A 57,036-nucleotide genomic window follows, 5' to 3' on the forward strand; every position below is an offset into this window, starting at 1 on the left:
TGCGCGTGCTCGACATGATCTGCCGCGGCCTGCAGAACAAGCATATCGCCTACGAGCTCGATATCTCGGTGACGACCGTGAAGGTGCACGTGTCCGAGATCCTGCGGAAGCTCGACGTGCGCAGCCGCACCGAAGCCATCATCGCGCTGTCGCAGCTGGATTTCGGCAAGCACGACCATGCGCCGACCACGCCAGCACGCGGCGATGATTCATAGCCGCGCGGCCGGCTGCTCAGCGGCCAGCAGGAACGACAGCAGCGAGCGCATTTCGGCGGGCTTGATCGGCTTCTTCAGCAGTTCGTGGCCGAACGCAGATACGTCGGACGCGGCCTTGGGCGAATGGTCGGCGGTGACGATGATCGCCGGAACGTCGATCTTGATCTCATGGCAGATCACGTCGACGGCCTCGATCCCGGTCTCGCCATTGTCGAGGTGAAGGTCGGCGATGATGGCGTCCGGAATGCCGTCGAGCGCGCGGATGCGCTCGAGCGCCTCGGTCTTCGAGATGGTCACGGCGACGTCGCAGCCCCACTTCTCGAGCAGGCTGGCAAGTCCCTCGGCGCTCGAGAGGTCGTTCTCGATCAGGAGGATCTTGGCGCCCTCCATGCCGCCGTAGCGATAGTCGACGCTGGCCTGCTCGCGAACCGGCATCGCGACGGGATCGCTGGTGCGCGGCACCGTGACCGAGAACACCGAGCCCTTGCCCGGCTGCGACGTCAGGCGGATGTCATGGCCCAGCACGCTGGCGAAGCGGCGCACGATCGACAGGCCAAGTCCGATGCCGGCCTTGTCACCGGCGCTGGTCTCGCCGCGCTGGAACTCGACGAAGATGGCCTCGCGCTGGGCCTCCGGGATGCCGGGGCCGGTGTCATGCACCTCGATCGAGATGTTGTCGCCGCGGTTGCGGCACCCCATCAGCACGCCGCCGCGCTGCGTGTAGCGCAACGCGTTGGCGAGCAGGTTCTGCAGGATCCGGCGCAGCATCAGCGGATCGGAGCGGACCACGCCTGATGACGGCATGATGCGGAGCGCGAGGCCGCGCTTGGCGGCGATCGGCATGAACTCATGCTGCAGCGCTTCGAGCAGCGAGGCGATGGCGACCGGGCCGGACTCGGGTTTCAGCACGCCGGCATCGAGCTTGGAGATGTCGAGCAGGGTCCGCAGCATGTCCTCCAGCGTCGCCAGCGAGCGGTCGATCTGGTCGGTCAGCGCGACGCCCTTGGGCTCGGCGACCATTTCCGTCAATGCCGAGAGCGTCAACCGGGCTGCGTTCAGCGGCTGCAGCAGGTCGTGGGTCACCGAGACCAGCACCGATGATTTCAGCGAGCTCGCCGCCTCGGCCTGCTGCTTGGCCTGCAGCAGGCGTCCGTTGGTCTTTTCCAGCGATTGCAGCACCTGCTTGAGCTGCTGGGTGCGGTCGCGGACCTGCTGATCGAGCGCGATCGCGGTTTCGAACAGCGAGAATGCGTTGAGCTGCTGGTCGGTCGAGCGCTCCACGCGGGACATCAGCGCTGCATTGATCTTGCGCAGCTTCTCGGCTTCGCGCTCGAGCGACGCTATGCGGCTGGTTCGCGTATCCGTCATTGCGAAACGTTGACTCGCTTGCCGATGGCGACGCCGGTCAGCGTCTGATTGATGTGCATGGAGCGATATTGCTCGCCATAGGTCTGGAACCCAATCACTTTGTTGCGGCGATAGAGCTCCGACATCTCGCGGGACAATTGATGCTGCTCGACGTCGAGCCGCCGCAGCAGGCATTCGAATCCGATGAAGATCGATATCTCGCCGAGGTCATCGGTCATTTCCTTGAGCAGGCGGCTGGTGGCGTGGATCGGGTCATTCTTCCGCGCCACCGTCAGCACCATCCCCTCATCGATGGCACAGAAGAACTGCAGCGATCCGTCCGGGTTGGTGCGCTGGATGGAGCGTGCGTAATACGCGCCGCCGACGCGGACCAGGACGGGATGCGCAGCGAAGGAAAACAGTTCGAGCTTGGCATCGCTGATGCCGACCGCACGCGAATATTCCAGCGCCGCGGGCTCCGCGTTGAGCTCCTTGACGATGCGGTGCTCGATGTCGGCCTCGGTCACCACCATCTTGGTCGATGTCGGCTCGAAATGATCGCATTTGAACAGGCGGAACGGCAGCCTCGTCCTGATCAGGATCAGGACCGCCGCGTCGGTGAGCGCCTTGCCGCCATGGAACACCCACGACTTCTCGAAGCGCAGCCCGTCACCGGCGGAGCCGCCGACGATCGGGATGTCCTCCAGCGAGGTGTAGATCGCCGACATGATGGTCTCTTCGCGCTGGCACATGCCGTCGATGAACAGCAGACCGAAGGATTCATCGCTCGCGGCGCATTGTTCGGTCCGCTCGGCGAATTCCTGCTGCAGCTCGGTGCAGATCGCGCGCCCGCGATCGACCCGGAAGGTCGACAGCTCGAGCAGCGGACGGGCCGCGATCACGAAGTCGGCCGCGTCGAAGCCCATGGCGACCACGCTATCCTCGTCCCAGCCGCCCGGAGACAGCTCGCCGGCGGTCGTGCAGCCGAAGATCGGCGTGTCGGGCATCCGCCGCGACAGCTCGGCGATGAAGATCTCGGGGTCGTAGAACGGCGAAACGAACACGGTGACCATCGCGAGCTTCGCCCGCGCCAACTGGCGTGCGATCTCGGCCGCGGCGGCCCGCGGCTCCTCCGTCTTTGCCTGCGCCACGACAATGCTGTCGGCGGCGCTGCCGTTCTTCTCCAAAGGCTCTCTCCCAAGACCAGGTCTTGTTTTTTCTTGGCGCGAGCAGGCCCGCGCAAACCGGGACTTTAACTCAGGCCGGGCGCAACCGGGACGCGTTTCGGCGTCGGCGGCATCCGGATTGCCGTGGCGGGAGACCTCATCGACCGGCTCTGCCGGTCCACATGTTCGGCGCAAGCGCCGATAGCGCCGTCCGACGCAATGACATGGGACGCCTCCCGATGTGTCGTCCCGGCCGCGGGCAGCGGCCGGGAACCGCTTATCGCGGCCTAAATTATCGGGACCGGTATTCACGTCAATTGCGAACAATTGCGGGAGCGAGGGACCAAGGTAGTAGGGGCATGGCCATGGTCGAAGCTGAATTATCAAGGTGTTAGCGGGTGGACAGGTGCCGGGGGCTATCACTGGGTGCTCTCCGCCGCCTCCAGTTCCGCGACCTCCTCGTCGCTGAACACCCGGCTGCGGGTCAGGAAGCGGACGCCTTCGGGGGCTTCGAGCGAGAATCCCGCGCCGCGGCCGGGGACCACGTCGATGATGAGCTGGGTGTGGCGCCAATATTCGAACTGGGCGGCACCGATATAGAAGTCGCAGCCGGCGATGCGGCCGAGACGGACGTCCTCGCCGCCGATCCGGAACTCGTTGGCCGGATAGCACATCGGCGCGCTGCCGTCGCAGCAGCCGCCGGATTGATGGAACATCAGTGGGCCGTGCTGCGCCTTCAGCTGCGCGATCATCTGTTCGGCCTTCGCGGTGACTTCGACCCGGGCAACCATGTCCTGCTCCCGTTCCTTGTGGCTTGCAAATGGGCGGGCGCGCCCAGGGAGGAAGGGCGCGCCCGCGTGGTCGCCGACGCTCAGAAGAACCCGAGCGCATTCGGCGAGTAGCTGACCAGCATGTTCTTGGTCTGCTGGTAGTGTGACAGCATCTTCAGATGGTTCTCGCGACCGATTCCGGACTGCTTGTAACCGCCGAATGCCGCATGGGCGGGATAAAGGTGGTAGCAGTTGGTCCAGACCCGGCCGGCCTGGATGGCACGGCCGAAGCGATAGGCGCGATTGCCGTTGCGGGTCCACACGCCGGCGCCGAGGCCGTAGAGCGAGTCATTGGCGATCGCCAGCGCTTCCTCTTCACCGTTGAATTTGGTCACCGACACGACCGGGCCGAAGATCTCCTCCTGGAAGATACGCATCTTGTTGTGGCCTTCGAATACCGTCGGCTCGATGTAGTAGCCCTCGGCGAGCTCGCCATCGAGGCTGGCGCGCTTGCCGCCCGCGAGCACCTTGGCGCCTTCCTTCCGGCCGATGTCGAAATAGGACAGGATCTTCTCGACCTGGTCGTTGGAGGCCTGGGCGCCGAGCATCGTCGTGGGATCGAGCGGATGGCCCTGCTTGATCTTCTCGACCCGCTTCAGCGCTCGCTCCATGAAACGGTCGTAGACTTTGGCATCGACCAGTGCGCGGCTCGGGCAGGTGCAGACCTCGCCCTGGTTGAGCGCGAACATTGCAAAGCCTTCCATGCACTTGTCGAAATAGGCGTCGTCCTCGTCCATCACGTCGGCGAAGAAGATGTTCGGGGACTTGCCGCCGAGCTCGAGCGTCACCGGGATGATGTTCTCGGAAGCGTATTGCATGATGAGGCGGCCGGTAGTGGTCTCGCCCGTGAACGCGATCTTGGCGATACGCTTGCTTGTCGCGAGCGGCTTGCCGGCCTCGACGCCGAAGCCATTGACGACGTTGACGACGCCGGGCGGGATCACGTCGGCAAGCAATTCCATCAGCACGAGGATGCTGACCGGGGTCTGCTCGGCCGGCTTGATGACGACGCAATTGCCGGCGGCGAGCGCGGGCGCGAGCTTCCAGGTCGCCATCAGCAGCGGGAAGTTCCAGGGAATGATCTGGCCGACCACGCCGAGCGGCTCGTGGAAGTGGTAGGCGACAGTGTCGTGATCGATCTCCGACATCGTGCCTTCCTGCGCGCGGATCACGCTCGCGAAGTAGCGGAAATGATCCACCGCGAGCGGCATGTCGGCATGTGTCGTCTCGCGGATCGGCTTGCCGTTGTCGAGCGTCTCGACCATCGCCAGCAAATCGAGATTGGTCTCGATGATATCAGCGATCTTGTTGAGGACCTTCGCCCGTTCGGTGACCGAGGTCTTGCCCCAGGCGTCCCTGGCCTTGTGCGCAGCATCGAGCGCGAGCTCGATGTCCTCTGCCGTCGACCGCGCCACCTGGCAGAGCCGCTTGCCCGTCACCGGGCTCGGATTGTCGAAATACTGGCCCTTGACCGGAGCAACCCACTTTCCGCCGATGAAGTTCTCGAACCTGTCGCGGATCAGCCTGGTCCCTGTCACCTTCGCTAGCGCTTCCTGATACATCGCATCCTCCGTTTTCTCCGGAGCTTGAATCTGAGCGTTCAAGCCTTGCTCCGGGTGGCGCCGGACAATGCGATATATAGCTCCGAATACAACGGGGACCAAGGTAGTAGCGGCCGCACCTACCTGAGGAGGATGCGGCAGCGACACCCGAGGGGGAGACACGGAACGGGCGGTCGACAGGGCGCCACAGGCGGATGGCTGGTGCCGATTTCCCAGCCATTGCCCGCATTTACGTAGCCTTATCAATTCTGCCCTAATTTCGCGTCCCGGATACCGGGGCGGGGGCTGCCGCCGGATTCCGCGTGGTTCGGAATGATGACGGGGGGCAGAATGCCGGGGCTGAAGCGATCGCTGTCGATCAAATTCCCAACCCTGCGGTTCCGCGCCAAGATCATGCTCGGCTTTGCCGTGACGCTGGCGATTTCGGCGGCCAGCATGGGCTTTGCCTATTGGGGCTTCGAGCGGGTCTCCGCGGGGGTCGCCTCCTATCGCCAGAGCGTCTCCGAAGCCGACCTCGCTCGCAACATCGACCGCCAATTGATCTCCTACCGGTCGCTTGCGCGCTACTATGTCGTGACCGGCAAGGAGGACGATTCCAAGGCCGCGCTCGCCGCCGAGGCCGACCTGAAGGACGCCATCCTCGCCGCGACGAAGGGCACCACCAATCCGGAGCGGCTCGATCAGGTCACCAAGCTTGAACACGAGTTCCGCGCCTTCAGCAGGATCTTCGCCGAGATCGTCAAGCTCAAGGACGAGAGCGCGTTGATCGCGCAGAACCAGCTTACCCGCAGCGCGACCTCGATGCGCTACAAGCTCGACGATCTCCCGAGCAATGCCGACGACTCCGAGCTTCAGGCGATCCAGTTCAGTTCCAAGAAAGTCGCAGACCAGCTCCAGTCGATCACGGGAGCCGTGAACACCTTCCTGGTCAACGGCGACAAGTCGGTTGCCGCCAGCGCGCTTGCCAGGCTGAAATTCGCCGACAATCTGGTGAAGACGATCACCTCGAAGGACGAGCGGATCATCCAGGGGGTGAAGGATGTGGGTGCCCTGCTGGCAGAGTACCGCGAGGCGCTCGCCAGGCTGATCGAGAATTCCAAGGCGATCGACGGACTGACCTCCGAGATGTCGGCGTCCGCGGCGGGCATCAGCGACGGCTCGGCTGCGATGACGTCCGACCTGCTTGCGGACCAGAAACGGCTGGAGACGGAATCGCATGCCACGATCGGTGAAACCGAGCGCTTGATCCTGACGCTTGCCGTCGGCGGCCTCGTGCTGGGAATCGTCTGGGCGTTCCTGCTTGGCAAGGGCATCTCGAAGCCGATCGGGGCGATGTGTGCCGCGATGCGCGAGCTTGCGGCCGGCAATTTCGATGTCGTGCTGCCCGGCCTCGGTCGCCGCGACGAACTCGGCGAGATGGCCGGCGCGGTCGAGGAATTCAAGGTCCAGGCGGTCGCCAAGGCCGAACGGGATGCGGCGACCCAGGAAGCGCAGAACAAGGCGAGCGCTGCGGCGCGGCGCGGCGAGCTGATCCGTTTCGCCGACGAGTTCGAATCCGCTGTCGGCTCGATCGTCACCAATGTGTCGGCCTCCGCGGTGCAGCTCGAATCGGCGGCAGGCACGCTGACCCGCACCGCCGAGACCACGCAGAACCTCTCCGGCCAGGTCGCCGGCGCCTCCGAGGAAGCCTCCAGCAACATGCAGTCGGTTGCCTCCGCCACCGAGGAGCTGTCCGCCTCGGTCGACGAGATCGGCCGCCGCGCCAAGGAATCCAGCCAGATCGCTGATGCCGCCGTGCGCCAGGCCGAGCAGACCGACGCGCGCATCGGCAAGCTGTCGCGCGCCGCGCAGGAGATCGGCGACGTGGTCAAGCTGATCACGGCGATCGCCGAGCAGACCAATCTGCTGGCGCTCAACGCCACCATCGAGGCCGCACGTGCCGGCGATGCCGGCCGCGGCTTTGCCGTGGTCGCGTCCGAAGTGAAGTCGCTGGCGAGCCAGACCGCCAGGGCCACCGACGAGATCTCCAATCACATCGCGGGCATGCAGGCTGCGACCCAGGAATCGGTTTTCGCGATCAAGGAGATCGGTGGCACCATCGGCCAGATCTCCGGCATTGCGACGACGATCGCGAGCTCGGTCGAGCAGCAGAGCTCGGCGACGCAGGAGATCGCGCGCAGCGTGCAGAACGTCGCCAAGGGCACGCAGGAGACCGCCGCCAGCGTCACCCAGGTGAACCGCGGCGCGAGCGAGACCGGAGCGGCCTCCGAAGAGGTGCTGAACTCGGCGCGTTCGCTGTCGGTCGAGAGCTCGCGACTGCGCGAAGAACTCGACCGCTTCATGGCGAACATCCGCGCGGCCTAGGCTACGCACCGGCGCATCAAATATCGTCGTCCCGGCGCCGGTCGGGACGCATGACCACCGCTGTTTGTCGGTGAGCAGACAACTGGCCGCGTGCCTCTTGCCGTGGCCGCGACGTATGGGTCCCGGCCTTCGCCGGGACGACGTAGTCAATCCCGGCCGAACTGATGCTTCAATTCGACCTTGGCGCGTTCCAGCCGGGTGCGCTGGGTCTTCGGCAGCGTCTTGCCGGCCCGATTGATGTAGAAGGTCAGCATCGACAATGCGGAGCGGTAGGCACCGCTCTTGCGGCGCGTGCTGTGCTCGGCGGATCGTTTCAGCGATGCCGCGATCTTTTTTGCGCTGGTCAGCTTGAATACGCCGCGCTTGAGGTCGAGCGCATCGCTCTCCCTGGTCACGCGCTGCGACCATCGCGTCGATGCCGCCGTCCTCGTCCGCCGCGCGGTGCCAGTCGTCTCGGCGGCTGATTTGCGCACGCGCTTGCGTGCTGCTTTCTTCCCCGTGGCCATCGCCAACTCCATTCTTATTGGCCGGAAAACCAATCGCATCATGCGTGGTTCCTGTTTCGCTTCGCGGGAACCGCGGCGTCGCGCTGGCGTTGTCTGGCCGTGGCGGGCATCCGGTTTGCCGCAATCCTGGGGTCGGGAGCCTTGGAACACCTCGTTCCGGGGGCGTTGCCGTTGGTATGGCTTGATGAATGTGCAGCAGACACAGCGGAGCCCTGGAACGACGCGCGAGGTGACGACGGGCGAAGCCCCGGCGCCGGATGTTGGCCGTATCGTCGAGACCTCTATTCCGCTTCGCCTCGACGGTCTCAGCTGGAGTGGATTCCACACCCGCGTGGTGCTGGCGCTCGGCATCACCTGGATCCTCGACGGGCTTGAGGTGACGCTCGCCGGCGCGCTGTCGGGCGCGCTCAAGAACAGCCCGGTGATGAAGTTCTCCAATTTCGACGTCGGGCTGACCAACAGCGCCTATCTTGCAGGTGCCGTGCTCGGTGCACTCGGCTTCGGCTGGCTCACCGACCGGATCGGACGCAAGAAGCTGTTCTTCATCACCCTTGGCGTCTATCTCTCGGCGACCGCGGCAACGGCGGTCTCGTGGAGTGTTGCAAGCTACGCGCTGTTCCGCTTTATCACCGGTGCCGGCATCGGTGGCGAATACACAGCGATCAATTCGACGATCCAGGAACTGGTGCCGGCGCGTTATCGTGGCTGGACCGACCTCGTGATCAACGGCAGTTTCTGGATCGGAGCTGCGATCGGCGCATCGAGCGCGATCATCCTGCTCGACCCGGCGGTGCTGGCGCCGGACCACGGCTGGCGCATCGCCTATTTCACCGGCGCGGCGCTCGGACTCGTCGTGCTGTTCATGCGAATGTGGATTCCGGAAAGCCCGCGCTGGCTGATGATCCACGGCTACCCGGACCGGGCGCACGAGATCGTGGCCGATATCGAGAGATCCGTGCTCGGTCACGAGCAGCCGAGCGAAGGCTTCGCCAGGATCAGGCTTCGGATGCGCGATCACACGCCGCTGCGCGAAGTCGCGGCGACGCTGTTCTCTACCTACCGGCAGCGCGCGCTGGTCGGGCTTGCGCTGATGGTGGCGCAGGCGTTCTTCTACAACGCGATCTTCTTCACCTTCGCGCTGGTGCTGACCGATTTCTTCGCCATCCCCGCCAATGACGTCGGCTGGTACATCCTGCCCTTTGCCGCCGGCAACTTCCTCGGGCCGCTGCTGCTCGGCCGCCTGTTCGACACGCTCGGCCGCCGCGCCATGATCGCGTTGACCTACGGCGTGTCGGGCGTGCTGCTCGCGCTGTCCGGCTATCTGTTCTCGATCGGCGCGCTCAGCGCTCAGGGGCAGACCATTGCCTGGATGGTGATCTTCTTCTTCGCCTCGCCGGCCGCGAGCGCCGCCTATCTCACCGTCAGCGAGACCTTTCCGCTCGAGATCCGCGCGCTTGCGATTGCGTTGTTCTATGCGGTCGGCACCGGCATCGGCGGCGTGGTGGGGCCGGCTCTGTTCGGCGTGCTGATCGACACCGGATCGCGCAACAGCGTGTTCGCCGGCTACCTGCTGGGGTCGGCGCTCATGATCGCTGCGGCAGGAATCGCGTGGCGCTATGCGGTTGCGGCCGAGCGGAAATCGCTGGAATCCGTCGCGCCTCCGCTGGCATTCTTGGAGTAGAGTGAGATGAAGCAGGATCTGGCCGAAATGCCCGACGACGAGATGACCCCTGATGGCGCGACGCCGGACAGTGCAGCGGTGCCGGCATCGCTGATCCCGCATTTGAGTCGCGCCGCGGTGCTGCTCGACATCGACGGCACCCTGCTCGATTTCGCGCCGACGCCGCGCGAGGTCTGGGTGCCGCCGGGATTGTCCGAAACGTTGAAGCAGCTTTACGAGCGAACCAGCGGCGCGCTGGCGCTGGTCAGCGGCCGTTCCCTGAACGACATTGACCTGATCTTCGCCCCCGATCTGTTTCCGGCCATCGGCGGCCATGGCGCAGAGATGCGGCTGCATACCGACAGCGAGGCAGTGGCGGCGCACGCACCGCCGCTCGACCCGGAGTTGAAGCGCCGCCTTGCCGCGATCGCCAAGCTCAGTCCCGGAATCCTGCTCGAGGACAAGGGCTACTCGCTGGCGCTGCATTATCGGCTCGCGCCGCACGCGGAGAAGGCGATCTATGAAGCGGTGTCGCTGATCCGCGCCGACCTGCCGAACGCACCGATCGAGGTGTTGCCCGGCAAGAGCGTCTGCGAGATCAAGCATTCCGGCCACACCAAGGCGAGTGGCGTGCGCGAATTGATGACGCATGCGCCGTTCAAGGGGCGGCGTCCGTTCTTCATCGGCGACGACGTCACCGACGAGACGGTGTTTGCGATCATGCCGGATTTCGACGGCCTGGCCTTTTCCGTCGGCCGTCGCGCAACCGGCGTTGCCGGACATTTCGATGCGCCGCGCGATGTACGCGAATTCCTTGCACATCTGATCGATGGCGAAACGCCAGCGACTCTGTCCTGAAGCGCCGGCTCGAATGAACCGGCGTTCCTGGCTCTCACTTTGACGCGTTTTCATCGCGCGAACCGCTATCCGCTTCGCTCGAAAACGCTCCGCGCAAATCATCGCGATATTTTCGAATGCGGTTGTTTTGCGTCAACACGCAGGCCTCGCGCGGATTTTTCTTTTTGCGAGTTCCCGCGAGTTCCCTCCGCCTTGCCAGAATTTGGTTTCATTTGGGAGATTCCTTGATCAGGAACCATCTTGATGAATGGTTGTTAATACGCGAGCCAAACAACAGGGAGGGGACCTGGTGAGCCTCGTCGTCGTTTCGAACCGCGTGGCGCGCGGAAAACCCAACGAACCCATGACGGGGGGACTGGCAGCAGCGTTGCTGCCGGTTGTCGAAAAGACAGGGGCGATCTGGGTTGGTTCCAGCGGACGCGTCCGCGACGGGAGCCAGAAGGAACCTTTCGCAGAGGTCGAAGCGCTCGGCGCCGGTGCGCTGGCGATGCTCGATCTGCCGGCCGCGCATTACGGCGGCTATTACGAAGGCTTCGCCAATTCGGCACTGTGGCCCGCTCTGCATTCGCGCGCCGATCTCATCCGCGCCTCGCAGGACGACTATGCGAGCTATCGCGAGGTGAACGCCTTCATGGCGCGCGCGCTGCTGCGATTCCGCAAGCCCGATTCGGTGTTCTGGATCCAGGACTATCACTTCCTCGCGCTTGGCGCCGAGCTGCGCGATCTCGGCGCGACGCAGCCGATCGGCTTCTTCCTGCACACGCCATGGCCGACGCGCGCGGTGATATCGGGCGTGCCGCATCACCGCGAACTGATCGAGGCGATGCTGGCCTATGACCTGATCGGTTTCCAGACCGACGAGGATTGCGAGAACTTCCTCTCCTACGTGCGGGACGATCTCGAGCTCGCCGTGCAGGACGGCATCATCACCTCGCTGTCCGGCCGCACGCGTGCCGCCGTCTTCCCGATCGGCATCGATCCCGACAGGTTCGCGCAGCAGGCCACCAAGGCGATGACGCATCCCGACGTGACGCGGCTGCGCCGCAGCCTCAACGGCGAGAAGCTCGCGATCGGCGTCGACCGGCTCGACTATTCCAAGGGCCTCGGCAACCGCATCAAGGCGTTCGACCGGATGTGGACGCTGCATCCGAATCTCAAGCGCACCGTGTCGCTGCTGCAGATCGCGACGCCCTCGCGCGGCGCGATCGAGGCCTATGGCAACCTGCAGAGCGAGATCGCCAAGCTCGTCACCGACGTGAACGGCGTGCATGGAGAGGTCGACTGGACGCCGATCCGCTACCTCAACAAGGGCTTTGGCCAGGGGGTGCTCGCCGGCCTCTATCGCACCGCGCAGGTCGGCGTGGTGACGCCATTGCAGGACGGCATGAACCTCGTCGCCAAGGAATATGTCGCAGCCCAGCATCCGGCCGATCCCGGCGTGCTGGTGCTGTCGAAGTTTGCCGGTGCCGCCAACGAGCTCGATGCAGCGCTTTTGGTCAATCCGCATGACATCGACGGCATGGCGCGCGCCGTCGCGGCTGCGCTGGCGATGCCGCTGGCCGAGCGGCGGATGCGCTGGGAGGCGATGATGGCGCGGCTCAACAACGGCACCATCCAGCAATGGTTCGCCGACTTCATCGAGGCGTTGCGGGACACGCGGAATCCCGACAAGGCGATCATGCCGGCCCCGCCGCCCCTGTGGCCGCGTCGCGCGGACCTTGCCGCGCGGTATCGTTGAGCAGATCAGGCTGCCGCTTTCGCCAAGGCTTTGGCGGACAAGTCGCTTTGCTCGCAATGATGGGACTGGCAACTGCGCAAAGATCCGCATTCTCGCGACATGATCTGTCCGAGCTTTGCCTCTGGTTTCGCCCTCTTTTCTCGGAGAGGGCGCAGGGAAAGCCGGGTGCCGATCGCACCCATGGGTCCCGTGCAACAAGAAGCACGGGGTAGGACCACAGGTGTAACCGGAGCATTCCGGCTTTCCCTGCGCGGTGGTTTACGGCTTATACGTGCTCTCCCCGGCGAGACTGGGCTTGCTTGTCACCGTCGTCAGCGAGAGACATTGCTCCTCGCTGATGAGACACCTGCCACTAGGGCGTCAGGCCTGCACGATTTCGCCGTCCGCCCCGGTGCATTCGTCTCGCGCACCTCGGCGTCCACCGCATCTCACCGCGCGTTCGTGACGTGCGCTCGCCCCTCGATCGGGTGAGACGGACCGATCCATACACCGGATCATAATTACGATAAACCGAAATATTTTTGCCACGAGGGCTTGACGGGATTTGGTGATTTGCCCGACGGGCAGATCTCGCACGGCTCGCGCGAGCCCGGAATGACGAAGCGACGTCCGTTCGCGTCCCGGCCTCAGTAGCAATACGCCACGCCGTCGAGCACAGGGCAGCGCGCGCGGCGCGGGTCACTCGGGTTTTCCATCGGCACCATGCCGCTGCCCTTGCCGACGAAGACGCCGGGCCCGACCGTGACCGACGACCTGTTGCCGACGATCACGCCCGGATGCGGAGAGGTCAGGCTCGAGCGCGAGCCGTCGCTCCAGACGATCGCATCGCCCGCCAGCATGCCGTGACGGCCATCGTCGCAGGTCACGTCGACACCGGCCTTGGTGCAGGACTGCGCCGACGCCGGAGCCGCGCCGCAGGCGATCGCAGCGCCGAACATGACTGAAAAAAATGCTGTCCTGGGGGCGGTCATGCCCGGTCCCTCGACTGATTTGCGAACGCCTGCCGTCAATCGTCGTCCGAAGCCCGCCGCCGGTTCAATCCGGGCCACCGCGTCATCTCGCGGCAAGTCGAAATTATCAAACAATTTCAATCTATTGGGGAAATTTCGAGCCCAAAGCAAGCGCTCCCTTGCAAAATCCGCCCCGGCCCTTCAAGAGAGGGGCCCTTACGGAGAGATGGCCGAGTGGCTTAAGGCGCACGCTTGGAAAGCGTGTGTGCGGGAAACCGTACCGTGGGTTCGAATCCCACTCTCTCCGCCACCTCTCAGGTGTCCAGCCGGCAACCGAACAACCGATGTTCGAGGGCGAGCCACTTGCGGGGCAGCACGACACTGCAAGGGGACGGGTATCGCCCTCGCATTCCATCACGCAAGATTTCATCGCCGGTGTGGGCCGTAAATCCGGACCCATTGCGAGACCTTATCGCGCCACCACGGAGTGAATGAGACATTGAATGTCATCAATGCGGCGACATGCTGCATCGTCTCACAATCGATTCGTTCGGGAGATCGCCATGGACTGGCTCAGCAGATTGTTCGAGATGATGCCCGTGCGTGGGCGGCTTGATCTGCGCTGCTCCTACGGCGCGCCATGGCGGATCGATCAGGGGCCGGGCGAGCCGAACGAGATCCCCTACCACGCTGTCGTGGGTGGCTCTGCCGTGTTGGAAGGGCCGCCTGGCGGCAAGCCGCTGCGGCTGCTGAGCGGGGACATCCTGCTGCTGCCCGGCAACCCGCGTCATGTCATGCATGATGGCAGCGGCGCGCGGCCGAAGCCGGTGCGAAATCGGCAGGAGCTCAATCTCGTGATCAAGGAGAACGCCGGGCAGGGGGAAAGACTGGACCTGCTTTGCGGACATTTCGCGATTGCACCGCCGCACGATCGTCTGCTGCGCAGCTATCTGCCGTCTCGCCTGGTCGTGCATGCCCGCGGCGATGGCGGAGGAGAGAACGCCACGCAACTCGCCGGCCTCGTCGCCCTGATGCGCAGCGAGTCGGCAAGCGATCTCCTTGGCGGGCGCGCGATGCTGAATGCGCTGTCGACCGCGATGTTTGCGCTGGTGCTGCGGCTCGCGAGCGAAGCCGAAGACGCGCCGCGCGGCCTCCTCGCGATGGCCGGCCATCCGCGCCTGGCTCCGGCGGTGGCCGCCCTGTTCAACGAGCCCGCGCGCGCCTGGTCGTTGCCCGAGCTTGCGCAACTCAGCAACATGTCGCGCGCCACGCTGGCACGGCAATTCCAGCAGAAACTCGGCAGATCGGCCAGTGATCTCCTGACCGACATCCGGATGACATATGCAGCGAACGAGCTGAAGAGATCCTCGCTGTCGACCGGCGCGGTGGCGGAAGCCGTCGGCTATCAGTCGGAAGCGGCGTTCCAGCGCGCCTTCAAGAACCACATGGGCGTCACCCCGGCGCAGTGGCGCAAGCTGCAGGAGCCTTCCGGCCGGGATGTCTTCGCCGGGCCCGCGGCCTCCGCCGGTTCGAGCGCGGCGAAGACCACGGAGGCGGATCCGATGCGGAGCAGCAGGCCGGCCAAGGCGGACGAGCCGCCGTCGTCGCCGGCCAGGGATGATTGAACCGGACGGTCGATCATGCCGTCGCGACATCTTCGACGGCCGGATCGTTGCTGCGACCATCACCGCCATGGAGGGCCGAGCGGTCGGCGGCCGCCCGCTGAAGAACCGGGATCATGTCTTCAGCCTCGGGTCGGCGGGTGTAGTCGGGGTTCACTTCCGAGTAGAGGATCAGGCCGTCCTGTCCGATGACGTAACGGGCGGGCATCGGCAACGTCCAGCCGGGATCATCGTTGAACGTCGGCAGATCGTTCTTGAGCTGCTTGTAGAGCTCGACCAGGTAGTCGGGCAGATTGAACCTCAGTCCGAACGCGGCGCCGACCTTGCCCTTCACATCCGAAAGGATCGGCAAGAAGAGCTTGTTCTGACGCACCGACTTGCGGCTGTTCGGCGCGGTCTGCGGCGAGATCGCAACGAGCGAGGCACCATATTTTTCGAATTCAGGCCTGGCGGCTTCAAGCGCCTGCAGCTCCATGTTGCAGTACGGGCACCAGACGCCGCGGTAGAAGCTGAGCACCAGCGGTCCGCGATTGAGAAGGTCCGCGGAGCTGATGACGTTGCCCTCGGGATCCGCGAGCGAGAAGGACGGGGCGGCATCGCCGGCCTTCCTGGCGCGCTGGGCGGCGCCTGACTCGATCAGTTCTGCGGTGGCACGGTGCATCGTCTCGATGAAGGAACGAGGCACGCTGTAGGGCGGCTTTCCCGCCTCGAAATCGGCTTTGAAAGCGTCGAGCCTGGCTTGAAGTGACATGACGGTTCTCCTTTGGGCCTTTGCGCGGAGGCGGCGCCGCCGCCCGTTCGTTGAAATCACACGCGAGAAGCTAGAGAAGATCGTGATGCCGGGTAGCCGGGACGCCGGACTAGGGCTTATTCCAGTGGGGAATGATGGCCACGCTGCCGGGCACCTGCCGCTCAGGCGTTGAAGCTGCGTTCAAAGAAATCCACGAACGCCCTTGTCTTGGCCGTCGCCGCCCGCCCGGAGGGAAACACGGCCCAGAGATCGTGCGGCGCGAGGTCCCATTCCTGCAACACCGCGCGGACAGTGCCTGATCTCAATTCGGGCGAGAACATCCATTCGGACGCGATGGCGAGCCCGACATGGGCGAGCACGGCCGCCCTGACCCCTTCCGCGGCAGTCACCCGCAACCTGCTTTGTACCGTGACCGCCAGCTCGGAGCTTTCGCGCCGGAACGACCACACGCCGCCCTCCTGGAGATAGACAACGGCCTGATGCTTGCTCAATTCGCTCGGCGTTGCAGGCGTGCCCTCGCGATCGAAGTAGGCCGGAGTGCCGAGCACAACGCGCTTGCACCTGGCAATGCGGCGAGCCGTCAGCGCGGAGTCCATCAACCTTCCCATCCGCAGCGCGACATCGATGCCCTCCTGGACAAGGTCGATCTGACGGTCATCCAGGATAATCTCGAGGTCGAGGTCCGGATGCTGGGCCAGGAATTTCGGCAGCAGCGGAATGAGATGGATCCGGGCGAAGGTGACGGCCGCGCAGATCCGCAATCGTCCCTTGAGTCCGGCGCCGGCGCCGCGCGCCGCGAGCTCGGCTTCAGCCGCTTCCTCCAGCGCGCGCTTGGCGCGTTCGAGATAGCCAAGCCCGGCTTCCGTCGGCGTCAGGCCGCGGGTCGAGCGCGCGAGAAGCTTGACCCCCAGATATTCCTCGAGCTGCGCGACCGACTTCGAGACTGCCGGTTGCCCCACGCGAAGCTGTCGGGCCGCGCCCGAGAACGATCCGGTTTCGACCACCCGCACGAACGTCTCCATTGCGGCCAGACGATCCATTTCCTGTTCTCCGCGGGAATGCGATATCGCTTCGACCTGTCTGCCATGCCGCGCGGCAATTGGCCATCTCTCCACCCGCGCGGGCCGTTGCCTCGCAAGGACAGGGCAGTGAGCGCCCTCCGCTGTTCGATCGCGGTAACCGGCATTCCCGAGTGGAATAAATCATATCGCTTCATCGCGTCTGCCATGGCGCCGGGGAATGGGTGATCGTGCAGCCACATGTTCACCGCTCAAAAGCGAGAAGACAAATGATCAACGGTTTCAAGCTTCACGAGACTGCCGCCGCACCGACCGCCTCCGCCGAGATCCTGAACGGCGTCCAGCAGGCCTGGGGCTTCGTGCCCAACCTGCATCGCGTCCTCGCCGAGAGCCCGGCTGCGCTCGAGGCCTACAGCACGCTCTGGGGCATCGCCGAGAAGACGGGATTCACGCCGCAAGAGCGCAACATCGCCTATCTCGCCATCATCTACGAGAACGAGTGCACCTATTGCATGGCGGGTCATACCAATCTGTCGCGCATGGCAAAGGTCGACAATGCGGCGATCGCCGCCGTTCGCGACGGCCGGCCGATCGCCGACGCGAAGCTCGAGGCGCTGCGCCAGTTCGCGGCCAGAATCACGCGCCGGCGCGGCGTGGTGAGCGAGGCCGACGTCGACGCCTTCAAGGCAGCGGGCTATGACAACCGCGCCGTGCTTGATGTGCTGGTGCTGGCTGCGACCAAGTTGATCTCCAACTACACCAACCACCTGGCCGATACGCCGAACGATTCGTTCATGAAGGGCGCCGAGTGGACTGCTCCCGGCAAGCTCAAGCCGGCGGCCTGAACGTGACCCGACGCCGCCCCTTGCTTCCCCGAGGGGCGGCCTTCGCGACGATACATCCGGCGCAACAGGCGACGTCCCGGCGCTTGCTGGGCTGGTTCAAAATGGCGTGGGCGCCGAAGCAGTGAACACGGCCCGGCCGTCGGCGCGTCCCGGCTGCGGCGGTTTCTTCCGATCGTAACCTGAGCATGGACGCCGCCACCGCGCACAGGCGTGGCGCGCCGCGGTGTCAGCCTCGCTCGGACCTGATCGCGTTGCAGTCATAGCAACGGAAGATCCTGATGGCCTCGTGCCTCGCCGTCCTCGGCAGGGCGGCCAGCAAAGTCATTTGATGTCCGCAGGTCTCGCACGAACAGGTCGTGGCCTCCGGAGATGGTTTGGCATCCACCGGCATAGCGCGCTCCACCCTTTGTCCCGAGGCGGAATGTGTAGCCTGCAATCAGGCGTAACCATGATCTCCGGTCCCCGTAGGAGTACGGGGGGCGCCGCGGGCAGCGGGAGCCGGCCGGGCGAGCCGCGGCTCTTCGGGAACCAGCGGTTGCATTCGAATCAAACCCGGAGCGGTTGTTTAGCCGTTGGTCAGCAAACGGGCGTCTAATTCGACGCGTGCGAGCCATCGATGGAAGGGAACACTGCATGTCCGGGCAGGATTCAGCATCGCGCGGTCGAACATTCCTGGCGGGAAAGATCATCTTCAATTTCGGCCGGTCGACCTTCGATTGCACGATCCGCCAGCTCACCGACGGCGGCGCGACGGTGGAGCTCGACGGCATCCTCGCCATCCCCGAGCGCGTCCAGCTGCTGGTGCGCGGCGCCGAGCACCCGCGGCCGTGCAAGCGGCTATGGCAGTCGGAACGCCAGGTCGGTCTCGCCTTCGAGCAGGAGCAGCAGGCGGAACAGACCGCTGTGCGGACCACTCCGCCCGCGCGCAGCGGGGACTTGATTCTTCGCGGCCCAATGCTGGCCCTGCGCGCCGCGCTCGACCACATCCCGCTCGGCGTCCTGCTGCTGGACGGCGAGCTGAAGGCGCAGTTCATCAACCGGGCGTTCCGGCAGATGTGGGCGCTGCCCGACGCGGTCGCCGGGCGGGGGCCGACTTTCACCGAGCTGATGCATCACGGCTGCAAGATCATGGCCTATGAGATGCCGCAAGCGCAGCTCGACGCCTATGTCGCCGAGCGCGTGCGCCTCGTCAGCGTCGGCGACACGGCGCCGATCGACCTCAGGCGCAGCAATGGCGAGGTGATCAGATGCCAGTGCACGCCGTTGCCCGACGGCGGCCGCATGGTGAGCTACACCATGGTGACCGACATCGTGCGCACATCCGACGAGCTGAAGGTGCTGACCAATGCGCTGGAGAATGTGCAGGACGGCGTCGTCATCCTCGACCGCGAGCTCGATGCGATCTTCGTCAATCGAAGGATGCGTGAGTTCTGGGAGATCAGCGCGGAGGAGGTGGCGCGTCGCCCGCCCTACGTCTCGATCATCACGCGCAACCGGCGGGCGCTGCCGCCGGGCTTGACGCCCGAGCAGGTCAAGGCGTTCCCCGAAAAACGGATCGCCGAGATCAAGGCGGGCGAACACACGCGCGACCTGCAGACGCCCGACGGACGCAACATCCGCGTCCACTGCACCACGATGCCGGATGGCGGGCGCATGTTGACCCTGTGCGATGTCACCGACCTCGTCCGCGCCGCCAGGCAGCTCGAAGTACTCGCGACGACCGATCCGCTCACCGGCCTTTTCAATCGCCGGCATTTCCTGTCGGCGATGGAGGCCGAATGGAGCCGCTTCCAGCGCTACTACCGTTCACTGTCGGTCCTGATGGTCGATATCGATCACTTCAAGACCGTCAACGACCAATTCGGCCATGCCGCAGGCGATGCGGCCATCAAGGCGGTCGCCGAACTGTGCATCAACGGCAAGCGCAAATCCGACGTCGTCGGCCGGGTCGGCGGAGAGGAGTTTGCCGTCCTGTTGCCGGAAACCTCGATGTCGCGCGCACGGACCGTGGCCGAACGGATCCGCCGGAGAATCGAGACCCTCGCGCTGCCGAACTCCGGCGCGCCATTGGCGCTGACGGTCAGCATCGGCGTGGCCGAGGCCTTCACCAGCATGCCAGGCGTCGACGCCCTGATGAAGGCGGCCGATGGCGCGCTCTACCAGGCCAAGGCGCAGGGCCGCAACCGCACGGTCTGCTGGTCGCCACCTGCGCCGCCGAAGCTGGCGGCCGAATAGAAGTTCACGGCGGCGCGGCCGTAACGCGCGCACATTCTCGCCTCAAGCCGTCCTTGCGACCGCGGTTTGGTCCGCGCCCTCGCGTCGCGATCACGCCGGCCGCCTGTGTTGTCGAAAACCACGCCCGGTCTAAATCCGTGAAAAGCCTGAGGATATTAACCATTGATTAACCATGGGTGACGATTGTTAACCATTCGAAAAGACAACCGAGTCTGGAGCGATGGACGCTACTCAAAATGCAGCACGTCAACCGGTTCGCATGCGCGGCCGCTCCTATGTCGCGTTCGTCTTCTCGCCCGTGGTGCCGATCGTCTCGTGGCTCGAGGAGATCGACGCGACACTGGCGCGCTCGCCCGGCTTCTTCACCGGCAAGCCTGTCGTGCTCGATCTGTCGGCCGTCGATCTCAGCCAGGCCGCGATTACGCATCTGGTCGGAAGCCTTGACCAGCGCAACATCCGCATCCTCGGCATCGAGGGCGTCGACGAGGCCAAGCTCGGCGGCAATCTTCCCCCGCTCCTGACCGGCGGCCGCGCCTGCATCGTCGCCCAGACCGAGCCTCAGGCCGCGCAGGCGAAGGCCACCGCCAATACCAATACCAACACCGGCATCAAGGCCAAGTCGCCGTCGCTGCTGCTCGACAGCCCGGTGCGCTCCGGCCAATCGATCGTTTTTGCCGAGGGCGACGTCACCGTGCTCGGCTCGGTCGGGTCCGGCGCGGAGATCGTAGCCGGCGGCTCGATCCATGTTTATGGCACGCTGCGAGGCCGCGCGATGGCCGGCATCAACGGCAATTCGTCCGCGCGGATCTTCTGTCAGAAGATCGAGGCCGAGCTGCTCGCCATCGACGGCTATTACCAGACCGCGGAACAAATCGATGAAGGCTTGCGCAATCGCCCCGCGCAGGCGTGGCTCGAGGGTGAATCGTTGCGAATCACAGCTTTGAACTGATCGACCAGAAGGAGAAGAGAATGGCCAAAGTCTTGGTCGTGACGTCCGGAAAAGGCGGGGTCGGAAAGACGACGTCGACCGCCGCACTCGGCGCCGCGCTCGCGCAGACGGGACAGAGTGTCGTCGTGATCGATTTCGACGTCGGCCTGCGCAACCTCGACCTCGTGATGGGGGCCGAGCGGCGGGTGGTGTTCGACCTCATCAACGTGGTGCAAGGGGTTGCAAAACTGCAGCAGGCGCTGATCCGCGACAAGCGGCTCGAGAATCTCTGGCTGCTGCCGGCCTCGCAGACCCGCGACAAGGATGCGCTGACCGAAGAGGGCGTGCGGCGGGTGATCGCCGATCTCAAGACCAAGTTCGACTGGATCCTGTGCGACAGCCCGGCCGGCATCGAGCGCGGCGCGACGCTGGCGATGCGCTATGCGGACGAGGCCATCATCGTCACCAATCCCGAAGTGTCGTCGGTGCGCGATTCGGACCGCATCATCGGCATGCTGGATTCCAAGACGGTTCGCGCCGAGCGCGGCGAGCGGGTCGAGAAGCATCTCCTGGTCACCCGCTACGACGCGGCGCGCGCCGCACGCGGCGAGATGCTGTCGATTGACGATATCCTGGAGATCCTCGCCACGCCGCTGCTCGGCATCGTCCCCGAAAGCCAGGATGTGCTGAAGGCCTCCAACGTGGGGTGCCCGGTCACGCTGAACAATACCGGCAGCGCACCGGCGCGGGCCTATATCGACGCCGTGCGCCGCCTGATGGGCGAGACGGTCTCGATGACGGTGCCGGTCGAACGCAAGGGGCTGATGGATCGGCTGCTGCGACGGAGGGCGGCATGATGAACCTGATGCGGCTTTTCGGCGGCCGCGCTGCGTCGGCGCCCGTGGCACGGGAACGACTTCAGATCCTGCTCGCGCATGAGCGCGGCCGGAACGGCGCATCCGACCTACTCGAAGTTCTCCGCGCGGAAATCCTCGGCGTGGTTTCCAAACATATCGATCTCGATCCCGACAAGGTCGTGGTCCGGATGGACAGGGGCAAGTTCGTCTCGATGCTTGAGGTCGACATCGAGGTGCCCAACGGCGTGCAACGATCAATGATGGTGGCGGCCACATGACGGCAGACAGCAACAGTCACATCGCCTGGCAGCGCGCGCAGCTGAAGAAGCTGCGCGCGGCACTGAAGGCCATCGAAGTCGATCAGGTCGGCAAGGCCAATTGCGGCCGCGCGACGCAGATGACGATCGACGAATTGCAGCGCAAGATCGGCGAATCCGGCCGCTGCATCGCCGAATATGAGCGCCGGACCCGGCGGCCGCTGGCCACCGATCGCGGCAGCCTCGCCAGCGTGAGCTGGACGCATTGGAGCGTCGCGCCGACCAACGCCAGGCCGCATCGGCATCGCGCGTAGAGAAGCGCCCTACAGCAAAAACGCCAGCGCGGTCTCGCACTGGTCCTCGACCTTGAGCGTGAGCAGCTCATCGGCACGGGTGCGGCCGAGATTGACGGCAGCGATCGGCAGGCCGCGCTGTTCGGCCATGCGCACGAAGCGAAATCCGGAATAGACCATCAGCGAGGAGCCGACGACCAGCATGGCAGCGGCTTGCTCCAGATGCGCCTGCGCCGACGCGACGGTGTCGTGCGGCACGTTCTCGCCGAAGAACACCACGTCGGGCTTCAAGACCCCGCCGCAGGCCGCGCAGGCGGGCACGACGAACGATGCGAAGTCGTGCTCGAGATCGGCGTCGCCGTCAGGCGCATCGGCCGCGTCGAGTGCGAGCCAGGCAGGGTTCCACCGCGCCAGCTCGTCCTGAAATTCGTCGCGCGGCATTGTCGCGGCGCAGCCGAGACAGCGGACCACATCGAGGCGGCCATGCAGGTCGATCACCTTCCGGCTGCCCGCAGCCTGGTGCAGCCGGTCGACGTTCTGCGTCAGCAACAGCTCGCAACGTCCCTGCGCTTCGAGCTCGGCCAACGCGCGATGCGCGCCGTTCGGCATGGCGCGGCCAAAGCGCCGCCAGCCGACCATGCTGCGCGCCCAGTAGCGCTGCCGTGTCGCCGCGTCGCCCAGAAAGGCCTGGATCGTGACCGGCCGCGTCCGCTTCCAGTTGCCGTCGCTGTCGCGATAGTCGGGAATGCCCGAATTGGTGCTGCATCCGGCTCCGGTCAGGACAAACAGGCGTGGATGGCTGTCGACGAAATCTTCCAGGGCGCGGCTGTGCATGCCGCCATATCTAGTGCGCGGGGCGTCAGCCACAAGGACAAGCGCTCGCGCCAGGCCGGGATGCCGGCGCGCGTGCTTCGCGGCCGGCTACCAGCGGCCCCGTGCTTCACGGCATGACGAAAACCTGCCCGGGATAGATCAGGTTGGGATTGCGGATCTGTTGCTTGTTCGCCTTGTAGATCACCGCGTAGCGCTGCCCGGCGCCGAGTGCGCGCTGGCTGATCCGCCAGAGACTGTCGCCCCGGGACACCGTGGTCGTTGTGATCTTCGGCACGATCACAGCGGAGGGTGAACTCACATCTGATGCGGCGGGGGTTGTCGCAGCCGCGAGCTGCGTCGTGCCCACGTTCGCGCCGCCGGACGGTGCCGCCGACCCCGGGGTCGATGCAGTCGTCGTGTCGGGGGCGTTGAACGGCACCTCTGCACGGGCACGAACCTTGCCGGAGCCGGGGTCGACGTCGTCAAGCCGGACCCGGTAGTCTCCGGCGTTCACCCCCTTGTTGATCGTGACCGAGAGCTGCCCGCCCGCATCTGCGGTGGCGGAGGCGATCAGACTGTCGTTGAGATACAGCCTGACGGTGGCGCCGGGATCTGCCCGACCGGTCACATGGAGCTTCCCACCCGGCTCAGTCTCGACGGATTCGACTGTCACCTTCCCGGCTGCCGGCGCCGCGGCCGGAGATTGCGACAGCACCTTGACCGGCTTGCCAGGTGCCATCAGCGCCGTCATCGGCCGTTCCCTTGCCGCAGCATCGAGCGCCACCGCCACGCTCTGCTTGGAGGTCACCTGCTTGCCGTCACGCGTGGCGCGCAGGGTCAGGTCGTAGTTTCCCGGCGGAAGCGGGCGCGGGACCATGACGAACTGCCCGGATTTGTCCACCACCACGCGATCGTGCACCTCGCCATTGCGGAGCAGTTCCACCGTCGCACCCGGTGCGGCCCGGCCGGCGACGACGGTCTCACCCGTCGGTTCGATATTGACGGCGTCAAACTCCGGCACTGCGTCGCCGTCCACCGGCTGCGGCGGTCCTTCCAGCGCGTTTGCCAGCGCTGCGGTCTCCGTTTGCACCTTTGCCAGCCCAGTCCTGTCGGGCTCTCGCGCGGGAGCCGCCGGCGGCGCCGGAGCCGTCATCAGGCGCGAATCAACCGCCGGGGCTTGCTCGGTCTGGCGGAGACCGAACAGAAGCGCGGCGGTGCCGCCGGCGGCAAGCGCCAGCAACGGTATGACCAGTTTCATCGCCGCGGCCTTCATGATGGGTGAATCCTCCCGCGCGCCCGCGCGCATCCTGCAGCCCTGTGGGGATTCCGCAAGAGACTGCGCCGATTTGCCCCGGCCATCAAGTCGAATGTGAGGATTACTCCTCTCGGGCAGCCGATCGATCCGGCAGCTCAGCGCCACTCCGCCAGATTGATGGCAAGCGCTGCAGTGCCCACCAGAATGAGGCTCACTGCCCACAACGTTTCCAGATTGATCCAGCTCCGAGCAACGAACTTCACGCCGAGATAGCGATAGACCAGCCATGCCAGGAGGCCGCCGGCGCCGAGCATGGCGGCGGTGTGGGCGAGCGCCACGAGGAGCGCCATCGCAAGGTTCCGGTCGATCACGCGAGCCGCCGCGTCGTGACCGGCATGCGCGGCCGATGTCGCGCACAGGCCGAGATAGATCGGCAGCAGCATCAGCCCCGCGCCGTGCGCAATCGCCACCGCGAATGACCACAGCGCCAGCTTGGTCGGTGGTATTCGCGCCAGTGCGCGCGGATGACGCCGGTTGACGAGCCGCATCAGGCCGAAGCCGATCACGATCAGGGCGGCGGCCGCCTGGATCTGCCGCTGCCATTCCGCCAGCGTGATCAGCAGCGCAAAGGGCAGCATCACCAGCAGCATCGCCGCGAGATGACCCGCCGACAATGGCAGCAGTGCGCCGGCCAGCGCCCGCGAGGATTTTTCCATCAGGCCGGCCGAGACCGCGAGCGGCCAGCCCATGCCGGGATTGATCCCGTGATAGAGGCCGCTCGCGATGATGGCGAGCCACAGCCAGATGGCCGTCGTGCTCGATTCGCTCAATTCCAGACCGACGGATAGCAGAACGAATCCGTCGAGCAGTCGCCGCCTTCGAGGCGGATCTGATGCGGGCGATACCCCTCCGGGAAGCTGACGAAGTAGTCCTTCGCGAGTTCCAGCCCGCCGTTTGCGCCGACATTGGCCATGACTTCCGCACCCGGCATGCCGTCCGGATAGAACTGGTCGTCCCAGGTCGAATAGAGCGAGTTGGTCCAGTACACGCGCTTGCCGTCGCGGCTGATCTCCACCATCTGCGGTCCGCCGGCATACGGCTTGCCGTTCGGATGCTGCGTGCGGCGGGCGATGCCGCCGATATGCACCGAGCCGGCAAGCTTGGGCTTCCTGGGATCGCGCACGTCGTACTGGCGCATCTCGCCGGTGCCCCAGCAGGAGACGTAGAGGAAGCGATCGTCCATCGACAGGTCGATGTCGGTCACCAGCGGCGGCACCGCGCCGAATCCCTGCAGCAGCGGCGGCAGCTTGTCCTTCGCCGCGGGCTCGGGCGGGATCGTCGCGGTCTTCTCGACATGGAATTTTCCGCCCTCGCGCCACCAGGTCCAGATCGAGGCCTCGAGGTTGGTGGTGTCGACGACGACGCCGACGAAGCCGTACTCACGGATCGGATCGTGCGCGGGCCGGACCTCGAGCGCCATCTGATGGTTGGCGCCGAGGTCGATGGTCTGGACGTTGCGGCGGGCGCGCAGATCCCAGAAGTGCAGTCGATGACCGTATTTGTTGGCCAGCAGATCCTCGGCAACGATGCCGTGCTCGAACTGCGGCGGCAGGGCCCACTCGCTGGTTACCATGTAGTCGCGCGGCAGATTCCACCAGAAGTCATAGTGCAGCGTCTGCGGGCCGCGGTCGATCTCCCAGCGGCCGAGCACGTCGAAGGTCTCGCAGTCCATGATGAAGATGCCGGGAGGTCCCCCGGTGCCGTCCTTGCCGCTGCCGCCGAGCGTCGAGATATAGATGCCCTCAGGCCCGCAATGGGTGGTATGCGGCCGCGAGTAACCGGTCTTCTTGAACACCTCCTCGGGCTCGATGATCTTGTGGATCTTCGCTTCGAGCGGCGAGGGCTTGGTGTCGATCACGTAAATCCGCGATGACCGCAGTCCGGGAATGATCAGATAGCGACGTTCGATGAAGGCGTGTCCGGCGAGCGGAGACAGCGCGGACGAGCATGCGTTCCAGCCGAAGTGATGGAATTCGTCGCCCTTGTTCGGCATCGTCACGGTGTGAACGATCTGGCTGTAGGTCTTCGATCCCGGCTTGACGTCGATCACCGCAAGCGCGTCGGGCTTCGAGAAGTCGGGACTGAGCAGCAGCGTGTAGGCAAAGTTCTCCGGCGGCGCATCCATGGCAAGCTTTGGCGAAGCGTGAAACGTGGGATCGGGTCTCATCGTCATGGCGTTCTCCCGGTTCTGTTGGCATGCCGCCAACGTTCGGGGCGTTCGGAGCCGTTCAATTCACCCAGTGCGTCCTTCCGCCTGCGGCTCCGTCGGCGACGTTGGCGGTTTGCAGCTTACGGCATCGACCGGTTCCGCGAAACGCGCTCGCATTTTCGTGACACGGCCCGGTTCCTGCAGCCTTGCGAAAGAAAATCGTTCGCGCCTGCGCGGTGCTGTGAGGACAGGACGCCGAAAATCTGAAAGCAGGGTGGAAGACTTGTGCCAAAGGTTGCTCGGCGATGTCGATCGCGCGGGAGGCCACGCCCGCTCAGAACTCAAGCGCCGCGTTGTCCACCACCTCCTTCATCACGAAGAAGGTGCGGGTCTGCCGCACGCCCGGGAGTGCAATCAACTGGTCGCCATGGATGCGGTTGAAGTCCTCCATGTCGCCGACGCGGATCTTCAGGAAGTAGTCGAAGTCGCCTGCGACGAGGTGGCAGTCGAGCACGCATTTCAGCTTCGCCGCCGCCTGCTCGAAGCTCGCGAAGCTTTCCGGAGTGGAGCGGTCGAGCACGACGCCGACCATGACCAGCGTGCCCTTGCCGACCTTGCGCGGCGCCACCATGGCGCGGACGCCGGCCACGAAGCCCTCGTCGAACAGCGCCTGCGTCCGGCGATGGCAGGTGGCGGGACTGACGCCAACCTGATCCGCCAGCTCGGCATTGCTGAGCCGGCCGTTCTTTTGCAGCAATCTCAACATCTTGAGGTCGATGCGGTCGAGTCGGGCAGCCATGGAAGAATCTTTCGTGAAATTGGCAGATAGTGAGAGAAAGGATAATGAAAATCGATCAGAGTGCAATATTCGAGGAAGGTGCAGGCTGAGTTAGGGAGCACCTTCCGCGTCCTTGATGATAGGTTTGGCCGCAGTTCCCGGACATCAATAAGGATGCCAGCATGCTGGAAAAATTCGCGCGCTATCCGCTCACCTTCGGCCCGACGCATATCGAGAAGCTCGATCGTCTCTCCAAGCATCTCGGCGGCAAGGTCGAGCTGTACGCCAAACGCGAGGACTGCAATTCCGGGCTCGCCTATGGCGGCAACAAGCTGCGGAAGCTCGAATACATCATTCCCGATGCGATCGCCTCCAACGCCGACACGCTGGTCTCGATCGGCGGCGTGCAGTCCAACCACACCCGCATGGTCGCAGCCGTCGCCGCCAAGATCGGCATGAAGTGCCGCCTGGTCCAGGAAGCCTGGGTGCCGCATGAGGATGCGGTCTATGACCGTGTCGGCAACATCCTGCTCTCGCGCGTGATGGGCGCGGATGTGCGGCTCGTCGACGACGGCTTCGACATCGGCATCCGCAAGAGCTGGGAGCAGGCAATCGAGGAGGTGAAGGCCGCCGGCGGCAAGCCCTATGCAATTCCGGCCGGCGCTTCCGTGCACAAATATGGCGGGCTCGGCTATGTCGGCTTTGCCGAGGAGGTGCGGGCGCAGGAGAAGGAACTCGGCTTCAAGTTCGACTATGTCGTGGTGTGCACGGTGACCGGTTCGACCCATGCCGGCATGCTGGTCGGCTTCGCTGCCGACGGCCGCGCGCGCAACGTGATCGGGATCGACGGTTCGTTCACGCCCGAGCAGACCAAGGCGCAGGTGCTGTCGATCGCGCAGAACACCGCAAGCCTCGTCGAGCTCGGCCGCGACATCGTCGCCGACGATGTCGTGCTGGTCGAGGATTACGCCTATCCGGCCTATGGCGTGCCGTCGGAGGAAACCAAGCAGGCGATCCGCCTCTGCGCCCGGCTCGAGGGCATGATCACCGATCCCGTCTATGAGGGCAAATCGATGCAGGGCATGATGGACCTGGTGCAGAAGGGCTACTTCCCGGCCGGCTCGAAGGTGCTGTACGCCCATCTCGGCGGCGCGCCCGCGCTCAACGGCTATGCCTACGCGTTCCGCAACGGCTGAGGCGGACGCCTCCCGTAGCGTTGGCGAAATCCGGCTGCCGGCTTTCACCGCGAGGCGCGATTCCCGGATTACGCTGCGCTCGATCCGGGCCATGCGCTACTGGTCCCGTAAGGTCCCTGTCAGGTTCGCCCGGTAGCCTCTTTGCGCCGGGCAAGTCAGGAGACCATCGTGAAGATGAATGCTTTCGGCCGGGCCATCGCGGCACTGGGCGTTGGCATCGTCGCCGTCGGACACTGGTTCTGGCAGCACCAGCACCATCCCTTTCTGTCGCGTGGGCGCCTGTGGGGGATGAACGGTGCCTTCGAGCTCTATGCCGGCATCTTCCTGATCGGCGTCGGCGTCCATGCCCTGGCATCGTGGTACTGGAACCTCAGCCCTCCCGAACGGCCGGTGCCGTCCTCCCTGCGCGAGCGGCAATAACACCCAGTCGTGCGGCCGATTCCCGGGATCGACCGAATATGTCCGGGTTGACACATTCGGAACGAAATACGAACATGCTCCCGTAACCTGAGGATGTGGCGATCGCCTCATCCACGATCAGGCTGTGCGGCTCCAGGGCAATGATCCCGGCCGCTCGCCTGCGCGGCAGGGATTGTTGGCTGGGGGTGGGTTCCATGAGAGGGATGGTCTGGGCGGTCGTTGCGGCCGTTTGGCTGGTCGTGTCCGCAAGTCCGTCGGGCGCGCGCGGGCCCTATGGCTCGATCACCGTTGGCAACTGGCAGGGCGGTGCCTTCACCGACGACAAGACCGGCGCGTTCAGCCATTGCTCGGCAGGCAGCACCTACCAGAGCGGCATCTACTTCATGGTCTCGATCGCAGAGAACGGTAGCTGGCGGCTGGGCTTCGCCCATGAAAGCTGGCGGCTCACGCCGGGCGAAGCTTTCCCGCTCACGCTCACTTTCGATGGCCAGCCGGCGTTCAATGTCTATGGCATGCCGCTCGGGGAGCGGCTTGTGATCGTCGAGATGCCGGTGAATTCGTCGCTGATCAATCAGTTTCGCAAGGCGCGCCAGATGAGTGCCTTTGCGCAGGGGCAGCTGTTTCAGTTCAACCTGAATCAAACCGCGCAATTGCTGCCGGCGCTGCTCAACTGCGTGATGTCGGTCAGGAAGAGCGGCATCGCGAATGCCGGTGAGTTCGCGGTGGCCGCAAAGCCCGCGGCTGCGCCGCCGCCACAGCAGACCGCGCCGAGCTCGACGGCGAAGCCGCAGGCGCGATCCGGTACCGGTACCGGATTCGTGGTCAGCAGCAGCGGTCACGTCGTGACCAACCATCATGTCGTCGACGGCTGTACCGAGATCACAGGCAATCTGAGTGGTGAGGCGCCGGTCAAGCTGCGGCTGGTGTCCGATGACGAGACCAACGATCTCGCGCTGTTGCAGGCACCGAGCCCGTTCAAGGAGGCCGCCAACATCCGGCAAAGCTCGATCAAGGTCGGCGACGGTGTGGTGGCGATCGGCTATCCCTATCATGGCTTGCTGACATCCGATTTCACCGTGACCACGGGCATCGTCAGTTCGCTGAGCGGCATTCTCAACGACACCCGTCATCTGCAAATCAGTGCCGCGGTGCAGCCCGGCAACAGTGGCGGGCCGCTGTTCGATCTCGGCGGCGCCGTGGTCGGCGTCGTTGCCGCGAAGCTCGACGCGGTCAGGATGGCGCGGGCGACGGGGAGCATTCCGGAAAACGTCAACTTCGCCATCAAGACCGGCGCGCTGCGTGATTTCCTCGACAACAGCGCGGTGGAGTACCGCACCAAGGAATGGCACGACGGGATGAGGGAGGAGACCTCCGACATTGCCAAGAATGCTCGCGGCTACACGCTCCTGATCACCTGCAAGGTGAACGAGCAGACTGCGGGCGCCAGGAAACCGGGAAATTGAGGCCGGCCTTTCCTCTGCCTGCAAGCGCCGGATGACAGGGGCATCCGGCCTTCGCAGCCTATGCCGCGTGACCGCCACCGGGTTGTCAAATGGAGGGGAGTCCGTGACTGCCATCAAAACCGAGGTTTCGATTCATCCGGTCTTAAGGCAAATCCCGCTAGAGCTGCAGCGCCGACCTGGCTTTGCAATGGGTCCCGTCGGCTTTGCATCCGGACGGACGCAGGTCACGTGGGCAACATCGCCAACTCCATCACTTTCGTGTTCGATGCCTGGCGTGGCCAGGTTTCCGATCCCGGCAAGCAGTTCCTTTTCGCCGCCATGCTCCTGCTGCTGGCCGCTCACATGGGCTGGCGATCTTCATGGTCGCGCCGCGCGATCGATGCGGTTGAAAGCGTGAAGGCGACGCTGGCCATCTTCCTGATCAACGCCCTGCTGGCTCCTGCCGTGTGGCTGTTGTCGGAGCAGTTCAAGGCGCTTTATGCATTGCTGGGAATACCGAGCGTGCCAGGCTCCGTCTGGGAGGGATTGCCGGTCTGGCTGCTCAGCCTGATTGCCATCGTCGCTCAGGATTTCGCCAATTACTGGAACCATCGTGCCATGCATTTGAAATGGCTGTGGCCGGTGCACGCAATCCATCACTCCGATCCCGTCGTCAACGGCTTGACGGCCTATCGCATCCACATCCTTGAGGCGCTGGTGATGTGGGGCTCCTATACCATCATGCTGACCTGGCTCGGCATGCCGGCCGACGCGATCGGTATCGGTGCGCTATTCCTGACGTTGCACAACGTCTACATCCATATCAATGTCGACTGGGGCCATGGCCCGCTGCGCCTGTTGATCGCCTCGCCGCGCTTTCACCGCTGGCACCATGCCGATGTGCCGGAGGCCCACGGCAAGAACCTCGCCAACGTCATTCCGCTGTTCGACTGGTTGTTTGGCACCTATCGCGTGCCGGGACCGTGCGACGCACCTGTCGGCGCCGCCGGCGTACCGCGCAACGATGTCGTCAAGCTGACATTGTGGCCGCTGCTGCAATGGGCACGGCAGGCGACCCTGTGGGTCGAGGCAGGACGCGCCCGGATCGTCGGCTGGCGGCCTGGGCAAGACGATGCCCTTCGACATCAAGACTGAATAGAGGTGCGTTGGCATCCTATTCGGATCGCCGCAGCGTGTGCAGTGTGATCTCGGCCGGACAATTGAGCCGCACCGGAGCCAGGCTGGTGCCGGCGCCGGTTGCGGTGTAGCCGACGAGTTCCCCGAAGCGCCAGGCGCCTTTGCCCATGCGGCGCGGCAGCCGCGCTTCCAGCTTGATCGCGATGCCGCCGGGCAGGCAGAGCTGGCCGCCATGGGTGTGTCCGCTCAGCATGAGGTCGAAGCCGGCTTCCGCCGCCTGCCGATAGGATTCCGGCGTGTGGGCGAGCAGGACCGAAAAGGCATCCCGCGGAATTCTTGCCGCGGCCTTCGGGATATCGTCGGCGCGATAGAAATGCGCATCATCGATCCCGGCGAGATGGATCGTCGCGCCGCTGCGCGTGATGGGCTCCTGCTCATTGAACAGCATCCGGATGCCCATCGCCTCCAGTGCCGGCGTCATGCGGATGCTGTCGTGGTTGCCGAGGATGCCGTAGAGCGGCGGCCGTAACCGCGCGCAGAGATCTCCCATCAGCGCGAGGCTCGCCTCGACCGGACCATGGGTCTTGCCGCGATAGTCGCCGGTCAGCACGCAGATGTCGAAGACGATCTCGCCGACGAAGCTCGCAAGATGCCGCATCGCGCCCTGGCTCATGTCGGTGTGGAGGTCGCTGAGCTGCAGGATGGTGAAGCCGTCGAAGCTCTTCGGCAGGCGGGTTGAAGTCACCGTGTTGCGCCTCAGCTCGACCCGATCGGCATTGCGCCGGGCCCGACCGTAGAGGCCGACGGCTTTGAGCGTGCCCGTGACGATCCAAGGCGCCAGCTCCCAGTTCTCGACGTTGAAGACCAGCGTGCCCTGGCCGAACAGCTGCGCGTCGTGCCCGGTCTCGACCGCGAGGCGGCGCGCGACATGGTCGGCGCCGATCCGCTCGATCAATCCTTGCAATTCCCCGTCGATCATCGCCTGCCGCCTGCGTCGCGAAGGCGACACTATCATGCGCGATGCCGGCGCAGGAAATGCCGGCGTGCCCGCTCAGACCACCGGCACGCGCTTTGCCGCCACCGCCGCCGGCGAGATCACCTCGATATCGAGCGGCACCTGCCAGCGTTCGGTGAAGCGCACAAGCGGCGGCGCGTTGCTGCTGCGTGCGCCTTGCAGCACGAAGCCGTCATAGCCCGCGTTCATCACCGCGTTGCACTTCTGCACATAGATCGGGAAGCCGCCGATGTAGGGCATGAACACGCGCGGCCGGCCGGGGATGTTGGTGCCGACATACCAGGAGCTGCAGGTCGAGCGCAGCGACACCGTCGAGACGTCGTTGACATGGGCAACCCAGGCGTCCTCGTCCTCGCGCCTCGGCTCGATGGTGCCGGCGCCGACATCGCGCATGTGACCGATGCAGTCCGCCAGCCAGTCGACATGCTGCTCGATCGCCTGGATCATGCTCGCCAGCACCGACGGGCTGCCGGGCCCGGTGATCATGAACAGGTTCGGAAATCCTTCCGAGGCGAGGCCGAGATAGGCACGCGGGCCGGCGTGCCATTTTTCGGCCAGCGTGCGGCCGCCGCGGCCGGCGATGGCGATCCTGTCAAACGAGCCGGTCATCGCGGCAAAGCCGGTGGCGGAGACGATCGCGTCCACCTTGTACTCGGTGCCGTCGACCACGATGGCGTCATGCGTGAAGCGCTCGATCGGCGTCGTCGAAACGTCGACCAGCTTCACATGCGGCAGATTGTAGGTCTCGAAATAGTGGGTGTCGACGCAGAGCCGCTTGCAGCCGAACACGTTCTGCGGGCACAGCAACTCGGCCGTCGCTGGATCCCTGACGATGCTGCGGATCTTCGTCCGCGCGAAATCGGCGATGGTGTCGTTGGCGGCCTTCTCGAACAGGAGGTCGCCGAACGCGCCGAGGAAGGGCAGGCCGCCGCGCTGCCAGGCTTCCTCGTATTGCCGCTCGCGCTCCTCGGTGCTGACCTGCAGGGCCGGCTCGGTGTTGAACGGGAAATAGAAGCCGGTGGGGCGCGCGCGGGCCTTTGCGCGCAGCTCGGGGTAATGCGCCTTGGCCTCCTTCAGATAGTCCGCCGAGAGCGCCTCGTTCCACGCCGGCACCGACCAGGTCGCGGTGCGCTGGAATACGGTGAGCCGGGAGGCCTGCTGCGCGATGATCGGGATCGACTGGATTGCGGACGAGCCGGTGCCGATCACGCCGACGCGCAGGCCGGTGAAATCGACCCCCTCATGCGGCCATTCGCCGGTGTGGTAGATCGGCCCGCGGAAATCCGCCATGCCCGCGAAGGCCGGACGGTTCGGTGCCGACAGGCAGCCGACCGCCATGATGCAGAACTTCGCGGTGACCCTGTCGCCGCGGTCAGTCTCGATCAGCCAGGCGCCTGAGGATTCATCGAAGGTCGCGGCGGTGACGCGGGTGTCGAACACGATCTGGCGGCGCAGGTCAAAACGGTCGGCGACGTGGTTGGCGTAGGCGAGGATCTCCGGCTGCGGCGAATATTTCTCCGACCAGTTCCACTCCTGATCGAGCTCTTCGGAGAACGAGAAGGAATATTGCATGCTCTCGACGTCGCAGCGCGCGCCGGGATAGCGATTCCAGTACCAGGTGCCACCGACCCCGCCGCCGGCTTCATAGACCCGCGCGGTGAAGCCGAGCCCGCGCAGCCGGTGCAGCATGTACATACCGGCGAAACCGGCGCCGACCACGACGGCATCGAATGTTGCGGTTTCCGCAGGGCGCGCGTCGGTGCGCGCGGCACTCTCCTGAGCCATGGCCCGTTTCTTCCCCGTATTGGCTGCGCCTGTTGGACGCGGCGCGGTAAAGATTAGGGCTAGGTCGGCGGGGCCCGCAAGCCAGCGTGTGGCCGTGCCGCGAATGGCTCCTATGCCGCGCAGCGAGCGCCACGGTATCCCGACGCTACTCCAGCCGCTCGACCTTCCTCAGCGACGGGAACAGCTTCATCCAGAGCAGCGCCACGGCGATGGTACCGAGACCGCCGATCAAGGCAGCCGGCATGGCGCCGAACAGCGCAGCCGTGATGCCGCTTTCGAACTCGCCGAGCTGGTTGGAGGCGTTGACGAAGAGGTAGTTCACCGCGCCGACGCGGCCGCGCATCTCGTCCGGTGTCGCAAGCTGTACCAGCGAGATGCGGATCACGACGCTGATCGTGTCGGCCGCACCCATCGCGGCAAGCGCCAGCATCGAGAGCCATATCTGTCGCGAGAGCGCAAATACGCAGATTGCCAGCCCGAAGGCGATCACCGCCTGGAACATCCGCAATCCCGCCCGCCTCGAGATCGGATGCCGCGCCAGCACCGCAGTCATCAGCAGCGCGCCGACCGCGGGCGCGGCGCGCATGACGCCGAGCGCCCAGGGGCCGGCAAGCAGGATGTCGCGGGCATAGATCGGCAACAGCGCGCTGGCGCCGCCGAGCAGCACTGCGAACAGATCGAGCGAAATGGTGCCGAGGATCGCCGGATTGTCGCGAACGAATCTGACGCCGGCGAACAGCTGCCCGAGCGACGGCGGATCCGGCTCGGCCGCCGGTCGTTCCAGCCGGATTGTGCCGCAGCAAATGGCGCCGAGCAGCCAGAACGTCGCCATGACGGCATAGGGTACCGCCGGCGAGATCGCATAGGTGAAGCCGCCGATCGCCGGACCCGTCACAATCGCGACTTGCCAGGCGCCGGTCGACAGCGCGGTGGCGCGCTGCAACTGGCCCTCCGGCGTCACAGCCGGCAGCAGCGCGGAGGAGGCCGGGTCCCCGAATGCGCCAGCGACACCGAACGCAACCAGCACCGAGAAGATCTCGGGCACGGTCAGATTGCCGGCAAGGCTCCGCCAGCCGAGATAGGCTGCGGCAAAACCCTGGATCAGCTGGCAGGCCTGCACGACGCGGCGGCGATCATAGCGGTCGGCGGCGTGTCCGGCGATGAACACGAGCAGCGCGCTCGGGATGAACTGCACCAGCCCGACCATGCCGAGATAAACCGCGCTGCCGGTCAGCGCGTAGACCTGCCAGCCGATCGCAACCGTGGCGATCTGGTAGGCGAATTCGGAGAAGCTGCGCGAGGCCACGAACAGCAAGAGTGGTGGATGGCGAAACAGATCGGCGGATGCGGCCTCATTCTGTGCGGACATGCGCCACGGATGGCGGAGCGTGTGGCTGCCGTCAATACGTCCGGCCTGGATGGATTGTAAGCCAGGCGCGAAATTTCAGCCGTCGCTGGCCCTCACCAGCCGGATCAGCTCGTCGCCATAGTGTTCCAGCTTCTTGTCGCCGATCCCCGCGATGTTGCGCAGCTCGTTCAGCGTTGCGGGGCGCACCGCGGCGATGCCGTCGATGGTCGAATCGTGCAGCACGACATAGGCCGGCACGCCGCGCTTCCGCGCGACCTCCGAGCGCCAGGCGCGCAGCGCCGCATGCAGTGCGGGGTTGGCGCCGCCGCCTTTGCCGTCGGTCGCTGGCGCGTGCTCGCCGCGGCGCGACTTGCTCCGGATCGCGCGGTCGCGCGCGCCCTCCGGCTGCTCGCGCAGCATCACCGGCGTCTCGCCCTTCAACACGCTGCGCGCACTCTCGGTGAGCTTCAGCGCGCCATAGGCGTCGCTGTCCGCGCGCAGGTGACCCATGGCGACGAGCTGGCGCAGCACCGCGCGCCACTGCTTCTCGTTGAGCTCGCGTCCGATGCCGAACACCGATAATTGGTCGTGGTGGTATTGCTTGACGCGTTCGGTCAGGCGGCCCACCAGCACGTCGATCAAATGCATTGCGCCGAAGCGTTGGCCGGTGCGATAGGCGCAGGACAACAGCTTCTGCGCCAGCACCTTGCCGTCGCGGACGCGCGGCGGCGACAGGCAATTGTCGCAATTGCCGCAGCTCTCATGGGTGCGCGTCTCGCCGAAATAGCCGAGCAGGCGCTGCCGCCGGCAATGGGCGGTCTCGGCGAGCGCGACCAGCGCGTCGAGCTTGCCGATCGAGACCCGCTTGAAGCCGTCCGAACCGGTCGATTCGTCGATCATGCGGCGCTGCTGCACGATGTCGGAGAGGCCATACGCCATCCATGCGGTCGACGGCTTGCCGTCGCGGCCGGCACGGCCGGTCTCCTGGTAATAGGCCTCCACGCTCTTGGGCAAATCGAGATGCGCGACGAAGCGCACGTCCGGCTTGTCGATGCCCATGCCGAAGGCGATCGTGGCGACGATCACGACACCGTCCTCGTTGATGAAGCGGTCCTGATGCCGCGCGCGCACCGCCGCATCGAGCCCGGCATGATAGGGCAACGCCGGAATGCCGGCGTCGTTCAGCGCTGAAGCGACGTCTTCGACCTTGGCGCGCGACAGGCAATAGACCACGCCCGCCTCGCCCGCGTGCCGGTCCTTGATGAGGGCCTTGAGCTGCGTCGTCGCGTTCTGCTTGTCGACGATCTCGTAACGGATATTGGGCCGGTCGAAGCTCGCGACGAATTGCGGTGCGTCCGTGAGCTGTAGGCGCTCGGCGATCTCCTGGCGCGTCATCGCATCGGCGGTCGCGGTCAGCGCGATGCGCGGTACATCCGGGAAGTGTTCTGACAGCACCGAGAGGCCGATATATTCGGGCCGGAAGTCGTGGCCCCATTGCGAGACGCAATGCGCCTCGTCGATCGCAAACAGCGCGATCTGCGCCTGGCCGAGCAGGTTGAGGCAGCGCGGCGTCAGCAGCCGCTCGGGCGCGACATAGAGCAAATCGAGATCGCCGGCGAGCAGCCGCCGTTCGACCTCGGAGGCTTCCTGATAGGACAGCGTCGAGTTCAGCACCGCCGCGTTGACGCCGGCTTCGGTCAGGCCCGCGACCTGGTCGCGCATCAGCGCGATCAAGGGCGACACCACGATGCCGCAGCCGTCGCGCAGCAGCGACGGCAATTGGTAGCACAGCGACTTGCCGCCGCCGGTCGGCATCAGCACCAGGCAATTGCCGCCGTCCGTGACGTGGCGGATGATCCTCTCCTGCGCGCCACGAAAGCCGGGCAGCCCGAACACGTGGTTGAGCACGGACAGCGCATCGCGAGGCGGGCTGGAGGCGCGATCAAGGGCGGGCTGGACGGTCATGATCCCCTGGGATGTCTCGGGATTTTCGTAAGGATGTCCTGGGGTCAACAGGCGGTGATCGAGCCTCTGGGGTCGAACGATACCGGAACGAGACGCGTTAATACGATGGTCCCGTCACAAACTCAATTCAGGCATGGCCCATCGGCTGGGGATCATCACAGTGTTGCCGCTGTCGTGCTGGTCGCTGCCGCCGGCTTCAAGGATGCGATCGAGGCGTAGGCGTCAGGATGTTGGAGCAGGGGCCGCCGGAGGCGGCGTCATCGGCTCGACCTCGTGGATCGTCGGCAGGTTGATCGGCCGATAGCTCGGATCCTTCTCCATGCGCTCCACGACAGACGCATGGATGAGCGCGCCTTCCGGAATCGGCCGCGGCTCGCCCAGCGGCAAATAGAAGCCGAGGAAGGATTTGCGCGCAGGCCATTCCTTCCATCTGTCGCTCTTCGGAATCCATTCCAGGATTTTCCAGGCGCCCTTCAGCGAGTCGTGCAGCGGGGCGGTCGCGCTCGGCGGCGCATATTGGCGCTGGTGTGGCGGCAGTGGCAGCCCCCAGGCCAAATGATCGATCATCGGCTGGTCCAGCTGCAGCCCGGCCGCCTTGGCCTGTGCGAGCATCCAGATCAGCGGATATTTCGATGGTCCGCTCCGTTCCTCCCGATAGCCGCCGCCGACATCGGAATGCACGCCGGCGAACCAGACCTGGCGGATGTCCTGCTCCACTTCCGTCGACGGATCGAACGGGTTCGACCGGTATTTCTGCGGTTGGACCCAGCGGTTGAGGCGGAACATGCGTCGACGCTCGTCGATCGAGATCGCCTGGCGGAAGTGCTTCACGCTGGAATTGGTGCGGGTGAACAGCAGCGTCTGCAAATCGAACAGGAAATTGTCCTGCCGCGGCACGATGATCGAGGCGACCGTGTCCCAGACCCCGACAAATTCGATGTCGATGTTGCGGCCGCCGGCGACCTGGCTGAAATGCCAGGCTTCCTTCAAGGGCGCCGCGTCAAAGCTGCCGTCAGGCTTCTGGGCATCCGCGCTGGCCTTCTTGTAGGTCGAGAACGCGTAGCCTGCGAGGTCGAGCTGGTCGACCGGCAGCAGCCCGATCACGTGGACGAAGGCGGCCAGCACGCGCACGGTATAGGCGCCGCGGCTGAAGCCGAACATCCAGACCCGGTCACCTGGTTCCCATGTCCGGCACAGGAACCTGTAGGCGCCGAGCGTGTCCTCGTCGAGGCCGGCGCCGAAGGCCAGCCCGAGCAGGCCGCGCACTTCCTGTTTGATGCGCCCCCACGTGTTCTGCAGGCCGATCGTGCCGAGACCGGGATGATAATAGACCCGTTGCCGGTCGTTCTTCTCGGTGACGCGAAACAGCTTCAGCACGTTGGAAATGTTGGCGCCGATCTCGTTGCCGGTGCCGTCGCAACTGATCACGATATCTTTCGGCATCCGTTACCCCTGCGGTCACCGTGAAGCCTCGGGGCGTATCGTAGGGCAGAACGCGACCAGGATTCAATCTTCAATTGAAGACAGTTGTATGTACCCGGGATGGACACCGTCGGCCTGCGTCCCGGCTGAGGCTATTGATATGTCGCCACGATGTCGGACACCGCACGCTCGAGCTGCTGCGCGGTGGCGCATTGCCGCACCACGCTGCAGAAGGTCGCATAGCGCGGCATCTCGGAATCACCGAAGCCCCAGACCATGCGGCCCTCCGGGTTGAGCCACACCAGCCGCTTGGAGCGTTCGCCGATGCGGCGCAGGATGTCGGCGCGCGGGTCGAGATTGTTGCTGCGGGCGTCGCCGAGCACGATCACGGTGGTCTGCGGCGTGATCGTGTTCATCCAGCCGTCCTCGAAATCGGCGAACGAATTGCCGTAGTCGGACGAGCCGAAGCCGACCTTGGACATGATCTCCTTCATTGCCTCCTCGGGCGATTTGGATTCCAGGATGCGGCTGACCTCGATCAGATGGCCGGAGAAGGCGAACGAGCGGACGTCGTCGACCACCTCGTGCAGGCTGTGGATCAGCAGCAGGAAGAAATCCGAGACCCGCGCGACCGAGCCGGAGACGTCGCACAGCGCCACGATCTTCGGCCGGTCGCGGTGCTTGCGCTTCCAGGCGGTGAGGAAGGGGATGCCGCCCCAGGCCGCGTTTCGCCGGAGCGTGCGGCGGACGTCGAGATGGCCGCGGCGCTGCCGCTTGCGCGGCTTGGAGTAGCGCTCGCGCAGGCGACGGGCGATCTGGCGGATCAGCACGCGCATCTGCTCGACCTGGCGCGGCTCGATCCGGGCGAGCGGCGCGTTGCGCAGGATCTCGTTGCGCAGGTTCTCCGCCTCCTCACGGCCGTAGAGCAAGAGCGCCTGCGAGACCGCGTCGCGGACGGTGCCGCGCAGGCCGCTCAGCGCATCCTGCAGGCGCTCGGCGAGCGCCGGATTGCTCGCGGTCAGATTGTCGATGTCGTCACGCAGGCGCTGGATGCCCATCGCATCGAGGATGCGGGTCTGGAAGATGCCGCGCTGGGTGAAGTAGCGGATGTCAGACAGCGAGGCCGCGCCCGAGGCATTGGCGATCGCGGCCGAGATCGCGGTGCGGTCCTGCGACAGCAGCATCTGCGCCAGCGGACCGACGTTTTCGTCGTCCGCGCCGCCCGAATTGTCGCCATGCGCATCGGCCGACGGGTTGCCGCCCTGTTCGCCCTGGTCGTCCTGCCTGCTCTGCTCAGCGCTGTCCTGCTGCGGCTCCGGCGCGCTGAAGAACAGGTCGAAACAGTCGCCGAGCGCGCGCTTCTCGTCCTGGGTCTTGGCAAGCGTCAGCAGGAAGGTGTCGCGCAGGACCGCGCGATCGGAGAAGCCGACCGCAGACACCGCGCGCATCGCATCGATGCTTTCGGCGGGCGAGACCCGGACCCCGGCTCCCCGCGCCGCACGAAAGAAGCGATGCAGGTTCTCGCGCATGCGAACCCTAGCTGAACACGCCTTGCCGCGATGCCTTGGCGATGAAGGACGACACCTGCGGCATCGCGGCTTCGATGTCGGCTTCGTACTTCAGGAGCACGTTGAGCGTGTCCTTGACAAGCTCGTGATTGAGCTCGTTCGCCTCCAGCAGCACCAGCACGCGGGCCCAGTCGATCGCCTCGCTGACCGAAGGCAGTTTCTTGAGGTCCAGCGTGCGGATCTCGTGGATGAAGCCGACCATCTGCTTGCGCAGCGTCTGCGAGATTCCGGGCACGCGGCTCTCGACGATGCGCTCCTCGAGCCTCTGCTCGGGAAAGCCGATATGAAGATGCAGGCAGCGCCGCTTCAGGGCGTCGCCGAGGTCGCGCTCGCTGTTCGAGGTCAGGATCACGGTCGGCGGCGCCACCGCCGCGACCGTGCCGAGCTCGGGGATGGTGACCTGGAAATCCGAGAGGATCTCCAGCAGCAGCGATTCGAATTCGGCGTCGGACTTGTCGATCTCGTCGATCAGGAGTACGCAGCCGGCCGGTTGCTCCAGCGCCTGCAGCAGCGGGCGCGGCTCGACGAACTCCTTGGAGAAGAACACGTCGCCGAAGGTGTGGAGCTGGTCGAGCGCGGCATGCAGCGTCTGCGCGCCGCCGAGCACCTCGCCGAGCTTGTCCTTCAGGATCTGGGTGTAGAGCAGTTGTTTTGCATACTTCCACTCATACAGGGCCTTGGCTTCATCGAGGCCTTCGTAGCACTGCAGGCGGATCATCTTCATGCCGCGCCAGGCGGCGATCGCCTTCGCAAGCTCGGTCTTGCCGACGCCGGCGGGACCTTCGACCAGGATCGGCTTTTCGATCTGCTGCGACAGGTAGACCGCGGTCGCGATCTGCCGGCTCGCAATATAGCCTTGTGCGGCAAGGCCGCTCTCCACGGCCTCGATCGAGGCGGTGGGCCTGGTGTCAGCCACGAGGATCAGCTCCGAATTTACCCTGAACTCGGACCTGTTCTGCTCCCGTTGCGGGCAAAGCACAAGGCTCGTTTGGCCCGCAACGGGCATCGGCTTGGCGCATGGTTCTAGGCTATTTCCGCCGAGCGCAATACCGAAGGGAGTACGTCGAAGCTCAGGGATTACCTCAGCGCGAGACCGGTTGCGGCCTCGAGCTCGGCGATCGCCTGCGCAGCGCTCGCCACCTTGATCGTGGTCATGCCCATCTCGCGCGCCGGCTTCAGATTGACGCCGAGATCGTCGAGGTAGACGCAATTGCCCGGATTCACCTGCAACGTCTCCACCATCATCCGGTAGATGCGCGGATCGGGCTTGCGCAGGCCGATCTTGGCGGATTCGATCACGTGATCGAACAGCGCCATCACCTCGGCGACATAGAGCGTACGACCGCTATGGCTGCCGATCGCATTGGCGGGCAGGTTGTTGGTGATGCAGCCGGTCTTGAAGTTCGCATTGATGCGCTTCAGCGCTTCCACCATCTCGGGGCGCAGGTCGCCGGACAACAGCGGAAGCACGTCCTTGCCGCGCACCTCGGCGCCGAGCGCCCTGGATTCCGCGGCGAACAACTCGTCAAAGGCGTCGATATCGATCTCGGCGCGCTCGAATTTGGCCCAGGCGTTTTCGAGATGATTGGCCGCATTGGTCCGGCGGATGATATCGAGTGGAATCCCCCGCTCGGTCTCATAGCGCGTGAACGCCTCGAACGGCGAGGTGGTCAAGACGCCGCCGAAATCCCAGATCACTGCTTCGATCATCACCTGTCCTGCCCTGCTCGATGGGGGAGCGGCTAACATGGATCGGAGGCGAGAACCAGCCCGATCCGGTGCTTGGCGATATCCGCGGCGCGGGCTATTGCTGCGCCGATGACAACCTCCCGCTTGATTCTTGCAGCCCTGGTGTCGCTGGCCTCCGCTCCTGCGGCCGCCATCGTCGGCGGTGGCGCGCCGCAGGCCGACGGCGTAGCGCGGTCCGTCGTCACCATCGTCGGCTCGCGCGGCAATTTCTGCACCGGTGCACTGATCGCGCCGCAGGTGGTGCTGACCGCGGCGCATTGCGTGCAGCCCGGCGCCGACTACAAGATCGTCGACTACGGCGCCGACCGGCAGCCGAAGTTGCAGGACGTCAGGACCGTTGCGATCCATCCTGGCTTCAGGATGCAGGCGATCCTCAATCATGTCGCGACCGCCGACGTCGCTCTGCTGCAACTGGCGGCGCCTGCCGCCGGCAAGGCGCCGGCGGCGCTCGGCATGCCCGACATCCCGATCCAGGTCGGCGGCCGCTTCACCATCGCGGGGGTCGGCGTGGCCGTGCGCGGCGACGGCAAGAGCGGCGGCACGATCCGCGTCGCCGGCCTGATCGCGACCGGCAAACCGGGCACGTTGCAGATCCGGCTGGTCGATCCCGTGGGGCAGGGCACGCGCGACGGCCTGGGGGCCTGCACCGGTGATTCCGGCGCGCCCGCGTTCGAGGACAAGCAGAGCGGGCCTGCGATCGTCGGCGTGGTGAGCTGGTCGACCGGGCCGAACGGCACCGCCGGCTGCGGCGGCATCACCGGCGTCACGCCGCTGACGCTGTACCGCGACTGGGTGATGCAAACTGCGCGGCAATGGGGCGCGAGGTTTTAGCCTTGCCTCGCCCTGCCTCCGGGTGAGGGGGTACAGGTCTTCTAGCTTGCACCGACTTGTGGAGAAAGCCCCTCACCCCAACCCTCTCCCCGTAAGAGGGAGAGGGAGGAGAAGAGAGTGTCAATGCCCGGCAGCCTTCTTCGCGGCGGCGTTGTTCAGCACGATCAGGCCATCGACCGCGACGCCAAGCTTGCTGTTGATCAGGAACGGATTGACGTCGATCGAGGCGATGCGTCCGCCGGCGTCCGCCATCAGATTGGACAGACCGACCAGCGCTTTCACTGCTGAAGGTTCGTGCAGCGCTGGCTTGCCGCGATAGCCCTTCATCTTGATCCCGGCCTTGGTCTTCCTGATCAGCTCCTTCGCCTCATCAGCATCGATCGGCGCGCCGGCGAGCGCCACGTCCTTCAACAGCTCGATGTCGATACCGCCGGTGCCGAACAGCACCACCGGCCCCATCTCGGCATCGAGCGAGGCGCCGACCACGAGCTCGAGATCGGCCTTGACCTGCTGCGCGATCAGGATGCCCTCGAGCTTCGGCTTGCCCTTCAGCTTCTTCACCCGCGCGGTGATGTCGTTGAACGCCTTCTTCACCTCGGCCGCATTGCCGAGGTTCAGCACCACGCCGCCGACGTCGGACTTGTGCAGGATGTCGGGGCTGACCACCTTTGCCACCACCGGAAAACCGATGGTCTTGGCGATCTTCACCGCTTCGGCCGCGGTCTGCGCGACCTCTTCCTTCGAGATCGGAATGCCATAGGCCTTGAGCAGCTTCTTCGATGCGACCTCGTCGAGCGCGGCGGCGCCATTCGCGGCTTTCAGCGTCTTCTCCAGCACGGCACGGGCGGCCGGTTTCGAGCTCGATGCGATGTCAGGCACTTCCTTGCGCAGGCCCGCGTATTCGATCAATGACTTGATCGCGCCGACGGCGCGGTCGAGGCCTTGCATCACCGCGATATTCGGCAGGCTCTTGCGCAGGCCCTTGGTGAACTCGGTGAAGCCGATCGACATCGCGCTGATATAGATCACCGGCTTGTGGGCCTGGCCCGCCATGTCATTGACGATGCGCAGATTGCGCTCGCGCAGCTCGTGCGGCGCCTTTGGCAGCTCGGCGTCGATGATGACGATGTCGGTGTCGGGATCGTCGATCATGATCTTGATCGACTTCATGTAGACGGAGGGATCGACCACCGCGGCAAAGCCGGCGTCGAGCGGGTTGCCGACGATGCTGCCGGGCCCGAGCATTTGCGCCAATTGTCCGGTCGCGTTCGGGCTGAGCGGCGCGAAATTCAGGCCGGCCGAGTAGAAGGCGTCGATCAGCAGGCCGCGCTTGCCGCCGGACAGCGAGACCGCGGCAAGCCGGTTGCCCTTCGGCGGATCGGCGTGGACGAAGCATTCGGTGGTCTCGATCAACTCATCGAGCCCGCGGACGCGGATCACGCCTTCGCGGGTCGAGATCGCGTCAAAGGTCTCGATCGATCCGGCGAGCGCGCCGGTATGCGCCATCGCCGCGGCCCGCCCGCCTTCGGAGGCGCCGAGCTTCAGCGCAATCACCGGCTTGCCGGCCGCACGCGCCGCCTTGCAGGCGTCGCGGAACACCTTGGTGTTCCGGACACCTTCGAGATAAACCACGATGACGCGGATACTGGGATCGGCAGCGAAATAGGCCATCAGATCGGGCGTCTCGAGCCCGGACTCGTTACCGGTCGTCACCATATAGCCGACGCCGACACCGCGATCTTCCAGCGCCTGGCGGATCGCCATCACGATCGCGCCGGACTGACCGGCGATCGCCACTGCGCCCTGTTCCATCGTGACGATGCGGTCGTCGATATTGGTGAACAGGTTTTCGCCGGCGCTCAGATTACCGAGGCAGTTCGGGCCGGTGACCGCGAGCCCGGTCTCCTTGATCGCCTGCTTCAGCTCGACCGCGAGTCGCTGGCTCTCCTCGTCCTGCAATTCGCTGAAGCCCGAGGTGACGATGGTCGCCGAGCGCGCACCGGCCGCCGCCGCATCGCGGATCACTTGTACCGCAAAGCGCGCCGGCACCAGCACCAGCACATGGTCGGGCTTTTCGGGAAGGCTGACAAAGTCCTTGTAGCAGGTGACGCCCCAGATCGCCTCGCGCTTGGCGTTGATCGGGAACAGGCGGCCGGCGTATCCGTACTTGATCAGATTGTTCCAGATCCGCTCGGCATAGTTGCCGGGCTTGTCGGTGGCGCCGACCAGCACGATGTTGCGCGGGTGCAGCATCGCATGAATGCTCTTGACGATGTCGCTGGCGTCGGCTGGCGGCGACCATTTTGCAGCCGGATGAAACGCGGTGCTTGCGAGAGCTTCCATGGAGCCTGCCCTTATCCTTGTCTGTTTCCTGTGGGCGACGGTCGATCGCCGCGGCACGCGATTTTGATTGTTTTTATGGCTCCGGGAAGCGGGTGGCAACTCACACCGGCGCAAGTCTGGGCACCGCACAAGATATCCCGGGTCACGAAAATTTCCGCGAAATCAGGAACCCGATTCGGACAGGCTCGAATCCGGTGCGATCAGTGTCGCATGCAGCAGATAGCGCTCCGGACCCGATGTCAGCGCGTCGAATGGCCAGCAGGTCGACAGCACCAGCTCGTATCGATCGGTGAGCGGATCGATGCCGGACTGATCGAAACGAGCGACCGAGCTTCCGTCGGCCCTGTAGCGGAATCTCTTGCCGTCGCTCCTCGTGACGTCGATCTCGTCGCCGATCGCGACCTCCTTGAGGAATCGGAAATGCGTGTCGCGATGCGCCGAGTACACGGCGACGCCGCGTTCACCGGCGTCGACGGTCTGCTCGACATGACCCGGGCCGAAGGCGAGCGCCTGCCCGCTGCTGCCGGCGAGCGCAATTTCGGAGACGTGAATGCGCCTGACCTCGATGCGCGCCACCGGCCAGGTGTCGGCCCAGCTCCATGGCTTCACGGGATGACCGGTGACGATGGTCTCCTCAAACGCGCGCTCCAGCAGCACCTGCGCGAGCAGTGCCTTGGCGTGGATGTAGGCGCCCTGACCGAACAGGATCAGGCCGAGGAGGGCGGACGCGAGCGGAGGGATGAAGCGGGGCATGGTGTGTCTTCTGACGTCATTCCGGGTTCGCTTATGACCGTTGAGAGAAAGCGGCGCGCGCGGCCCTGGGGGACGGGTGAGAGGCCGCGCGCGCTCTTGAAAGAGGAGGTCGGGGGACACCTCCTCCTTTCATCCGACGTCATCGGGGTGACATCTGACGTCGGTTGAACACCAGGAAGAGCAGGCTGACCGTGAGCAGGATCACGCCCGCGATCATCTTCAGCTCGGCATCGGTCGCAGTCTTCGGCAGCTGGACCGGCGCGGGAGTGGGAGCGATCACCGGCCCCGGCCGCTTCAGCGACGCGACCTGCACCCTGGAATCGCCCACCCTGGCATCGCCGGATTCGGCGCGGCGCTCGGTCGGCGCTGCGGCCGGCTGGCGCGGATGCTCGCCGAACACCTTTGCAAAATCCCAGCCCGCGGGCAGGTTGATCGGCAGTTCAGCGAGCTTCAGCGGTTCACCGTCAGGACGGCTCGGCGTGTTGTCGACCGCGACGAGGCTGGTCAGCCGCGTGACGAGCTGATGCTCCAGCGCAAGCGCAAGGATGGTCTTGTCGGCGTCTTCCGGGCTCACCTGCCGCGTGGTGCGCGCGACCTCGGCGTCCGCGATCTTGCGGCGTGCCCACAGCTTCGACAGGCCCTTGCCGTCGGCGGCGTTCGCGAGCGGCAGCGTCACGCTCCACGGACGGTCCCCGACGCGGCCCTTGATCTCGACCGAGCCGGCGAGCCTGTCGAGCTTCGCGGCAAGCACCAGCGGCTCGTCACGATAGACGTCGGGCAGTGCCGCCGGCGTGAGATCAGCCGTGGCGTCCGAGAATTTTGCCGACAGTCCGGTCACCGCCGGATTCTCCAGCCTGGCGAACAGGCCGCGCATGCGCTCCTCGACCTGCTCGACCGAGCCGATATGGGTGAAGGTGCCGCGGCCGAGCTCGGCGGCGCGCGTCATCAGGTAGGTGTTCGGCGCCGAACCGATGCCGACCATGAAGATCCGGGAACGGCCGCGCAGCGCGCCGATGGTCTCGAACAATTGCTGCTCGTTGCCGATGGCGCCGTCGGTCAGGAACACGACCTGGCGGATGGTATCGGCGTCGTCGCGATTGGTATCCGACAGCGCGGCGCGCATCGCCGGCACCATCTCTGTGCCACCACGTGCCTGCAGAGCACTGACAAACGATGTCGCATTGGTGATGTTGCTGCTGGTCGCGGCGACCGGGGCGGGGAATAGCACGTCCATCGTGTCATCGAAGCGGATCACGTTGAAGCGATCGGTCGGCTGCAGGCGGCCGAGCGCGTACAACAGGCTCGCCTTGGCCTGGATGATCGAGGTGCCGCCCATCGAGCCGGAATTGTCGATCACGAAGATCACCTCGCGCGGCCGCGGCGCCTGCTGGGCCTGTTCGATCGAGGGCGGAGTCACGAACGCGAGCAGATAGTCGGACTTGCCGACATGTTCGCGGAACAGTCCGACCGACGGCGCCGTCTCGGCAGCGGGCTTCCAGGTCAGTTCGAAGTCGCGATCGGCCGGAACGGGGCCGCCAGCCAGCGTGATGACGCGCGTGGTGGTGTCGGGGCTCTCGATATTGACCTGGTGAAAATGGCTCTTCACCTCGCCGAGCGGGAAGCCGGCCTGCAAATGCACCGTGATCCTGGTCGGATTGATCGGGGCATTCTCCGCGGGGTCGAGTGCGGTCGGCGAGATTCGGTCGCGATCCGGAACCGGATCCGTCGCGGTCGTTCCCCAGCCGTTGCCATCGGCGCGGAGGTCGACGCTCTGCACGACGGGAAGCGGATTGTAGCGCGGGCCGACCACCATCGGCACACGCAGCGAGAACTCGTTGCCGTCCTGCTGCACCGGCTCCTGATACTCGATCTGCACCAGCACGGTTTCGCCGGGACCGATATTGGCAACCGAGTTAGTGAAGATGTTCGGCCGCTCCTGCTCGGTGAGCGCGGCCTTCTGGCCGTTCGAGCGGGCCTGCTCGTAGATGGCGCGCGCCTGCTGCCGCTCCTTGATGTCGCCGACCACGACGCGGTCGCCGACCACCATCTTCAGCGTGTCGACCGCACCGCCTGCCGGCAGCGGGTAGACGTAAGTGGCCTCCATCCAGTCCCTGGTCGGGTTACGGAAGATCTGCGTGACCCGGGCCCGGATGGTCGGGCCCGACACGGTAAGGTCGACATCGATTCCGAGCCGCAGCGCATCCGTATAGCCGTCGTCGGTCTTGAGCAGCAGCGAGCCGGAGCGGGCCGTGCCTGGCCGCAACACCGCGTGCGGCTGTTCCGCGGACCATACCGGATCGAAGCTCAGGAACAGGGCTGCAAAGCCGATCGCGAGCGCGGCTATGCCTTCCACGAGGAAGAACAGCAGGATACGCATCCTGCGCGACAGCCGCGTCTGCTGGCTGGTTTCACTTGCATCGTCAATCGTCGTCATTTTCGTCGCTCCCGAGCGAGTTGTTCGCTATGGGAAATCTTGGAGAACGCGCGGTTTGGCGCGAGCGGATTGATCGGCAATGATTGGCCGCCGCCCGGCGCCGTCCGCCCGCGGTGAGTACGGGTTAGTGCGGTTTTGTGATGAATTGTCCGGTCTGCTAGACTGCTCGAATTGCAGGGGAATCGCGCAAAGGATCAGGATGCCGACGCCGGACAAGCAGCTTTCCGCCGAGCAGAGCCGGCAGGTGGCGGAGACCATCCGCGAGGAGATTGCGCGCCGCCGCATCTCGCGGCAGACCCTGGCGGAGCAGGCCAAGCTCAGCCTGTCGACGCTCGAAAAAGTGCTCGGCGGCCGCCGCCCGTTCACACTCGCGACCACCGTGCGGCTCGAGCAGGCGCTCGGCGTCTCCCTGCGCAAGTTGCCGGACGTCATACCGATGGTCGCGTCTGCCAATGTCGAGGTTGCGCCCGACAGTCTCGGGTCCTATTCCCGCCGCTCGGTGGCGCGGATCGAAGGCACCTACATCACGGTCCGGCCGTCATTCGGCGAGAAGGGCGCGATCTATGCCTATCGCACCGAGATCGCCTGGGACGACGCCGCCTCGCTGCTCGCCTTTCGCGAGGGCGAGCGGCAGGATTCGGACTACACGCAGTTTGGCGAGGTGGCCGTGCCCAACGAGTCCGGCTTCGTCTATCTCGTCACCAACCGGCACGGCCAGCATCGCGTCATCACGGTGTCGCGCCCGCGAAACTCCGGCGAGATGTACGGCATCATCACGACGCTGTTGGCCGGACGCGGCTCGGTCCTGACCCCGATCGCAGCACCGATCGCGCTGCTGCCGATCAAGAACGTCCCAAATCCAAGCCTCGGCCGGGTATTATCGGATGATCCGAACCACAAGCTCTACCGCGAGCATCTGCGCCGCACGGTGGACGAACCCTTTGCGATCCTGTTGCAGGACTGACGCGCTGTTCCGAATGCGAGATCAGGCCTGCCTCGGGCGCGGCGGCGCAACGATGCCTGCAATCAGCACGGCCAGGATGCCGGTCAGGAAAATGCCGTCGAATGTGCCGGCACCGCCGATCGATGCGATCGGCGCGCCGAGGCGGCCGATCTTGTCGAGGTTAAGCAGGTCGGCCCCGAGCAGCGTTCCCATCGAGCCGCCGATATAGGCGAGCGGCGCCCCGTATTCCCGCGACAGCAGCAAGGCGAGGATTGCGGTGGCGAGGACCGGAACGAACACGGGGACGGCGATGCCCATTCCCCGCACCGGGGTGGCGCTGGCGTGCACGATTGCCGCGATGACGACTGTCGCGATCGCGGCCTTGAGCCAGAGCTGATAGCGAAGCACGAGGTAGGTCGACATGATCGTCGGGATCACCGCACCGCCGACATTCACGGCCAGGATCGTGCCGGGCGATACCACGAACGGCACGACATAGCGCATGCCGAAGAAGTCGACGATCTGCCCGGATCGCGCCGGTGGACCGTGCAGCACGGTGATCGGTATGTTGAAATAGCTGCCGATCAGCGAGCCGAACAACAGCAGCAGGGCGACTCCGGGACCGATGCCGAGGCGCATATAGGCGTAGCGCAGGATGCGAAGCTGGATCAGCACGACCAGCGCCACGGCCACGAACACGAGGACCGAAAACAGTCCCGGCGTCAGCGGCAGGTAGTGAACGTTCGAATCCATCGGGCTGCCGGTGTGGATTTGGCCTGTCCTGCCCTGTTAGGTGGGAACGCGTGGCGAGACCACAAGGACGCCAGCCGCGCCGCGGCCGTTCAGGTGGCCCGAAGCAACGAAGCCGTCCCGGAGGACGGCTTCGCGACACTGTCGATTCCTCGCCTCGCCGAGTTGGTCCTAGCCCCCCGTCTCGGCGCTGAGGATGTCGCCGAACAGCTCCCACTGCCCGTTCTTGAACCGCCACATCTGGAGTTGCTCGATCGGGGCGAAGTCGGTGGCGCTGGTGTTGATCTTGATGCCGGGGAGCAGCGTGTCGGGCGCGAAGTCCTTCAGGCTGGCAGCCTGCTTCATCACGTTCTCACGCGTCAGGTTGTCGCCGCACTGCTTCAGCACCTGCACCATGGTCTGCGCCGCGGCGTAGCCATAGACCAGGTTCGCATCGGAGATGTTGGCGCCCGGCATGTACTTGTCGATGAAGGCCATGAACTTCTTCATGCCTTCGTCGTTCTTCCATTGCGGATCGGAGGCATCCTTGAGATAGCCCGCCGACAGCACGCCTTCAGAGGCCTCGAGGCCCGCAGGCTTCATGACTGCGCCGATCGAGATCGAGACGTCGGTCATCACCTGCATCGGCTTCCAGCCGAGCTCGGCGATCTTCTTGATCGCCTGCGCGGCGAATTTCGGCGTCGCGATGTTGACGAACACGTCGGCGCCGGTGTCCTTCAGCTTGACGATGTGGGAATCGATCGACGGCTCGGTGGTCTCGTAGCTTTCCTCGGCGACGATCTTGGCGCTCGACTTGTCGAGGATCTCCTTGAGGCCGACCAGGTAGTCCTTGCCGAAATCGTCGTTGGCATAGAAGATCGCGACCTTGGCGTCCGGCTTGGCCTTGAGGATGTATTTTCCGAAGATGCGCGCCTCGACGCGATAGCTGGGCTGGAAGCCCATGGTCCAGGGGAAGTCCTTCGGGTCGTTCCACTTGCTGGCGCCGGTGGCGAGGAAGAGCTGCGGCACCTTCTTGGCGTTTTGATATTTCTGGACCGCGGTCTGGGTCGGGGTGCCCAGCGCATTGAACACCAGGAACACCTCGTCGCTCTCGATCAGCTTGCGGATCTGCTCCACCGTCTTCGGCGGCGAATAGCCGTCGTCATAGGAGATCCAGTTGATCTTGCGGCCGTTGATGCCGCCCTGATCATTGATCATCTTGAAATAGGCTTCCTCGGTCTTGCCGATGACGCCGTAGGCCGAAGCCGGGCCGCTATAGGCCTCGACATTGCCGATCTTGATCTCGGTGTCGGAAGCTCCGGTATCGTATTTCTTTTGTGCAAATGCGGCCTGGCTGGAGAGCAGGCAGAGCGCCGCGGCGGCGGCCAGCAGCGACAGTTTGGTGGTTTTCATAAAGGCTTTTTCCTCGATTGATTTTGGTTGGGGACTTCACGCAGCATACCCGTCACCGGTCCCGGCAGGCAGTGACGGGGTCGTTCCTTGTCGGAGCACGCTCCCGAAAACGCCACACACGTTTCCGGGATCATGCCGCCGTATCGGTCGGCTTCGGCTCGCTGAACCGCTGCCGCAGCGTCGGCTTGTGGATCTTGCCCGTCGCATTGCGCGGCAGCGCGTCGACGAATTCGATCAGCCGCGGACATTTGAACCGTGCCAGATTGGCCTGGCAATGGGCGTGGATCTCGGCCGGGGTTATCGAATGGTCGGGCTTGACGGCGATGACGGCCATGCCGACCTCGCCCCATTGCTCGTTCGCAATACCGATGACGGCGGCTTCGGCAACTGCCTCCAATTGATGCAGCACACTTTCGACCTCGGCCGGATAGACGTTCTCGCCGCCGGAAATGTACATGTCCTTCCAGCGGTCGACGATGTAGTAGAAGCCTTCCTCGTCCATCCGCGTGGCGTCGCCGGTGTGCAGCCAGCCGTCGGTAAAGGAGGCGGCGTTGGCGTCCGGCCTGTTCCAGTAGCCGGGCGTGATGTTCGGCCCCTTGACCCAGAGCTCGCCGAGTTCACCGACATCGGCATCGGTGCCGTCGGGGCGCACGATCCGCACTTCCGTATGCAGCAGCGGCTTGCCGGAGGAGCCGGCCTTGCGCGCCGCATCCTCGCGGTCGAGCGTCAGCACGGCGGGCGAGGTTTCGGTCATGCCATAGCCCTGCTGCAACGCGACGCCGCGCGCCTCCCAGGTCTTCAAGAGCGGCACCGGCATCGGTGCCCCTCCGACGCCGCCGTTGATGAGGCGGCTGAAATCCGCGTTCGGGAATGCCGGATGCTGCGCCATGAACTGGTAGATCGATGGCACGCCGAAGAACACGTTGATGCGCTGGGCGGGATCGCTGATCAGCCTGAGCGCCTCGGCGGGATCGAACGTGCGCATGATCAGCGCGGTGCCGCCGGCATGCATCACCGGGTTGGTGTAGCAATTCAGCCCGCCGGTATGGAACAGCGGCAGCACCGTGAGCAGCACCGAGGACGGCGAGATGTAGGCGGGACCACCGAGGTTGACGCAATTCCAGAACGTCATGCCGTGCGTGATGATCGCGCCCTTGGGCTGGCCGGTCGTGCCCGAGGTGTACATGATGGTCGAGAAGTCATCGAGCGTGACCTCTTCGACGCGCTCCAGCGGCCCCGCGGATGCGATGGCGGCCTCATAGGAGCCATCGGCGCCGAACCGCATCGCGGATGCGACGTTACAGAGCTTCGCCACCGCGAGCGCGGTCTCGGCCAGATCGTCGTCGTGGATCATCACCCCGGGTGCGGCATCGCCGACGATGTAGTGCAGCTCCGGCACGGTGAGGCGGGTGTTGAGCGGCACGAAGATCGCGCCGATCCGGAAACAGGCGAACTGCACCTCCATCGTATCCGTCGTGTTCAGTGCCAGCACCGCGACACGGTCGCCCCGCTTCACGTGCAGCCGATCGCGCAGATGCCCGGCCAGGCGCGCCACGCGCGCGTCGAGTTGTACGTAGGTGAAACGGCGCCCGCTCGCGAGATCGACGAGCGCGGTCTTGTCCGGCGTGCGCCGGCGATGATGGGCGATCCAGTCGTAGTAACGAACCGGCAAATTATCCTCCTCCGGACCGGAGGTCTTGCGCCACCTGATCCCGGCTCCATTGTTGCCATGAAGCGGCAGTGGATGTGGCGTATCCGGATACTGTCTTGCGTTTAGTGGCTGGTGCATGGCCCAATCGGCCGGCAGCCCTCGTGGGCAGCCACTCGACGCAAGTGAGGGGAGTAGAAACCGGACATCGTCGAAATCGGGAATCAACGGAGCGAAGCGGATGGCGAACCCGTTCTACACTGGCGAGCATGAGGCCTTTCGCGAGGTGATGCGCCGCTTTGTGGCGAAGGAAATCGAGCCTTATGCCCATCAATGGGACGAAGCGGGCGAGTTTCCGCGCGAGCTCTATGGCAAGGCGTCCGGCATCGGGTTGCTCGGCCTCGGCTTCCCCGAGGAATATGGCGGGATCGCCGCCGACCAGTTCATGAAGATCGTCGCCTCGCAGGAACTGGCCCGCGCCGGCGCGGGCGGGGTGAGCTCGAGCCTGATGAGCCACACCATTGGCTCGCCGCCGATCGCGCGCGCCGCGCGTCCCGAAGTGAAGACACGGGTGCTGCCGGAGGTGCTCGCAGGCAAGAAGATTTCCGCGCTCGCAATCACCGAGCCGAGCGGCGGCTCCGACGTCGCGAATCTGCGCACCAAGGCGCGGCGCGAGGGCGACCACTACATCGTCAGCGGCGAGAAGACCTTCATCACCTCGGGCATGCGCGCCGACTATCTGACGGTCGCGGTACGCACCGGCGGCGAGGGACCCTCCGGTGTCAGCCTGCTCCTGATCGAGGGTGATACGCCAGGGCTCTCGCGCACCAAGCTGAAAAAGATGGGCTGGTGGGCATCTGATACCGCGACCTTGCATTTCGATGAATGCCGCGTGCCGGTCGAGAACCTGATCGGAGAGGAAGGCCAGGGCTTCAAGATCATCATGCAGAACTTCAACAGCGAGCGCATGGGCATGGCGGCAAGCTGCACGGCCTACGCACGGGTCTGCCTCGACGAGGCGATCGCCTATGCCAAGGAGCGCAAGACCTTCGGCAAGCCGATCGCCCAGCACCAGGTGATCCGGCACAAGATCGTCGACATGGCGCAGAAGGTCGCGGCCTCGCAGGCCATGCTGGAGATGCTGGCGTGGCGGCTCGGCCAGGGCGAGAGCCCGGTCGCCGAGATCTGCATGATGAAGAACCAGGCGACCCAGACCATGGCCCATTGCGCCTCCGAAGCGGTGCAGATCTTCGGCGGCGCCGGTTTCATGCGCGGCGTCAAGGTCGAGCGCATCTACCGCGAGGTCAAGGTCAACGCCATCGGCGGCGGCACCGAGGAGATCATGAAGGATCTGGCGTCGAGGCAGATGGGACTGTGACAAAGGGATAGACCAGCAACATGCTCTTCACCGCCGACCACGACGAACCGCGCCGGATCTTGCAGAAATTCATCGCGACCGAGATCAATCCTCACGTCGACGAATGGGAGAAGGCCGATATCTTCCCGGCGCATGAGCTGTTCAGGAAGCTCGGCAATCTCGGCTTCCTCGGCCTCAACAAGCCGGTCGAGTACGGCGGCCAGGGGCTTGATTACTCCTACGCGCTGATGATGGCCGAGGAACTCGGGGCCATCACCTGCGGCGGCGTGCCGATGGCGATCGGGGTACAGACCGACATGGCGACTCCGGCGCTGGCGCGGTTCGGCTCGGACGAGGTGCGGCGCGAATTCCTGGTGCCGGCGATTTCGGGCGACCAGGTTGCCTGCATCGGTGTCTCCGAGCCGGGCGCCGGCTCCGATGTCGCCTCGATCAGGACCAGCGCGCGCTCCGATGGCGACGACTACGTCATCAATGGCGGCAAGATGTGGATCACCAACGGCACCCAGGCCGACTGGATCTGCCTGCTTGCCAACACCAGCGACGGCCAGGTCCATCGCAACAAGTCGCTGATCTGCGTGCCGATGCAGACCAGGGGCGTGCAGGTCGCGCGCAAGCTCGACAAGCTCGGCATGCGCTCCTCCGACACCGCGCAGATCTTCTTCGACAATGTGAGGGTGCCCAAGCGCAACCGGATCGGCGAGGAAGGACAGGGCTTTACCTACCAGATGATCCAGTTCCAGGAGGAGCGGCTGTGGGGCGCGGCGGCCTGCCTGAAGGCGCATGAATACATCATCAACGAGACGATCGAGTACACCCGCAACCGCAAGGCGTTCGGCGGCTCGATCCTCGACAACCAGGTGGTGCACTTCAAGCTCGCGGAGATGCAGACCGAGGTCGAGCTGCTGCGTTCGCTGATCTATCGTGCCGGCGAGGCGCTGGTGGCAGGCGAAGACGTGACGCGGCTCGCGACCATGGCCAAGCTGAAAGCCGGCCGGCTCGGCCGCGAACTCACCGACGCCTGCCTGCAATATTGGGGCGGCATGGGCTTCACCAACGAGACGCCGGTCAGCCGCGCCTACCGCGACAGCAGGCTGACCTCGATCGGCGGCGGTGCCGACGAGGTGATGCTCATGGTACTGTGCAAGATGATGGGCACGCTGCCGGGCCTGAAGAATAAGGGAAACGCCTGATGATCACGCTGTATCACTGCGACGCTGCGCGCTCGTTCCGTCCGCTGTGGATGCTGGAGGAGCTCGGGCTTTCCTACGAGTTGAAGATGCTGCCGTTCCCGCCACGCGTGTTCGCCAAGGAATATCTTGGCATCAACCCGCTCGGCACCATCCCCTTCATGATCGACGGCGAGACCAGGATGACGGAATCGTCCGGCATCTGCCATTATCTCGGCACCAAATACGGCCCGACGCCGCTGGTCGTCGGCGTGGACGAGCCGGCCTATGGCGCGTTCCTGAACTGGATGTATTTCTCCGACGCCACGCTGACCTTCCCGCAGACCCTGGTGCTTCGGTACAGCCAGCTCGAGCCGGAGGAGCGGCGCAACCCGCAGGTCTCGGGCGACTATGCCAAATGGTTCCTCGGCCGGCTGCGCGCCGTCGAAGCCGCCGCCGCCCGGTCGGAATTCCTCTGCGCGGAACGCTTCACTGCCGCCGACATTGCCAATGGCTACGCACTGCGGCTCGCCAGCACCATCGGGCTGTCGAAGGATTTCGGGCCCAATGTCGCGGCCTATTGGGCCCGGCTGCAGCAGCGCGACGGCTTCAGGCGTGCGGTGGCGGCGGAGCAAAAAGCCGGCGTGGAACAGAACGTTGCGCCGAGGGCACGGCCGTAGGTTCGCCAACGTCGGTCAGCCTCCGAATTGACTGAGCCGGTCGGTGACAGCCCGCGAATTTGCGCTATGGTAGCCCCGTCGCAGCGGCCAAAGAGCCACGCGAGGAGGAACCCGCCATGGACACGATCGTGGACGACAAGCGCCAGGAATCCGCTCACGACACTGGTCACCAGTCCGGCCACCGGATGCTGATCACGCCGGAACGTGTGTTCTACGCCGGCCTGCTCGGCCGCCCGCGCGAACGCTGCCCGGGCGCGTTCCATGTCTATGTCGCGATTCGCGACGGGCTGCATCTCTCCACCAGCGACGGCTGCCAGGCGCATGGCGAAATCGCGGTGACGATGCCGAACCTGCGCCACACCATCACCAGCGAGTATCGCTCGGCGATCTGCGTCGCGATCGAGCCGGAAAGCGTGCCCGACGGCACGCTGGAGGCGGTCGCGCGTCGCCTGCAAGGGCCCGACAGCGCGCTGTTCGCCAATCGCATCCGTACCGCCTATGCGCGGCTGGCCGAGATGCAGCATCGCGACGCGATCTCGAATGCCGAGTTCGACACCATGTGCTTCGGCGACGCGCTGCCGCAACGGGTGCTCGATCCGCGCGTGGTGCGCGC

49 protein-coding genes and 1 tRNA gene (2 of these 50 only partly in view) are annotated in these 57,036 nt (G+C 65.1%); 23 read left to right on the forward strand and 27 right to left on the reverse strand.

Annotated features, from left to right (window positions below; translation table 11 throughout):
• Nucleotides 1-215, forward strand: partial view of a response regulator transcription factor gene (locus JQ586_RS21020; protein WP_249147865.1) — the 3' portion only. 550 nt of this gene lie to the left of the window's left edge; only the last 215 of its 765 coding nucleotides appear in the window; its start codon lies off the left edge, out of view; its stop codon occupies nt 213-215.
• Here the strand turns inward: JQ586_RS21020 and JQ586_RS21025 are convergent.
• The 4 genes from JQ586_RS21025 to JQ586_RS21040 all read right to left on the reverse strand — a co-directional run bounded on the left by JQ586_RS21025 (nt 210) and on the right by JQ586_RS21040 (nt 5,120).
• A complete protein-coding gene (locus JQ586_RS21025) occupies nt 210-1,583 on the reverse strand; it encodes an ATP-binding protein (protein WP_212396517.1) in 1,374 nt (457 codons plus the stop codon). The two genes, JQ586_RS21020 and JQ586_RS21025, sit on opposite strands and share 6 nt — an antisense overlap.
• Nucleotides 1,580-2,749 carry an FIST N-terminal domain-containing protein gene (locus JQ586_RS21030; protein ID WP_249147866.1) on the reverse strand — a complete coding sequence of 390 codons (1,170 nt, stop codon included), beginning with the start codon at nt 2,747-2,749 and terminating at the stop codon, nt 1,580-1,582. The genes JQ586_RS21025 and JQ586_RS21030 overlap by 4 nt, the downstream gene beginning before the upstream one ends.
• 398 nt (nt 2,750-3,147) lie before the next feature.
• Nucleotides 3,148-3,519: a DUF779 domain-containing protein gene (locus JQ586_RS21035; protein WP_212396518.1), complete on the reverse strand. Its 372-nt coding sequence runs from the start codon at nt 3,517-3,519 to the stop codon at nt 3,148-3,150.
• Between the two features lie 80 nt (nt 3,520-3,599).
• Entirely contained in the window at nt 3,600-5,120 is a 1,521-nt protein-coding gene (locus JQ586_RS21040; protein ID WP_212396577.1) for an aldehyde dehydrogenase family protein, read from the reverse strand.
• A 330-nt stretch (nt 5,121-5,450) separates the two neighbouring features.
• Here JQ586_RS21040 and JQ586_RS21045 point away from each other — a divergent pair, with 330 nt between their 5' ends.
• On the forward strand, nt 5,451-7,484 hold the full coding sequence (locus JQ586_RS21045) for a methyl-accepting chemotaxis protein (protein WP_212396519.1): 2,034 nt from the start codon (nt 5,451-5,453) through the stop codon (nt 7,482-7,484).
• A gap of 146 nt (nt 7,485-7,630) precedes the next feature.
• On the opposite strand, the gene JQ586_RS21050 is transcribed toward JQ586_RS21045, so the two are convergent.
• Complete coding sequence (locus JQ586_RS21050; RefSeq protein ID WP_212396520.1) at nt 7,631-7,990, reverse strand: DUF3175 domain-containing protein; 360 nt, start codon at nt 7,988-7,990, stop codon at nt 7,631-7,633.
• 184 nt (nt 7,991-8,174) lie between these two features.
• Here JQ586_RS21050 and JQ586_RS21055 point away from each other — a divergent pair, with 184 nt between their 5' ends.
• From JQ586_RS21055 to JQ586_RS21065, 3 genes are all read left to right on the forward strand, one after another.
• On the forward strand, nt 8,175-9,671 hold the full coding sequence (locus tag JQ586_RS21055; protein WP_212396521.1) for an MFS transporter: 1,497 nt from the start codon (nt 8,175-8,177) through the stop codon (nt 9,669-9,671).
• 6 nt (nt 9,672-9,677) lie between these two features.
• Nucleotides 9,678-10,508, forward strand: a complete 831-nt coding sequence (otsB, locus tag JQ586_RS21060; protein WP_212396522.1) for a trehalose-phosphatase — start codon at nt 9,678-9,680, stop codon at nt 10,506-10,508.
• Nucleotides 10,509-10,797: 289 nt separating this feature from the next.
• Nucleotides 10,798-12,246, forward strand: a complete 1,449-nt coding sequence (locus JQ586_RS21065; protein ID WP_212396523.1) for a trehalose-6-phosphate synthase — start codon at nt 10,798-10,800, stop codon at nt 12,244-12,246.
• A gap of 626 nt (nt 12,247-12,872) precedes the next feature.
• On the opposite strand, the gene JQ586_RS21070 is transcribed toward JQ586_RS21065, so the two are convergent.
• The gene (locus JQ586_RS21070) at nt 12,873-13,217 is read right to left on the reverse strand and encodes a hypothetical protein (RefSeq protein WP_409411005.1); all 345 of its coding nucleotides are present in this window, start codon (nt 13,215-13,217) and stop codon (nt 12,873-12,875) included.
• A 199-nt stretch (nt 13,218-13,416) separates the two neighbouring features.
• On the opposite strand from JQ586_RS21070, the gene JQ586_RS21075 reads away from it, so the two are divergent.
• Nucleotides 13,417-13,506 (forward strand) — tRNA-Ser (locus JQ586_RS21075).
• Between the two features lie 253 nt (nt 13,507-13,759).
• A complete protein-coding gene (locus JQ586_RS21080) occupies nt 13,760-14,821 on the forward strand; it encodes an AraC family transcriptional regulator (protein WP_212396524.1) in 1,062 nt (353 codons plus the stop codon).
• A 13-nt stretch (nt 14,822-14,834) separates the two neighbouring features.
• Here the strand turns inward: JQ586_RS21080 and JQ586_RS21085 are convergent, their stop codons facing one another.
• The gene (locus JQ586_RS21085; RefSeq protein ID WP_212396525.1) at nt 14,835-15,569 is read right to left on the reverse strand and encodes a peroxiredoxin-like family protein; all 735 of its coding nucleotides are present in this window, start codon (nt 15,567-15,569) and stop codon (nt 14,835-14,837) included.
• Nucleotides 15,570-15,730: 161 nt separating this feature from the next.
• A complete protein-coding gene (locus JQ586_RS21090; protein ID WP_212396526.1) occupies nt 15,731-16,609 on the reverse strand; it encodes a LysR family transcriptional regulator in 879 nt (292 codons plus the stop codon).
• A gap of 248 nt (nt 16,610-16,857) precedes the next feature.
• On the opposite strand from JQ586_RS21090, the gene JQ586_RS21095 reads away from it, so the two are divergent.
• From JQ586_RS21095 to JQ586_RS21120, 6 genes are all read left to right on the forward strand, one after another.
• Nucleotides 16,858-17,433, forward strand: coding sequence for a carboxymuconolactone decarboxylase family protein (locus JQ586_RS21095; RefSeq protein WP_212396527.1), 576 nt, complete (start codon nt 16,858-16,860; stop codon nt 17,431-17,433).
• Between the two features lie 633 nt (nt 17,434-18,066).
• The gene (locus tag JQ586_RS21100) at nt 18,067-19,668 is read left to right on the forward strand and encodes a sensor domain-containing diguanylate cyclase (protein ID WP_212396528.1); all 1,602 of its coding nucleotides are present in this window, start codon (nt 18,067-18,069) and stop codon (nt 19,666-19,668) included.
• 220 nt (nt 19,669-19,888) lie between these two features.
• Nucleotides 19,889-20,617: a septum site-determining protein MinC gene (gene minC, locus JQ586_RS21105; protein WP_212396529.1), complete on the forward strand. Its 729-nt coding sequence runs from the start codon at nt 19,889-19,891 to the stop codon at nt 20,615-20,617.
• A 20-nt stretch (nt 20,618-20,637) separates the two neighbouring features.
• Nucleotides 20,638-21,453, forward strand: a complete 816-nt coding sequence (minD, locus tag JQ586_RS21110; protein ID WP_212396530.1) for a septum site-determining protein MinD — start codon at nt 20,638-20,640, stop codon at nt 21,451-21,453.
• A complete protein-coding gene (gene minE, locus JQ586_RS21115) occupies nt 21,453-21,731 on the forward strand; it encodes a cell division topological specificity factor MinE (protein ID WP_212396579.1) in 279 nt (92 codons plus the stop codon). The genes minD and minE overlap by 1 nt, the downstream gene beginning before the upstream one ends.
• Nucleotides 21,728-22,024, forward strand: coding sequence for a hypothetical protein (locus tag JQ586_RS21120; protein ID WP_212396531.1), 297 nt, complete (start codon nt 21,728-21,730; stop codon nt 22,022-22,024). Before minE ends, JQ586_RS21120 begins: the two co-directional genes overlap by 4 nt.
• Before the next feature lie 9 nt (nt 22,025-22,033).
• On the opposite strand, the gene JQ586_RS21125 is transcribed toward JQ586_RS21120, so the two are convergent.
• The 5 genes from JQ586_RS21125 to JQ586_RS21145 all read right to left on the reverse strand — a co-directional run bounded on the left by JQ586_RS21125 (nt 22,034) and on the right by JQ586_RS21145 (nt 27,079).
• Complete coding sequence (locus tag JQ586_RS21125) at nt 22,034-22,837, reverse strand: NAD-dependent protein deacetylase (protein WP_212396580.1); 804 nt, start codon at nt 22,835-22,837, stop codon at nt 22,034-22,036.
• Nucleotides 22,838-22,943: 106 nt separating this feature from the next.
• On the reverse strand, nt 22,944-24,089 hold the full coding sequence (locus tag JQ586_RS21130) for an Ig-like domain-containing protein (protein WP_249147867.1): 1,146 nt from the start codon (nt 24,087-24,089) through the stop codon (nt 22,944-22,946).
• A 137-nt stretch (nt 24,090-24,226) separates the two neighbouring features.
• Nucleotides 24,227-24,901, reverse strand: coding sequence for a hypothetical protein (locus JQ586_RS21135; protein ID WP_212396533.1), 675 nt, complete (start codon nt 24,899-24,901; stop codon nt 24,227-24,229).
• Nucleotides 24,898-26,304, reverse strand: a complete 1,407-nt coding sequence (locus JQ586_RS21140) for a selenium-binding protein SBP56-related protein (RefSeq protein WP_212396534.1) — start codon at nt 26,302-26,304, stop codon at nt 24,898-24,900. Before JQ586_RS21140 ends, JQ586_RS21135 begins: the two co-directional genes overlap by 4 nt.
• Nucleotides 26,305-26,614: 310 nt before the next feature.
• Entirely contained in the window at nt 26,615-27,079 is a 465-nt protein-coding gene (locus JQ586_RS21145) for an Lrp/AsnC family transcriptional regulator (RefSeq protein WP_212396535.1), read from the reverse strand.
• Nucleotides 27,080-27,240: 161 nt separating this feature from the next.
• On the opposite strand from JQ586_RS21145, the gene JQ586_RS21150 reads away from it, so the two are divergent.
• From JQ586_RS21150 to JQ586_RS40565, 4 genes are all read left to right on the forward strand, one after another.
• A complete protein-coding gene (locus JQ586_RS21150; RefSeq protein ID WP_212396536.1) occupies nt 27,241-28,254 on the forward strand; it encodes a 1-aminocyclopropane-1-carboxylate deaminase in 1,014 nt (337 codons plus the stop codon).
• Between the two features lie 174 nt (nt 28,255-28,428).
• Nucleotides 28,429-28,674 carry a hypothetical protein gene (locus tag JQ586_RS21155; protein ID WP_212396581.1) on the forward strand — a complete coding sequence of 82 codons (246 nt, stop codon included), beginning with the start codon at nt 28,429-28,431 and terminating at the stop codon, nt 28,672-28,674.
• A 194-nt stretch (nt 28,675-28,868) separates the two neighbouring features.
• Nucleotides 28,869-30,137, forward strand: coding sequence for a S1C family serine protease (locus tag JQ586_RS21160; RefSeq protein ID WP_212396537.1), 1,269 nt, complete (start codon nt 28,869-28,871; stop codon nt 30,135-30,137).
• A 228-nt stretch (nt 30,138-30,365) separates the two neighbouring features.
• Nucleotides 30,366-31,271, forward strand: a complete 906-nt coding sequence (locus tag JQ586_RS40565) for a sterol desaturase family protein (protein WP_212396538.1) — start codon at nt 30,366-30,368, stop codon at nt 31,269-31,271.
• 19 nt (nt 31,272-31,290) lie between these two features.
• Here the strand turns inward: JQ586_RS40565 and JQ586_RS21170 are convergent, their stop codons facing one another.
• From JQ586_RS21170 to JQ586_RS21205, 8 genes are all read right to left on the reverse strand, one after another.
• The gene (locus JQ586_RS21170; RefSeq protein ID WP_212396539.1) at nt 31,291-32,232 is read right to left on the reverse strand and encodes a metallophosphoesterase; all 942 of its coding nucleotides are present in this window, start codon (nt 32,230-32,232) and stop codon (nt 31,291-31,293) included.
• 72 nt (nt 32,233-32,304) lie between these two features.
• Nucleotides 32,305-34,053 carry an NAD(P)/FAD-dependent oxidoreductase gene (locus JQ586_RS21175; RefSeq protein WP_212396540.1) on the reverse strand — a complete coding sequence of 583 codons (1,749 nt, stop codon included), beginning with the start codon at nt 34,051-34,053 and terminating at the stop codon, nt 32,305-32,307.
• A 145-nt stretch (nt 34,054-34,198) separates the two neighbouring features.
• Entirely contained in the window at nt 34,199-35,422 is a 1,224-nt protein-coding gene (locus JQ586_RS21180) for an MFS transporter (RefSeq protein ID WP_212396541.1), read from the reverse strand.
• 75 nt (nt 35,423-35,497) lie between these two features.
• Nucleotides 35,498-37,366, reverse strand: a complete 1,869-nt coding sequence (recQ, locus tag JQ586_RS21185; protein WP_212396542.1) for a DNA helicase RecQ — start codon at nt 37,364-37,366, stop codon at nt 35,498-35,500.
• A 222-nt stretch (nt 37,367-37,588) separates the two neighbouring features.
• Complete coding sequence (locus JQ586_RS21190) at nt 37,589-38,809, reverse strand: DUF2235 domain-containing protein (RefSeq protein ID WP_212396543.1); 1,221 nt, start codon at nt 38,807-38,809, stop codon at nt 37,589-37,591.
• 131 nt (nt 38,810-38,940) lie between these two features.
• Complete coding sequence (locus tag JQ586_RS21195) at nt 38,941-40,317, reverse strand: VWA domain-containing protein (protein WP_212396544.1); 1,377 nt, start codon at nt 40,315-40,317, stop codon at nt 38,941-38,943.
• 7 nt (nt 40,318-40,324) lie between these two features.
• Nucleotides 40,325-41,272: a MoxR family ATPase gene (locus JQ586_RS21200; protein WP_212396545.1), complete on the reverse strand. Its 948-nt coding sequence runs from the start codon at nt 41,270-41,272 to the stop codon at nt 40,325-40,327.
• 161 nt (nt 41,273-41,433) lie between these two features.
• Entirely contained in the window at nt 41,434-42,066 is a 633-nt protein-coding gene (locus JQ586_RS21205; protein WP_212396546.1) for an HAD-IA family hydrolase, read from the reverse strand.
• Between the two features lie 108 nt (nt 42,067-42,174).
• On the opposite strand from JQ586_RS21205, the gene JQ586_RS21210 reads away from it, so the two are divergent.
• Nucleotides 42,175-42,936, forward strand: coding sequence for a trypsin-like serine protease (locus JQ586_RS21210; protein WP_212396547.1), 762 nt, complete (start codon nt 42,175-42,177; stop codon nt 42,934-42,936).
• Between the two features lie 120 nt (nt 42,937-43,056).
• Here the strand turns inward: JQ586_RS21210 and JQ586_RS21215 are convergent, their stop codons facing one another.
• From JQ586_RS21215 to JQ586_RS21225, 3 genes are all read right to left on the reverse strand, one after another.
• Nucleotides 43,057-45,279, reverse strand: a complete 2,223-nt coding sequence (locus JQ586_RS21215; protein WP_212396548.1) for an acetate--CoA ligase family protein — start codon at nt 45,277-45,279, stop codon at nt 43,057-43,059.
• 162 nt (nt 45,280-45,441) lie between these two features.
• Entirely contained in the window at nt 45,442-46,032 is a 591-nt protein-coding gene (locus JQ586_RS21220) for a class GN sortase (RefSeq protein ID WP_212396549.1), read from the reverse strand.
• A gap of 139 nt (nt 46,033-46,171) precedes the next feature.
• The gene (locus tag JQ586_RS21225; RefSeq protein WP_212396550.1) at nt 46,172-48,466 is read right to left on the reverse strand and encodes a marine proteobacterial sortase target protein; all 2,295 of its coding nucleotides are present in this window, start codon (nt 48,464-48,466) and stop codon (nt 46,172-46,174) included.
• A gap of 199 nt (nt 48,467-48,665) precedes the next feature.
• Between JQ586_RS21225 and JQ586_RS21230 the strand changes: the two genes are divergently transcribed.
• Nucleotides 48,666-49,430, forward strand: coding sequence for a helix-turn-helix transcriptional regulator (locus tag JQ586_RS21230; protein WP_212396551.1), 765 nt, complete (start codon nt 48,666-48,668; stop codon nt 49,428-49,430).
• A gap of 21 nt (nt 49,431-49,451) precedes the next feature.
• On the opposite strand, the gene JQ586_RS21235 is transcribed toward JQ586_RS21230, so the two are convergent.
• The 3 genes from JQ586_RS21235 to JQ586_RS21245 form a co-directional block, all read right to left on the reverse strand.
• On the reverse strand, nt 49,452-50,162 hold the full coding sequence (locus tag JQ586_RS21235) for a DUF1614 domain-containing protein (protein ID WP_212396552.1): 711 nt from the start codon (nt 50,160-50,162) through the stop codon (nt 49,452-49,454).
• A gap of 168 nt (nt 50,163-50,330) precedes the next feature.
• On the reverse strand, nt 50,331-51,551 hold the full coding sequence (locus tag JQ586_RS21240) for an ABC transporter substrate-binding protein (RefSeq protein WP_212396553.1): 1,221 nt from the start codon (nt 51,549-51,551) through the stop codon (nt 50,331-50,333).
• Between the two features lie 130 nt (nt 51,552-51,681).
• Nucleotides 51,682-53,223 carry a long-chain fatty acid--CoA ligase gene (locus tag JQ586_RS21245; RefSeq protein ID WP_212396554.1) on the reverse strand — a complete coding sequence of 514 codons (1,542 nt, stop codon included), beginning with the start codon at nt 53,221-53,223 and terminating at the stop codon, nt 51,682-51,684.
• 217 nt (nt 53,224-53,440) lie between these two features.
• Between JQ586_RS21245 and JQ586_RS21250 the strand changes: the two genes are divergently transcribed.
• From JQ586_RS21250 to JQ586_RS21265, 4 genes are all read left to right on the forward strand, one after another.
• The gene (locus JQ586_RS21250) at nt 53,441-54,577 is read left to right on the forward strand and encodes an acyl-CoA dehydrogenase family protein (protein WP_212396555.1); all 1,137 of its coding nucleotides are present in this window, start codon (nt 53,441-53,443) and stop codon (nt 54,575-54,577) included.
• Between the two features lie 20 nt (nt 54,578-54,597).
• Nucleotides 54,598-55,767: an acyl-CoA dehydrogenase family protein gene (locus JQ586_RS21255; protein WP_212396556.1), complete on the forward strand. Its 1,170-nt coding sequence runs from the start codon at nt 54,598-54,600 to the stop codon at nt 55,765-55,767.
• Complete coding sequence (locus JQ586_RS21260) at nt 55,767-56,423, forward strand: glutathione S-transferase family protein (RefSeq protein ID WP_212396557.1); 657 nt, start codon at nt 55,767-55,769, stop codon at nt 56,421-56,423. Before JQ586_RS21255 ends, JQ586_RS21260 begins: the two co-directional genes overlap by 1 nt.
• Before the next feature lie 116 nt (nt 56,424-56,539).
• Nucleotides 56,540-57,036 carry the 5' portion of a helix-turn-helix domain-containing protein gene (locus JQ586_RS21265; RefSeq protein WP_212396558.1) on the forward strand. The gene runs 346 nt beyond the window's last position, so the window shows 497 of its 843 coding nt (coding positions 1-497); it begins with the start codon at nt 56,540-56,542; the stop codon falls past the right edge of the window.

Source organism: Bradyrhizobium jicamae, assembly GCF_018130215.1.
GTDB lineage: Bacteria > Pseudomonadota > Alphaproteobacteria > Rhizobiales > Xanthobacteraceae > Bradyrhizobium > Bradyrhizobium jicamae_A.

What these genes read in the sequence shown, in the direction of transcription:
- JQ586_RS21125 (WP_212396580.1), bottom strand. Translation starts at nt 22,837, where the DNA reads ATGCACAGCCGCGCCCTGGAAGATTTCGTCGACAGCCATCCACGCCTG.
- JQ586_RS21160 (WP_212396537.1), top strand. Translation starts at nt 28,869, where the DNA reads ATGAGAGGGATGGTCTGGGCGGTCGTTGCGGCCGTTTGGCTGGTCGTG.
- JQ586_RS21225 (WP_212396550.1), bottom strand. Translation starts at nt 48,466, where the DNA reads ATGACGACGATTGACGATGCAAGTGAAACCAGCCAGCAGACGCGGCTG.
- JQ586_RS21120 (WP_212396531.1), top strand. Translation starts at nt 21,728, where the DNA reads ATGACGGCAGACAGCAACAGTCACATCGCCTGGCAGCGCGCGCAGCTG.
- recQ (WP_212396542.1), bottom strand. Translation starts at nt 37,366, where the DNA reads ATGACCGTCCAGCCCGCCCTTGATCGCGCCTCCAGCCCGCCTCGCGAT.
- JQ586_RS21050 (WP_212396520.1), bottom strand. Translation starts at nt 7,990, where the DNA reads ATGGCCACGGGGAAGAAAGCAGCACGCAAGCGCGTGCGCAAATCAGCC.
- minD (WP_212396530.1), top strand. Translation starts at nt 20,638, where the DNA reads ATGGCCAAAGTCTTGGTCGTGACGTCCGGAAAAGGCGGGGTCGGAAAG.
- JQ586_RS21180 (WP_212396541.1), bottom strand. Translation starts at nt 35,422, where the DNA reads ATGTCCGCACAGAATGAGGCCGCATCCGCCGATCTGTTTCGCCATCCA.
- JQ586_RS21190 (WP_212396543.1), bottom strand. Translation starts at nt 38,809, where the DNA reads ATGCCGAAAGATATCGTGATCAGTTGCGACGGCACCGGCAACGAGATC.
- JQ586_RS21025 (WP_212396517.1), bottom strand. Translation starts at nt 1,583, where the DNA reads ATGACGGATACGCGAACCAGCCGCATAGCGTCGCTCGAGCGCGAAGCC.
- JQ586_RS21140 (WP_212396534.1), bottom strand. Translation starts at nt 26,304, where the DNA reads ATGACGATGAGACCCGATCCCACGTTTCACGCTTCGCCAAAGCTTGCC.
- JQ586_RS21205 (WP_212396546.1), bottom strand. Translation starts at nt 42,066, where the DNA reads ATGATCGAAGCAGTGATCTGGGATTTCGGCGGCGTCTTGACCACCTCG.
- JQ586_RS21215 (WP_212396548.1), bottom strand. Translation starts at nt 45,279, where the DNA reads ATGGAAGCTCTCGCAAGCACCGCGTTTCATCCGGCTGCAAAATGGTCG.
- JQ586_RS21175 (WP_212396540.1), bottom strand. Translation starts at nt 34,053, where the DNA reads ATGGCTCAGGAGAGTGCCGCGCGCACCGACGCGCGCCCTGCGGAAACC.
- JQ586_RS21230 (WP_212396551.1), top strand. Translation starts at nt 48,666, where the DNA reads ATGCCGACGCCGGACAAGCAGCTTTCCGCCGAGCAGAGCCGGCAGGTG.
- JQ586_RS21220 (WP_212396549.1), bottom strand. Translation starts at nt 46,032, where the DNA reads ATGCCCCGCTTCATCCCTCCGCTCGCGTCCGCCCTCCTCGGCCTGATC.
- JQ586_RS21235 (WP_212396552.1), bottom strand. Translation starts at nt 50,162, where the DNA reads ATGGATTCGAACGTTCACTACCTGCCGCTGACGCCGGGACTGTTTTCG.
- JQ586_RS21255 (WP_212396556.1), top strand. Translation starts at nt 54,598, where the DNA reads ATGCTCTTCACCGCCGACCACGACGAACCGCGCCGGATCTTGCAGAAA.
- JQ586_RS21040 (WP_212396577.1), bottom strand. Translation starts at nt 5,120, where the DNA reads ATGTATCAGGAAGCGCTAGCGAAGGTGACAGGGACCAGGCTGATCCGC.
- JQ586_RS21260 (WP_212396557.1), top strand. Translation starts at nt 55,767, where the DNA reads ATGATCACGCTGTATCACTGCGACGCTGCGCGCTCGTTCCGTCCGCTG.
- JQ586_RS21130 (WP_249147867.1), bottom strand. Translation starts at nt 24,089, where the DNA reads ATGAAGGCCGCGGCGATGAAACTGGTCATACCGTTGCTGGCGCTTGCC.
- JQ586_RS21170 (WP_212396539.1), bottom strand. Translation starts at nt 32,232, where the DNA reads ATGATCGACGGGGAATTGCAAGGATTGATCGAGCGGATCGGCGCCGAC.
- JQ586_RS21145 (WP_212396535.1), bottom strand. Translation starts at nt 27,079, where the DNA reads ATGGCTGCCCGACTCGACCGCATCGACCTCAAGATGTTGAGATTGCTG.
- otsB (WP_212396522.1), top strand. Translation starts at nt 9,678, where the DNA reads ATGAAGCAGGATCTGGCCGAAATGCCCGACGACGAGATGACCCCTGAT.
- JQ586_RS21055 (WP_212396521.1), top strand. Translation starts at nt 8,175, where the DNA reads ATGAATGTGCAGCAGACACAGCGGAGCCCTGGAACGACGCGCGAGGTG.
- JQ586_RS21195 (WP_212396544.1), bottom strand. Translation starts at nt 40,317, where the DNA reads ATGCGCGAGAACCTGCATCGCTTCTTTCGTGCGGCGCGGGGAGCCGGG.
- JQ586_RS21250 (WP_212396555.1), top strand. Translation starts at nt 53,441, where the DNA reads ATGGCGAACCCGTTCTACACTGGCGAGCATGAGGCCTTTCGCGAGGTG.
- minE (WP_212396579.1), top strand. Translation starts at nt 21,453, where the DNA reads ATGAACCTGATGCGGCTTTTCGGCGGCCGCGCTGCGTCGGCGCCCGTG.
- JQ586_RS21085 (WP_212396525.1), bottom strand. Translation starts at nt 15,569, where the DNA reads ATGTCACTTCAAGCCAGGCTCGACGCTTTCAAAGCCGATTTCGAGGCG.
- JQ586_RS21210 (WP_212396547.1), top strand. Translation starts at nt 42,175, where the DNA reads ATGACAACCTCCCGCTTGATTCTTGCAGCCCTGGTGTCGCTGGCCTCC.
- JQ586_RS21240 (WP_212396553.1), bottom strand. Translation starts at nt 51,551, where the DNA reads ATGAAAACCACCAAACTGTCGCTGCTGGCCGCCGCCGCGGCGCTCTGC.
- JQ586_RS21150 (WP_212396536.1), top strand. Translation starts at nt 27,241, where the DNA reads ATGCTGGAAAAATTCGCGCGCTATCCGCTCACCTTCGGCCCGACGCAT.
- JQ586_RS21070 (WP_409411005.1), bottom strand. Translation starts at nt 13,217, where the DNA reads ATGACCGCCCCCAGGACAGCATTTTTTTCAGTCATGTTCGGCGCTGCG.
- JQ586_RS21035 (WP_212396518.1), bottom strand. Translation starts at nt 3,519, where the DNA reads ATGGTTGCCCGGGTCGAAGTCACCGCGAAGGCCGAACAGATGATCGCG.
- JQ586_RS21095 (WP_212396527.1), top strand. Translation starts at nt 16,858, where the DNA reads ATGATCAACGGTTTCAAGCTTCACGAGACTGCCGCCGCACCGACCGCC.
- JQ586_RS21080 (WP_212396524.1), top strand. Translation starts at nt 13,760, where the DNA reads ATGGACTGGCTCAGCAGATTGTTCGAGATGATGCCCGTGCGTGGGCGG.
- JQ586_RS21155 (WP_212396581.1), top strand. Translation starts at nt 28,429, where the DNA reads ATGAATGCTTTCGGCCGGGCCATCGCGGCACTGGGCGTTGGCATCGTC.
- JQ586_RS21045 (WP_212396519.1), top strand. Translation starts at nt 5,451, where the DNA reads ATGCCGGGGCTGAAGCGATCGCTGTCGATCAAATTCCCAACCCTGCGG.
- JQ586_RS21090 (WP_212396526.1), bottom strand. Translation starts at nt 16,609, where the DNA reads ATGGATCGTCTGGCCGCAATGGAGACGTTCGTGCGGGTGGTCGAAACC.
- JQ586_RS21100 (WP_212396528.1), top strand. Translation starts at nt 18,067, where the DNA reads ATGTCCGGGCAGGATTCAGCATCGCGCGGTCGAACATTCCTGGCGGGA.
- minC (WP_212396529.1), top strand. Translation starts at nt 19,889, where the DNA reads ATGGACGCTACTCAAAATGCAGCACGTCAACCGGTTCGCATGCGCGGC.